Origin of the sequence: Alitabrizicola rongguiensis (assembly GCF_021491355.1) — a bacterium.
Taxonomy (GTDB): Bacteria; Pseudomonadota; Alphaproteobacteria; order Rhodobacterales; family Rhodobacteraceae; genus Aliitabrizicola; species Aliitabrizicola rongguiensis.
Map to the genome: position 1 here is coordinate 1 of NZ_JAKENF010000005.1, position 55,877 is coordinate 55,877.

Genomic DNA, 55,877 nt, shown 5'->3' on the forward strand with positions numbered 1-55,877 from the left:
CCAATCCCTCATCGCCGCAAACTGGAAGGGCCTCTCCGACAAGGCCAGCTTCCAACAGCGACAGACAAACAATCCCATCCTCATCTCAATGGGTATCGACGACCAGCGCGCCCGCGTCACCGGCTGACGAGGCCGCACGAGGGCAGCAAACAGAAAGGGCCCGCGCTGCGGGCCCTTTCGTTTTTCTGACCGGCGTCAGATCACTTCGGGATATCGCCGGTGACGCCTTCGACGTAGAAGTTCATGCCCAGCAGGTCGCCATCCGGCGCGGTCTGGCCTTCGGCCAGCCAGGGCGAACCGTCCTGCTTGTTGATCGGGCCGGTGAACGGGTGATAGGTGCCCGCCGCGATCTCGTCGCGGATCTTCTCGGCTTCCGCCTTCACGTCGGCCGGCACGGCCTCGGTGATCTCGCCGATCTTGACCTCGCCGCCGGAAATGCCTTCCCAGGCGTCCGCCTGGGCATAGCTGCCGTCAAGCAGCGCACCCACGCGTTTCACGTAGTAGGGCCCCCAGTTGTCGATGATCGACGAAATCCGCGGGCTCGGCTTGTATTCGGCCATGTCCGACGCCTGGCCGAAGCCCACCACCTTGCCTTCGGATTTGGCTGCCTCGGCCAGCGGCGCGGTCGAGTCGGTGTGGCTGGCGATGACGTCCACGCCCGAGTCGATCAGTGCCTTTGCGGCATCGGCTTCCTTCGCCGGATCGAACCAGGTGAAGGCCCAGACGACCGTCAGTTCGACATTCGGGTTCGCCTTCTTGGCGTTCAGATAATACGAGTTGATCCCCATGATGACCTCGGGGATCGGGAACGAGGCAATGTAGCCGATCTTGTTCGACTTGGTCATCTTGCCGGCAAGATAGCCCTGCACCGCACGGCCCTCGTAGAAGCGGGCGTTGTAGGTCGAGACGTTCGGATGCTCGCGCTTGAAGCCGGTCGCATGTTCGAACATCACGTTCGGGAACTTGGCGGCGACAGCGTTGGTCGCGTCCATGTAGCCGAAGGACGTGGTGAAGATGATGTTGCAGCCGCCAAGCGCCATCTGGGTCAGCACCCGCTCGGCATCCGCACCTTCGGGGACGTTTTCCTGCCAGGCGATTTCGACCTTGTCGCCGAATGCCTTCTGCAACTCGAGCGCGCCCTGATGGTGCTGATAGGTCCAGCCGCCATCGCCGATCGGGCCGACATAGACGAAGCAGGCCTTCACCTTGTCCATGCCAGCCGCGAAGGCGCCCGAAGCCAGGCTCAGGCCGAGGCCAAGCGCGGCGCTCGCCAGCAATGTTCTGCGAAGCATCGTGGTAGTTCTCCCTGTTATGCGGGGGCAGGAGGCCCCCGGTTTTATTGCCCCGTCAGCGCGAGGCGTGAAAGTTCTGTCCCAGTGCGGCGGGGGCGTTCAGCGCTGCCTTGCTGCGGCCGGAGGACATGATGACCAGCACGAGGATCGTGATCAAGTACGGGGCCATCGACAAGTACTCCACCGGGATGGAAGAACCGGCGGCCTGAAGTCGGAGCTGCAGCACGGTGATGCCGCCGAAAAGATAGGCGCCGAGCAGCACCCGCCACGGTTTCCAGCTGGCGAAGACGACGATGGCAAGCGCGATCCAGCCGGCGCCTGCGGTGATCCCATCCACCCATTGCGGCACCCGCACGAGGCTGACATAGGCCCCGCCAAGGCCCGCCATCGCGCCGCCGAACATGATGCAGAGCAGCCGGATGCGCGCGACATTGTAGCCAAGCGCATGGGCGGCGTCGTGGCTTTCGCCGACCGCACGGATGATAAGACCCGTGCGGGTGTAGCGCAGCACCCACCACACCACGGCCACGATGAGGATCGAGAAATAGACCATCCAGTCATGGCCGAGGAGGATAGGCCCGATGACCGGGATGTCGCCGAGCGGGCCGAACAATGCACCTGTCGGCGGGGGTTTGACGCCGTTGTACCCCTGACCCATCAGGCTCGACAGGCCCAGGCCGAACATGGTCAGCGCCAGGCCGGTGGCGACCTGGTTGGCGAGGAACCCGAGCGTCAGGACAGCAAAGAAGAGGCTCAGCACCGCGCCGCCGATCGCGCCGCCGATGAAGCCCATCAGCGGGCTTCCGGTCGCGACCGCCACCATGAAGCCGCCGATCGCGCCCATGATCATCATCCCCTCGACCCCGAGGTTCAGAACACCCGACTTCTCCACCACCAGTTCGCCGATCGCCGCAAGGAGGATCGGCACGGCCGCGACCATGAGCGATGCGATGAGGGTGACAAGGTTGATGCCCGCGATATCCATCACGCGACCTCCACGCGGCCGAAGCGGACGCGATAATTGGTGAACACGTCCACGGCCAGCAGGAAGAACAGGAGCATCCCCTGGAACACCTGGATCGCCGCCGAGGGAAGGCCGAGGTTGGTCGATGCCATCTCGCCGCCGACATAGGTCAGTGCCATGAGGATCCCCGCCAGCACGATGCCGATGGGATTGAGGCGGCCAAGGAAAGCCACGATGATCGCGGTGAAGCCGTAGCCTACGTTGAAGTCGATGCTGATCTGGCCGGCGGGACCGGTGACCTCGAAGAGGCCGGCAAGGCCTGCCAGAGCCCCTGACAGGCCCATGCAGAGGACGACCAGCCGCTTGGGCGCCACACCGGCGAAGCGCGCCGCGCGGGGGGCCTGACCGGTCAGCCGGATCTGGAAGCCGATGATGTGACGGCTCAGCAGGACCCAGGCGGCCAGCGCTACCAGAACCGCCGTGACACCGCCCCAGTGCAGGCCCGATCCTGCGATCAGCTCAGGGTTGGCGGCGGCAGGAAAGCTCGAGAAGTTGCGGCTGCCGGGGAAACCCATGCCTTCGGGGTTCTTGAGGAACCCGGTCGATGCCTTGGCAAGGATCGTCTGCGCGACATAGACGAGCATCAGCGAGACGAGGATTTCATTCGTGTTGAACCGCGTCTTGAGGATCGCCGGGATCATCGCCCAGACCCAGCCGCCGAAAGCACCGGCGATCACCATCAACGGAAAGATCAGCCGGTTCTCGGTCGGGTAGAAGGCCAGGCCCACGGCGGCGCCGAAGATGGCGCCCATGATGTACTGGCCTTCCGCGCCGATGTTCCAGATGCCCGCCCGGAAGCCGAGCGACAGGCCGATCGCGATCAGGATCAGCGGCCCGGCCTTCACCAGAAGCTGGCCACGCAGGTAGAACGCGAACTCGCCAAAGAGCGGGTCCCAGAAGATCGTCTTGATCACGGCGAAGGGATTGACCCCCATCGCAGCGAACAGGAGCCCGCCAAAGATCATCGTCAGGATCACTGCCACGACCGGGGTGGCATAAAGCCAGAACCGCGACGGTATGGGACGTTTCTCGAGCCTCAGCATGCGGCGTCTCCTCGGCCCGCGTGATTGGGCTGGCAGGTGAATTCGATCAGGTCGGAAGCGGCTTCACAGCCCGCCGACCGCCGGTTGCGGCGCGGATCAGTGGCCATGATGGGCCACCTCCATGCCATGCGCGCCGCCCATCATCAGGCCGATCTGGTCGATCGTCAGACCCTCGACCGGGCGTGGCTTCGTCAACCGGCCGGCATTCAGAACGGCGAAGCTGTCGGAAATCTCCAGAAGCTCATCCAGATCCTGGCTGATGACCACCACGCCGGCGCCCTCGGCAGCGCGGTTCAGGATCGCCTGGCGGATCGCCGCAGCGGCGGCGGCATCCACGCCCCAGGTCGGCTGGTTGATGACGATGATCTCGGGGCTCTGGTCCAGCTCGCGGCCGATCAGGAACTTCTGAAGGTTGCCGCCCGACAGGGCGCGTGCCGCGACATAGCTGCCCGGGGTGCGCACGTCGTAGTCGCGGATCACCTGCTCGGCATAGGCTTTCGCGCCCGCCCAGTCGATGAAGCCGTGGCGCGTCAGACCCTTGCGGATCGCTCCGGTCAGGAAGGCGTTCTCGACCAGCGTCATGTCCGGCGCGGCGGCATGTCCGTAGCGGTCCTCGGGCGCGGCCACGAGACCGGTGCGGCGACGTTCGTTGGGGCCAAGGTCGCCCGCCGCATGGCCCTTGATCCGCAGCTTGTCCGGGGCGACGCGCAACTCGCCAGACAACGCCAGCAGCAACTCGTCCTGACCATTGCCGGCGACGCCGGCAATGCCCAGGACCTCGCCCCGCGCCACCGTGAAGGTGACCTCCTTGAGCGAGGTGCCGAACGGTATCGGCGAGGCGACCGACAGATCGGTCACACCAAGCACCACCTCGCCCTTTTCGCCAGGGCGGCGCTCAGGCGGGTTCAAGGTCGCGCCCACCATCATCTCGGCCAGTTCGCGGGATGTCTTTTCCTTGGGGACGCAGGTCGCGACCACCTTGCCACGCCGCAAGATGGTCGCCCCGTCGCAAAGCGAGCGGATCTCGTCCAGCTTGTGGCTGATATAGAGAATGGCGGTCCCTTCCGCGGAAAGCTGCCTCAGGGTGCGGAACAGGATTTCGACCTCCTGCGGTGTCAGCACCGAGGTCGGCTCGTCCATGATGAGCAGCTTCGGATCCTGCAGCAGGCAGCGGATGATCTCGACCCGCTGGCGTTCGCCCGCCGACAGATCGCCCACCATCCGCGCGGGATCGAGCGGCAGGCCATACTCCTCGCTGACGGCACGGATGCGCGCGGCAAGCTCACGCAGCGGCGGCGGGTTTTCCATGCCGAGCGCGACGTTCTCGGCGACGTTCAGCGCCTCGAACAGGCTGAAATGCTGGAACACCATGGCGACGCCGGCAGTGCGGGCGTCGCTTGGGCGGGCCGGGGTGTAGGCCGCCCCGTTGAACCGCATCTGACCGGAGTCAGGTCTCACGAGGCCATAGATCATCTTGACCAGCGTGGATTTGCCCGCGCCGTTTTCGCCGAGAAGGGCATGGACTTCGCCCGGGCGGACGCTGAAGCCGACATTGTCATTGGCAAGAACGCCCGGGAACCGCTTGGTGATTCCGGTCAGTTCGAGACAGAGAGATGGAGAGGACATCGGCGCTCCGTCAGATTTTCATGCAAGCAGGACCGTGCTGCACTTTGCGTGAGTGCTTCCGGGGTTGAATAGCCGGTCGCCCTTTGAAGCAGCTTCAAATGATGCGCTGGTAATGGCCCCGCATCTATCTGGGCACCGCCCTTGCATCGGGACCGTCATCCCCAACCCCCTGTTGTCGTCCGGCCCAGGCGTTGATCGCCAGTGACCCGCAGTCGACAGTCGTCTTGCCTTGAAGGCTAGACCGGATTTCCTGCAGCCCACAAGCGATTCAACGGGCATCTGCCGGAATAATCGGCAACCCTAGCGGATAGAAGGAAGCCCCGGATTTCATGGAGTTTTCAGGCGGAGAGGGGGCCACCGGAGCTGCCCTGGCGCCTGAGGGTTGCAGCCAACTGTCAGGAAAGGCGAGCTTTTCCGACCCTGGGGATGGGACGATGCCCTCCCGCCGGGGCAGGTCGCGGCCTCGCATCCTTTGCTGCGATGGTCCGCCCGACTGCATAACATTGCGCGCGCCCGCCCAATTTCCGGGCGGCGGACGAAGCCACGGCCGATCCGCCGCGAACAGGCGGCTTGTCTGGGAAGAAATAAGGTTCGAGAGTCCGAAAGACCGCCGCTACGCGAGGGAGCCGCCCGATGACCGCCACGGAACTTGACCACATAGCCCTCCTGCGCCGCGCCATCGCAGAGTCCCGCAAGGCGCGCGAAGGCGGGGTACATCCTTTCGCCGCGATCCTCGTCGGGCCGGATGGCGAGGTGCTGATGACCCAGCACAATGCCTACATGCCCGACCACGACATGACCGGCCATGCCGAGCGTGTGCTGATGACCCGCGCCTCGACGACGTTGCCGATGGCGCTCCTGAAGGACTGCACCATCTACACCTCGGCCGAACCCTGCGCGATGTGCGCGGGCGCGATCTACTGGGCCGGGCTGAAGCGGGTGGTCTATGGCCTGTCCGAGCACGCAATGAAGCAGATCACCGGCAACCACCCCGAGAACCCGACCCTCGACTTGCCGTGCCGGGTGGTTTTCGCCGCCGGCCAGCGCGAGATCGAGGTCATCGGTCCGATGCTCGAAGACGAGGCAGCCGCGGTGCATGAAGGGATGTGGGGATAGGGCGCTCCGCTGCTCCTAGAGAACGGTCAATGACCTTTGGGCTTCCAGTCCGTTCGACCGGCGACAGCCTCAGCGGGCGATCAGAACCTCGATCCCGCGCCGCTCGAACTCCTTCGCGTCGGCGTCGGAGATGCCGTCATCGGTGATGAAGGAATGCAGCACTTCCAGCGAGCCGAGGCGGGTGAAGGAGGATTTGTTGATCTTGGAGGAGTCGGCGACGAGATAGACATGCGAGGCCGCTTTGATCATCGCTTCCTTGAGCTGAAGGTCCGCGAAGCTCGGATAGGTCAGGCCCGCATCCAGCGCGACCCCGGCGGTGGCGAGGAAGAGCTTGCCCGCAAAGATGTTGCGGAAATACTCGACAGAGCTGTCCCCGGACAGCGACAGTGTAGGCGCCTTGAACTGCCCCCCCGGCATGTGGACGGCAAATCCCGGCACCGCGCCCAGGATCAGCGCGATGTTCAGGGCATTGGTGATGACAGTGAGGTTCTTCTTGGTGACAAGGCGCGTCGCCACCTCGGTCGTGGTGGTGCCGGCATCGAGGATCAGCGTCTCGCCATCCACGACCAGGCTGGCCGCCAGTGCGCCGATCTTGCGCTTGCGGTCCATGTTCTCCTGATGGTGGAGCGTCATCGATCCGACCTGCGCCGGAACCGAATTCAGGAAGGCCCCGCCATGTTCACGGGTGATCGTGCCTTCCATCTCCAGCCGCTCGAGGTCCTGCCGGATCGTCGCTTCGGAGACCTGGAACGCGGCGGCGAGTTCGCGGACGCGGGCAGATCCCTCCTCCTGGATCCATTCGAGGATCCGGCGGCGGCGCGGCTCGGACAGGAGACCGACACGGGACTCTTCGCGGTCGAGGGCGGCTGGTCTCTGTTGCACGGGTTCTGTCCTGATGTCCCCTGGAAATGGGCTGTCCGCGATCCTAGTCGTTTTGGGTCTTGCGGCAATGCCCCTAGCGTCCGGCCGCCGCCTCCTGTTGCAAGGCGACCCGCGCCTGCAGCTTCTGCTGGGCCTGGTCGATGACCACGGCGGCGATGATGACGACGCCCTTGATGACCGTCTGCCAGAAGGAGGAGACCCCCATCATGATGAGCCCGTCCCCGAGGATGCCGATCACGAAGGCGCCGATGATCGTGCCGCCGATCCGGCCGCGCCCGCCTGACATCGAGGTGCCACCCAGCACGGCCGCCGCGATGGCGTTCAGCTCGAAGGTCTCGCCCGTGGCCGGGTGGCTGGCCTGTAGCTGCGAGGCGATGATGAGCCCGACCAGCGCCGCGCAGAAGCCCGAGAACATGTAGACGAACATCTTCACGCGGTTGACCTTGACCCCCGAAAGGGCCGCACCACGCTCGTTCCCGCCAACGGCGTAGATGTGCCGCCCTAGCGGCGTGCGGCGCGAGATGTAGGAGGCAAGAAGCCCGACCGCGACCAGCATCCAGATCAGCACCGGAATGCCCAGGATCGTGCCCGTGCCGATGAAGGCGAACGTGTCCGATCCGTAGTCGGGATTGCCGTTCAGGTTCGGAAAGGTCCGCCCGCCCGAGGACAGGAGCGCCGCGCCCCGCGCGACATAAAGCGTGCCAAGCGTGGCGATGAAAGGCGCGACGTTCAGTCTCGTGATGAGCAGCCCGTTGATGGTGCCGACGAAGATGCCAACCAGCACGGTGATGAGGCTGATCTCGAAGGTGTTGAACTGGATCGACCAGCCCATCCCGGGATCGATGCCGTACAGCACCAGCCATCCCGCCACCATCGCGCAAAGCCCGACGATGGAGCCGACCGAAAGGTCGATTCCGCCGGTGATGATGACGAAGGTCATCCCGATGGCGAGGAAGGCATTCAGCGCCACATGCTTGGTCACGATGACGGCGTTGGCCGCGGTCAGGAAGTTCGGAGCCATCACCGAGAAGAAACCAAGGACGAGGATCAGCGCGACAAAGGTTCTGAGCCTGAGGAGCAGAAGCAGACCCGACGAAGAGGAGGGCGCGGCAGCTGGGGCGATCGCGGTCATGCGAGCCTCCCGGTCCGAAATCTCTGCGAAATTTCAGAATTTTCGTAGAAAATTCGGATGGTCATGCGGCGGCTCCCTTGGATGCGGTTGGGGCGGTGGCCGAGATCACCGCGGCGGCGTCGGCGCCTGCGGGGAAATCTCCGGTCACGCGGCCATTGGCCATGACGAGGATGCGGTCCGACAGCGCCAGCACCTCGTCGAGGTCGGATGTAACGAACAGGATGCCCAGCCCCTCGGAGGCGAGGCGGCGCATCGTGCGGAACACCTCGGCCTTTGCGCCGATGTCGATCCCGCGCGAGGGCTCGTCCATCAGCAGGATCTTCGGCCCGGTCATCAGCGCCTTGCCGATGACGACCTTCTGCTGGTTGCCGCCGGACAGGCTGGAGACCGGGTTTTCCGGGCTGGCGACCTTGATCGTCAGGCGCTTCACGAAGTCCATCGCCGTCGTCGCTTCGGCGCTGAGGTCAAGGTGGAAGGCGCGGGTGAAGCGCTTCAGCGCCGAAAGGGTGAGGTTCTCGCGGATTGCCATGATCTGCACGAGGCCGTCGCGCTTGCGGTCCTCGGGGATCAGGGCGATGCCCCGGTCGATCCGCCCCGCCACGTCGCGTTCGGTCAGGGGCTTGCCTTCGACGAAGAAGCGCCCGGTCGCATGCGGATGCTGGGCCATGATGCATTCGAGGAATTCGGTCCGGCCCGCGCCCATCAGCCCGTACAGCCCGACGATCTCGCCCGCCCGGACCGAAAGCGAGACATGATCGACCGTGTAGCCGCCGCCTTCGCGGGGCAGGGTGATCTCTTCGGCGCGGAAGACCTCGGCGCCAAAGGCGGGCGCCTCGGTGCGGGGGAAGTCCTTGGAACTGTCGCCGATCATCGCCCGGACGATCCAGGGGATGTCCACGCCCTCCATGCTGCGCGCGCCGGTGATCGTGCCGTCGCGCAGGACGGTGATGTAGTCGCCGACGCGGATCAGTTCCTCAAGCCGGTGGCTGATATAGACGATGCCCACGCCTTGGGATTTCAGCTCGGCGATGACGCGGAACAGCACCTCGACCTCGTGGGCCGACAGCGCCGAGGTCGGCTCGTCCAGGATCAGGATGCGGGCATCTTGCGCCACGGCCTTGGCGATCTCGACGATCTGCTGCTGGCCGATGCGCAGAAGGCCAAGGGGAGTATCGGGGTCGATGTCCTGTTCGAGCCGTTGCATCAGTGCCCGCGTCTCGCGCCGCTGCGCCTCGCGGTCGATGTCGATGCCGCCGCGCACAGGCTCGCGGCCGATGAAGATGTTCTCGGCCACGGTCAGGTTGGGGAACAGGTTCAGCTCCTGGAAGACGATGCCGATGCCATGCTTCACCGCATCGGCCTTGTCGCGGAAGCGGACTTCGCGGCCGTCCATCTCGATCCGGCCCTCGGTCAGGTCCTCGACCCCGGCGATGACCTTCATCAGCGTGGACTTGCCCGCGCCATTCTCGCCGACAAGGACGTTGACCGCCCCCATCCGCAGGTCGAAATCCACACCCTTCAGCGCGCGGGTGCCGGGATAGACCTTGACCCCGCCGCGGATCGACAGGCCGATCGGGGGTTCGGCGCTCATGGCGCCACCGCGATCTCGACCGGCGTCACGAGCCAGGCCTCGGTCGGCGATTTCAGGGCGACAACACCCGTGAAGGTGACGGTCTTGCCCTTCGGATCGCCTTCTGGCGTCGCCAGTGCCGCCGCAGCCTTGTCATTGAGCGCGCGCGCCAGCTTGGCGAATTCGATCTGGTCGCGGAAGTCGGTGAAATCGTAGAACGGGGCAATATCGCGCAGCGCGGTGCCCTTTACCACCGGCCCCAGTTGCAGGGTCAGGTCGGCCTTGCCGTCGCCGTCCGTGTCGAGCTCAAGCTTGCGCGCCCGCGATTCCAGATTGGCGTCGACGACCTTGCCCTGTCCCTTAGCCGCGAAGTTCCAGGCCGCACCTTCTCCCGCCCCGCGGTGGCCATGCGCCTGACCGGCGGCATCGAGCCCTGCGGCAATCGCTGCTCGCAGATCGGCAAACTCGCTCGCCTGGGATTTCACCAGCGGCAGCAGTTTCTGATCATAGGTGTCGTTGAGGATCGCCGAGATCCGGGCGTCGTCGCCGGATGCATCGGCTGCAGCGGTTTGCGTTCCGGGGGCAGGGGTCTTCACGATCTTGCAGGCCCCAAGCGACAGGGCCGCGGCAAGGCATGTGACCGTCAGCAAGGTGCGGTTCATCTGCGTCTCTGCAATGGAAAATCCCGGCGCGCGGGAGCGGCGCGCCGGGAATGGCTGCCGGGATCAGTTCTTCAGCGCGAAGGTTTCAAGATCCTTGGCATTGTCGCCATTGATGAGCACGCAGTCCATCAGCTGCTTTTCCTCGACGCCGGTCTTGCCGGTCTTGAGGTAGGAGTCGGCCTGCACGACAGCGAGCTGCGCCTGCTGGTAGGCGGGCTGGAGCACGGTCGCCTTGATGCCGCCCTTCAGGATCGAGTCGCGCACGTCGTTCGAGCCGTCGAAGCCGACCACGATCACATCCTTGCGGCCCGCCGCCTCGAGCGCGGCATAGGCGCCCATGGCCATCGTGTCGTTGCCCGAGATCACGCCCTTGATGCCCGGGTTCGCCTGAAGGATCGACTCCATCACCGAATAGGCCTCGGTTTGCGACCAGTTGGCGGTCTGCTGGGCGACCATCTTCATGTCCGGATACTGGTCGATGACGTCGTGATAGCCCTTGGAGCGGATGCCGGCGTTGGTGTCGGACTCTTTGCCCAGAAGTTCGGCGAAGTCGCCCTTTTCGCCCATCAGCTTGACGAACTCTTCGGCGCCCAGTTGCGCGCCCTGGTAGTTGTTCGATACGATCTGGCTGACGGCGACACCGGTCGAGGTGATCTCGCGGTCGATCAGGAAGGAGGGGATGCCCGCATCCTTGGCCTTCTGGACTGCGGCGACCGAGGCATCGGCGCCGGCGTTGTCGAGGATGATGGCCTTCACGCCCGCGGCGATGGCGCTGTCGAAGAGTTCCGACTGCTTGTTGGCGTCATCATCATGGACGAGCACCATCGTCTCGTAGCCCAGTTCCTTGGCCTTTGCGGCGGCACCTTCGGCCTCGGCCTTGAAGAAGGGGTTGTCGGGGCTCGGCGTGATGATCGCGATGGTGTCTGCGGCTGCGGCCAGCGAGGGCAGCGCCCCGGCAAGGGCCAGCGCCACAGTGGACATGAGCAGGCGACGTTTGAAGTTCATTGATGACCTCCCTTTCGTTCGCAACCGGATTGGTGGCGATTCCTCCTGATCATTTCTGAGTATTGTTTTCGATTCTCGTCAAGAACTTTCGAATGCTGATGTTTTCGCTATCGTTTGCTGCAGGTGATTCTGGGCCTTGCTCCCGCTGCGCCGCCGCGGTGCCGTTCTGCGGAAGCGAAATACTTAAAAATCTTGCAGTCTCGATGAATTTTGGCATGTTTCATGCCCAAGGCGGCAGCTTGCCATCTTCCGTCAAAACGGCTACAAAACGCAGAAAGCGAAAGCGATCGAAAGCAAAGCTCGATCCCCGCGAGGCCGCGGTTCGCTTCCGGGAGGAGAGAATGACACTGACCATCCGTCGCAAGGTCACGCTTGGCGTGGTGATCGGCAGCCGGGCGTTTTTCAGCCCGGCCCCCTGCCGCGCCGCGCGGGACGAGGTGCTGGCCCAGCTGGATAAACTGGGGATCGCGGCTATCACGCTGCCCTATGAGGCGACCGCGAATGGCGCGGTCCAGTCGGTCGCCGATGCCGAGCTATACGCCCAGCACTTCAAGGCGCACAGGGACGAAATCGACGGGCTGGTGATCTGCTTACCGAACTTTGGCGACGAGATCGCCATTGCCGAGCTGGTGAACCGCGCGAAGCTGAACGTGCCGATCCTCTTGCAGGCCAGCAATGACGAGGTCGACAAGGTCGATGTCCATTCGCGCCGCGACGCCTTCTGCGGCAAGATCTCGGTCACCAACAACTTCTGGCAATACGGCGTCCCCTTCACCGAAACGACGACGCATACTTGCGACACCTGGGGCGAGGAATTCGGGCGCGACCTTGAGCGCTTCTCGCGCGTGTGCCGCACGGTGCGGGGACTGAAAGGGGCGCGGCTCGGCGCCATCGGGGCGAGGACCGGCGCCTTCCAGACCATGCGTTATTCGGAGAAGCTTTTGCAGGCTGCCGGCGTTACGGTCGTGACCGTGGACCTGTCCGAGATGATGGGCGCCGCAGCGGCGATCAAGTCCGACGATCCGGCGCTGACTGCGGTGCTTGAGAAAGTGAAGGGCTACGGTCGGATCCCCGCCCATATCAAGCCCGCCCAGATTGAGAAGCAGGCGCGCTGGACGCTCGCGGTCAACCGCTGGATCGAGGAAAACGGCTGCGATGCCAGCGCCATCCAGTGCTGGCGGTCGCTGCAGGACAATTTCGGCTGCGCAACCTGTGTAACCATGTCGATGATGGGGGAGGAACTGATGCCCTCCGCCTGCGAGGTCGACATCATGGGGGCGCTGTCGATGTATGCGCTGGCGCTGGCTTCGGGCGCGCCGCCCGCGATCCTCGACTGGAACAACAACTACGCCTACGAGGCCGACCTCTGCGTCTGCACGCATTGCGGCAACTACCCGAAGTCCTTCATCGGCGACACGCCCGAAATCGGCGAGTTGGACGTGCTGGGCGAGGTGATCGGCCGCGAGAAATGCTTTGGCGCGGTCAAGGGCAAGGTGAAGGCCGGTCCGATGACCTATTTCCGCCTCTCGACCGACGACCGGGCCGGGACGGTCAAATGCTATCTCGGGCAGGGCGAGTTCACCGACGCGCCCTTTGCCATGGATGGCGGCATCGCCGTGTCGCGCGTGCCGCGCCTGCGCGAATTGATGCGCTTCGTCACCCAGAACGGGTTCGAGCATCACGTCGCCATGGTGCGCGGCCACCACGCCGATATCGTGAACGAGGCGGTGATCCGCTATCTGGGCTGGCCGATCTACAATCACGACACGCCCCCCGAACCCGCGCTGACCTTCCCGCGGCGCTTCTGACGAGGTTTCGATGACCCATTTGAACGATCCCGTCCCGCTGATCCGGGAAAAGGCGCTGTGGATGCGGCGCCGCGCCTTCCGCATGGTGCACGAGGCGCAGCTTGGCCATCCGGGCGGGGATTTCTCAGCGACCGACATTATCGCGACGCTCTATTTCGGGGTGATGCGCTTTGATCCGAAGCGGCCGGACTGGGCAGATCGGGATCGCTTCATCATGTCGAAGGGGCATGCGACCGGCGCGCTCTACACCGTGCTTTGCGCCGCCGGCTACTACCCTGAAGACTGGCTTGATACCTACATGCAGCCGAAGTCGCGGCTGAACGGCCACCCGAACCGCAACTACCTGCCGGGGGTCGAGACGAATACCGGCCCGCTTGGCCACGGATTTCCCGTCGCGGTCGGCAGCGCCATCGCCGGGGCGTTGACGGGCTCTGACCACCGCACCTTCGTTCTGACCGGCGACGGCGAGTTGCAGGAAGGCTCGAACTGGGAAGCGGCGATGGTCGCCGGGCACCGCAAGCTCAAGCGCCTGACGCTGATCGTGGACCGCAACCGGCTTCAGCAGGGGGCGGGGACGGAAGAGACGAGCGGCCTTGATCCGCTGGACGAGAAGTTCCGCGCCTTCGGCTGGCAGGTGGTCGAGGTCGATGGCCACGATCCGGCGGCGCTGCTCGCGGCCTTCGCCACGCCCACCGACCGGCCGCTGTGCCTGATCGCCAACACGGTCAAGGGCAAGGGTGTGTCCTTCATGGAAAACAAGGCATCCTGGCACCATGGCGTGCCGAATGCCGAACAATTCGCACAGGCGATGGAGGAACTGGTCTGATGGTACAGGCAGCACCCAAAGCCGCAGGGCTTCATGATTGCCGTGAGGCCTGGGTGACGACACTGGAAGCGCTTGCCGCGACGGATCCCCGCATCGTGGCCGTGGTGAACGACTCGGTCGGTTCGTCGAAGCTCGGCGGCTTCCAGAAGAAGTTCCCCGACCAGCTGATCAACGTGGGCATCGCCGAGCAGGTGATGGTCGGCGTCGGCGCGGGCCTTGCTAATGGCGGCTGCATCCCCTTTGTCTCGGCCGCGTCCTGTTTCCTGACGGGCCGGTCGCTGGAGCAGGTAAAGGCCGACATTGCCTATGCCAATTTCAACGTGAAGCTGGTCGGCCAGTCCTCGGGTGTGGCCTATGGCGAGCTTGGGCCGACGCACCATTCGATCGAGGATTTTGCCTGGCTCAGGCCGCTGACCAACCTGACGGTGATCGTGCCTGCCGACCCTTGGGAAACGGCAGAGGCGGTGAAATGGGCCGCCGCACATGAGGGGCCGGTCTATATCCGACTGAGCCGCATGCCGGTGCCCGAAATCGTCGTGCCGGGGCGGACCTTCCAGCCCGGCAAGGCTCAAGTCCTGCGCGAGGGCGGGGATGTTGCGATCATCGCCTGCGGCACGACGGTGCATCTGGCGCTCGACGCCGCGCGGGCGCTGGCCGGGGAGGGGATCGCGGCGCGCGTCCTCAACATGCACACGATCAACCCGCTGGATGACGAGGCGGTGCTGGCCGCCGCACGGACGGGGGCCATCGTGACGGTCGAGGAGGCCTCGGTGCGGGGCGGTCTTGGCGGGGCGGTCGCGGAACTCACTTCGGCCCATGATCCGGTTCCGGTCGAGCGGGTGGGCTTCCCCGGCTTCGTGCCGACGGGGTCGGTCGACTGGCTCTTCACCGAATACGGCCTGTCGCAGGACGGCATCGCGGCGGCAGCGCGCCGGGCCTTGGCGCGGAAGCGGAAATGACCGGGCCGCTGGTCCTGGCGATCGACCAGGGCACGACGAACACCAAGGCGGTGCTGGTGGATGCGGGCGGCCACATCCTTGCCCGCGCCTCGGCTCCGCTGACCTCCAGCTATCCCCATCCCGGATGGGCGGAACAGGCCGCCGAGGAAATCTGGGCTTCGGTCCGCTCGGTGATCGCCGGGATCGTCGGGCAAGCCGGGCAGGGGATCACCGCCATTGCCATCGCCAACCAGCGCGAGACGCTGGTGGTCTGGGATGCCGCAACCGGTCAGCCGGTGACGCCTGCAATCCTCTGGCAGTGCCGCCGCACGGCGGACGACTGCGAGCGGCTGCGTGCGGCGGGGGCCGAACCGCAGGTCGTCGCTGCGACCGGACTGGGGATCAATCCGCTTTTTGCGGCGGCCAAACTCGGCTGGGTCATGCGCCATGTGCCAGCGGCGGCCGAGCTCCGCGCCAAGGGGCGGCTCCGGGCGGGGACGGTGGACAGCTGGGTTCTGTGGAACCTGACCGGGGGCGCGGCTTTCGCGACCGACCATTCCAACGCCTCGCGGACTCAGCTTTTCCATACCGGGCGGCTGGAATGGGACTCGGAACTGAGCGAGCTTTTCGGGGCACCGATCGAGGTGCTGCCCCGCCCGATGCCCTCTGACAGTGCCTTTGGCGTGACGGCTGTAGGCGCGACGGACCTGCCCTCCGGCATTCCAATCCGTGCGATGATGGGTGACAGCCACGCGGCGCTTTATGGTCATGGGGTGCGCGGGCCGGGCACGGTCAAGGCGACCTATGGCACAGGATCGTCTTTGATGACGCTTGCCCCGGCCCGTGTGGCCTCGACGCATGGCCTGTCCGGCACAATCGCATGGAGCGATGCCGTGGGCACCGCCCATGCGCTCGAGGGCAACATCACCGTCTCGGCGCAGGCGGCGGGCTTCATGGCGGGGCTATTGGGCCTCTCCGGTCCTGCGGCGCTGTCCGATCTGGCGCAGACGGTGCCCGACGCGGGCGGCGTGAGTTTCGTTCCGGCGCTGGCCGGGCTGGGGGCGCCGCATTGGGATGACCATGCCACCGGAACGGTGACGGGCATGAGCCATGCCACTCGTCCCGCGCATCTCGCACGCGCCAGTTTCGACGCGATCGCATTGCAGATCGCCGATGTCTTCGAAGCGATGGAACAGGATACGGGCCATCGGCTCGACGCCTTGCGTGCCGATGGGGGCGCGTCTTCCAACGATTTCCTGATGCAGCTGCAGGCAGACGTGCTGGGCCGCCCGGTGATCCGGGCCGAGGTCGAGGAGGTTGGTGCCCTCGGCGCGGCGGCAATGGCCTTCCGCTCGCTCGGCGTCGAGCCGCATTTCGCCACCGAGTGCCAGCGGTTCGAGCCGCAGCGCGATAAGGCGTGGCGGGCGGATCTGCGCAGGCGCTGGCAGGCGGCGATTGCGGCCGCCCGCGGCTTACCCCGGCCCTAGAACGTGGTGGCTTCGTCGAGCGGCCAGATCGGGCGCTTGACCCGTTTGTAGGGGCGGCGGGCCATCTTCGGGGTGGACAGCGCGCCGCTGTCGCAGACGATGACCTTGCCGGCGATAGGCTCGAAGGCCGCGCGGAAGTGCTGCATGCTCTTCAGCGCCAGAACCTTGCGCTTCGTCGGGTCGATGCCAAAGGCGTAAAGCTGCTGGCGGTCGAGCATCTGTTCGCGCTCGGTCACGATCAGGATCTCGACGCCGTCCACCTTGAGGACCGCCGTCGTACCATAGGTCCGGTCGAGGCCGCCCAGCATCGGCCCGTCGCCGCGGAAGAAACCGTCAGACAGTTTCTCGATCCGCCCGGTCAGGGTCAGCGGGCCGCCGCCGAAGGCGGGGTCGTTCTTGCCGCCGATGGCGATGGTGACGGTATCGCCTTCCTTGTGCTTGTGGAGCTCGATCGCCGCCTCGGGGTCGATCATCGGCGCGAAGACCGCATCCGTCAGTTTCGCGTCGAGCATCGCCTTCAGCAGGTTCGTCGCATCGCCATAGGCGCCAGAGCCAGGGTTGTCGGCATAGTCGGCGATCACCAGCGGGCCCTTCGAGGCATCGAAGCCCTTGGCCTGCGCCACGGCATCGGCGACCTCAAGGAAGGTGTTGGCACAGGAGTAGCGCGCATCCCAGATCGCGCGGGCATGGGCGTCGGCAATCTCGGCGGCCCGCTTGTCCGCGCCAGCCACGCCCCTGTCATAGGTCACATAGACCGCCGGCCCCATCTCGGCGATGTCGGCATCCGAGAAGCCGGAGTTGAGCGAGACAGACAGGATGCCCTGCTCAGTCTCTTCCTTCCGCGCCTTTTCGTATTCCAGCACCATCGGCCCGACATCCGAGCGTCCGGCATTCGCCTCGTCCATCATCGGGACATGGCGGCGGATGGTCGTGGGCTTCGTCCGGCCCGCCATCGCGTCGTCGAGGAGGAGCCCCGCACGCTTGCCCGAGATGCGAAGGTCGATATGCGGATAGGTCTTGTAGGTGACCCAGATCTGCGCCTGCTGCGCCATTGCCTCGGTGGCGTTGGCGTGGAGGTCCAGCGTCGCGGCGATCGGCAGGTCGGGGCCGACAATCGCCCGGATGCGGCGGAGCAGTTCGCCTTCGCCATCCTCATGGTCTTCCGCGACCTGCGCGCCGTGCAGGCCGAGAAGGATGCCGTCTATCTGGCCACGCCTTGCGCGGATCGCGTCGCAGATCTTGCCGGTCACAAGGTCATAGGCCTCGCTCGAGACCGGCGCATTGGGCGATGCTAGGGCCGAGATCACATGCGTCATCTCCCAGCCCCGGTCGGTGGCGGCGTCGAGGAAGCCGGCAAGTTCGGTATTCGCCTCGCCCCGCATGGTGATGGCCTCATCGCCCTCCGCCAGAGTGTCGACCTGGAAGTCGTGCAGTTCGGTGAAGCCCTTCTTGAACGTGTTGTTCTCCGTAATGAATTCGGCGGTCAGCACGCGGAAGGTCATGGAAATAGCCTTTCAGAGCGGATGGAAGCAGGCGACGGGATGGTCGGTTGCGGAGAGTTCGGGGTTTTCTGCCCGGCACCGATCCGAGGCGCGCGGGCAGCGGGCGGCGAAGGCGCAGCCCTTGGGCAGGTCGAAGGCCGATGGAATCTCGCCCTCGATCGCGCGCAGGGTCTTTCGTTGCCCCGGATCGGGGGCAAAGGTGCTGTCCATCAGCGCGGCGGTGTAGGGGTGGCGGGCCGGGGCATCGGCTTTCGGCAGCACCTCGACCACGGCGCCGAGATACATCACCACCACCCGGTCGCAGAAATAGCGCACAAGACCAAGGTCATGGCTGATGAACAGGTAGGTCAGCCCCAGTTCCCGCCTGAGTTCGGACAGCAGTGCAATGATCTGCGCCTGGATCGACACGTCGAGCGAGGCGGTGGGTTCATCCAGCACGATGAAGTCGGGCGCCTGCGCCAGCGCGCGGGCGATGCCGATCCGCTGCCGCTGCCCGCCGGACATCTGGTGCGGGTAGCTCGCCGAAAGGCGTTCCGACAGGCCGACCTGGCCCAGGAGTTCGGCGATGCGGCCCGCGGGCGGCTCCTCGCCCTGCACGCGGAAGGGTTCGGCCAGCACCTCGGCCACAGTGAAGCGGGGATCGAGCGAGGAATAAGGGTCCTGGAAGACCATCGCCATCCGCCGCCGCATCCGGCGCATGTCGCCCCTAGACAGTTTCGTCAGGTCCTGTCCGTCGAAGTGGATGGTGCCCGAGGTCGGTTCGATCAGCCGAAGGATCAGCCGGGCAAGGGTGGATTTGCCGCAGCCGCTTTCGCCGACGACACCCACGACCTCGCCCTTGCCGATGGCCATCGACACGCCGCGCACCGCCAGCATGGCGCGCGGCCTGGCCAGCAGGCCGCCCCCGGTCTGGAAGCGCTTGACGAGCGCCTCGGCGCGGATCAGCGGATCAGCCATGGTCGCCTCCAAGCGGGTGGTGGCACGAGACGATCCCGCCATCGGGGAGGGTGCGGGTCTCGGGGATGGTCCGCTCGCAGGTCGCGTCAGCGCGCGGGCAGCGCGGGTGGAAGCGGCAGCCCGAGGGATAGGACATGACCGAGGGGACAAGGCCCGGAATGCCGGTCAGGCTGCCGCGGGCCATGCCCTCGCGTGGGATGCAGTCGATCAGGGCGGTGGTGTAGGGGTGGTGCGGCGAGGCGAAGAGCGGCCCTACGGCGCGCGTCTCGGCCAGCCGCCCGGCGTAGAGGACTGCAACCTTGTCGCAGACCTGCGCCACCACGCCCATGTCATGGGTGATGAGCATCAGGGCAAGGCCCCGCTCGCGCACTAACTCGCCGAGGATATGGATGATCTGCGCCTGCACGGTGACGTCAAGCGCGGTCGTGGGTTCATCCGCCACGATCAGGTCGGGCTCGGCTGCCAGCGCCATCGCGATGACAATGCGCTGCTTCATGCCGCCCGACAGCTGGTGCGGATAGGCGTCGCAAACCGTCACGGCTTCGGGGATGCGCAGGCGGGTCAGTAGCTCGACCGTACGGGCGCGGGCGGCCTTCGCATCCAGCCCCAGATGCAGCCGCGCCATGATGTCGACCTGATCGCCGATGCGCTGCACGGGGTCGAGCGCGGTCATCGGGTTCTGGGTCACCAGCGCGATGCGTTTGCCGCGATAGGGCCGGAGCCGGTCTTCGGGCAGCTTCGACAGGTCGGTGCCGTCGAACATGACGGCTCCTTCTGCGATCCGGCCTCCGATCAGCGGCAGAAGCCCGGTCACCGCCATCGCCGTCAGCGACTTGCCCGAGCCGCTTTCACCGACAAGGCCAAGGATTTCGCCCCGGTCCAGCGTGAAGGACAGGCTGGACAGCGGCTCGACCTTGCCGATGCGGACGCCGAGGTTTTCGACCGACAGGAGCATGCTCACGCCTCCCTCAGCCGGGTCTTGATATCGAGGGCCCGGATCAGCGCGTCCCCGAACAGGTTGATCGCGACCACGGTGATTGCCACGGCAAGACCGGGAAAGACGATGATCCACGGCGCCTTGAAGAGGAGGGCCGAGCCCGAGGACATCATCGAACCCCAGCTTGGGGTCGGCGGCTGCGCGCCAAGGCCGAAGAAGCCAAGCGTCGCCTCGAGGATGATCGCGTCGCCGGTGGCGAGCATCCCCGCCACAAGCACAGGGGCAAGTGAGTTCGGCAAGAGGTGGCGCAGGAGGATGAAGCTGTCCCTCGCGCCAAGGCTTTTTGCCGCCTCGATATAGGTCTCGGACCGGATCGCCATGATCTGCGCGCGGGTGAGGCGGGTGAATTGGGCGAGGTACGCGACGGCGATGGCGACCATCGTGCCGGTGATACCGGGGCCGATGATGGCCACGAGGATCAGCGCAATCAGGATTTCCGGGAAGGACCATGTCAGATCGACAAAGATCGTAACCGCCCGGTCGAAGGCTCCGCCGAAATAGCCCGCTGCTGCACCGAGCACCATGCCGGTGAACACCGAGACGCTGATTGACAGGACCGAAACGCTGAGCGAGGTGCGCGCGCCGTAAAGCACGCGGGTCAGGAGGTCGCGGCCGAATTCGTCTGTGCCGAGCCAATGCGCGAACGAGGGCGCGGCGAAGGCGTTCGGCAGGTCCTGGATGTCATAGTCGTAAGGCGTCAGGACCGGAGCGAAGATCGCGCCCAGCACCACGAGCGCCAGCCAGGCGCCCGAGATCGCGCCCTTGGGCGTCCGCAATGCGCGGCCGATGGAGTTGAGGGTACCCTTCAGGCTCATGTCATCGCACTCCGCACGCGCGGGTCCATGAGGGCCTGCAGGATGTCGCCAAGAAGCGTGCCGAGCATGACCGCGATGGCCAGCATCAGGAGGCAGGCCTGAACAACCGGGTAGTCGTGCTGGGCGAGGGCCTTGATGAGCGTCAGGCCAAGTCCAGGCCTGGCGAAGACATATTCAACCGTGACCGCGCCGCCGAGGATCCAGCCGATGCGCAGGGCAAGGATCGTCACCACCGGGATCAGCGCATGGCGCAGGACGTGGCGCAGGCGGATGCGGGCGGGCGACAGGCCCTTGGCGTGAAGAAGCAAAACGAAATCGCGGCTCGCGGCGTCGATCATCGACACGCGGGTTACCCGGGCCACAAGTGCCATGCCGCCTAGACCGATGGTCAGAACAGGCAGGACAAGGCTTTCCCAGCCACGCGCTCCCGAGACCGGAAACCAGCTGAGCTGGACAGAGAAGGCGAGGATCAGGAGAAGCCCGAGCCAGAACGAGGGCAGGGTGGAGCCGAGCAACACGCCCCCCATGATGATTTGGTCGGGCCAGCGGTCACGGTAGGCGGCGGCGACGATGCCGAGGATGATGCCCATGATCGAGGAAAAGAGCAGCGCAAAGCCCCCGAGCATCAGCGAATTCGGCAGCACCTGCGCAATCATCGAGGAAACCGGGCGTCGGGTGATGATCGAGGTGCCAAGATCGCCCTGCAGGACGTTGCCCAGCCACATGCCGTATTGGACGATGAGCGGCTGATCGAGGCCATACTTGGCCTCGATCTTGGCCCGGGCATCTGGACCCGAGCCGACTTTCAGAAGGTTGTCCACCGGATCGCCGGGAATCAGGTGCAGGATCAGGAAGATGATCGCCGACACCGCCAGGAAGACCGGCAGAAGGAGCAGCACGCGCCTTATGAGATAGTCGAGCATCGTGCCCCCTCCGCCGGTCGGCCTTTACCTTACTCCTTGGCCTCGACGTCGACCATGACGACGCCGGTGATCGAGGTGCCATGGAGCGTCTCGGGCATGGTGATGTGTTCCTTGTTGTAGGCCATGTTCTGCGGCGGCTGGTAGATCGGCGCATAGGGGAACTGGCTGGTCACATACTCATGGTAGGCCTTGAAGTTCGCGGTACGCTCTTCCCCGGTCTTGGAGCCGGTCATCGCCTTGGTCCGCAGCTCTTCCGCCTTCGGATCGTTGAACATCGAGACGTTCGGATAGCCCAGCCGGTCGCCGCCGAAGAACCAGTCGACGATGTCGGCATTGTTCCAGAAGTAGGAGCGCACGGCGAGCTGCTGTTCGCCCGACTTGTACTGGTCGCGGATCGTCGAGCTGTCGAAGGTCTGGATCTGCGGATCGAAGCCGACAGCTTTAAGCTGTGCCTGAACAACTTCCGTCAAGCGACGGAAGACACTGTCGTTTTGCGTCCAAAGCGAGACGGTCAGCTTCTTGCCGTCCTTCTCGCGCACGCCGTCGGCGCCCTTGACCCAGCCGGCCTCGTCCAGCAGCGCGTTTGCCTTGTCCGGGTTGAAGCTGATGTTCACCGCCGGGTCGATCTGCGCTTCCGGCAGGGCCGAGATCAGGAAGTTGTTGGCCACCGCGCCATAGCCTGAAAAGACGTTCTGCAGGATCTCTTCCTGGTTGATCGCATAAGCCGCCGCTTCACGCACCTTGATGTCGGTGAAGGGCTCTTTCGTCACGTTGATGGGCATGTAGTAGACTTCCTGCCCGGGGATCGGCGCCACGGACAGCGCCGGGTCCGAAGAGATGTCCTTCAGGTAGTCGGTCGGGATCGACAGAAGCCCGTCCACGCCCCCGGACTTGAGTTCAAGGAAAGCGGTCGAATCCTCGGGGATCTCGCGGAAGGTGATCCGCTCCAGCTTGGCCGGGCCCTTGTTGGCGGAAAGCGGCGAACCCCAGGCGTAGTCGTCGTTGCGCACGACGACAGTTTCCTGGCCGAGCGTGAAGCTTTCCAGCTTGAACGGGCCGGTGCCGACGGCTTCGGTGATGCCATAGTCATCGCCGAGCGCCTCGACCGCATCCGGGTCCGGGATGCCCATGAAGGAGGAGGCGAGGTTGTAAAGGATGTTCGGGTCCGGATGCTTCATCACGAACTTGACGGTCAGGTCGTCGGGCGTTTCGACCTTTTCGATGGCATCGACCATGTAGCTGCTTTCGGTCGAGCGGAACATCTCGATGAACTTGGCGATGTCGGCCGAGGTCAGGGCCTTGCCGTTGTGAAATTTTACCCCCGGCTTGAGGTGGAAGGTCCAGGACATGCCGTCCGGCGCCTCGTCCCAGCTTTCGGCAAGGTAGGGGTGAAAGGACAGGTCCGAATCCTGCGCCACGAGGTTGTCGTAGATCATCGAATAGACGGTGTTGGTGTTCACCGCCGTCAGCAGGTTGTAGCTCGGGATGCCGACCTCGTTGGTGCCAAGGACAAAGGTCGCTTCCTGGGCTGCGGCGGACAGGGGCAGCAGCGCCGCCACCGACACGCTCGCGGCGAGCATGTGTTTCTTCAACGTCATGAACATCTTGTTTGAACTCCCTGTGTAGATTGTTGTGGTCATTTCAGTGGTCGGTGGGGGTCACCGGCATGGCCGATGAAGTCGTTGTATAGGGCCGAGACGCGGGTCATCCGATCCTCGACCTCCGGGCCGAGCTGGGCGAAGACGCCGTTCACCAGAAGCCCGATGAGCGAAGACATGGCCGAGGTCGCATCCCAGAACTGGTTGAAGTCGGTCTGCACGACGAAGACCTCGTCGGCGACCTCGCGCGCCCAGGGGCAATAAGGGTCGGTGATGATCGTGACCGGAATGCCCGCCTCGCGCGCGGCGATGGCAAGGCGGCGCGTCAGCCGGGAGTAGCGCCGCCCGTCTATCAGGATCAGGCACACCTCGTCAGGCGGGGCCAGCAGCACCTCGGCGAAATTGCCGGCGGCGAGATCGAGAAGCTGCACGCCGGGGCGCAGGTATTGCAGCTGGTTGACGAGGAACTGGCCATGACCGCGCTCGGTCTGAAAGCCGGAGACGAAGACCTGCCGCCGCAGCGCCAGCCGCTGCACCGCACGGGCGAACTCGGGCGATGCGGCGGTTTCGTAATTGGCGAGGATCGCCGCCATCTCGCGCTCCAGCCCCCGCGAAATCTCGGTCGCGCCCTGCTTCTGGCGGGTGGCGAAGTCGGTCAGGCGGTCACCGACCAGCCAGGCCTTGTCACCCAGATCGGACTGGATGGCACCCTTGAGGTCCTTGAAATGCCGGTAGCCCAGCCCGCGGCAGAAACGGCCGACCGTCGCCTCGCTGACGCCGACCTTGGCAGCGACCGAGGCTGCGGTCTCGAAAGGGAGGTCTTTGATGTTCGACAGGAAGTAGGTGGCAAGGGTCCGGTTGGCGGGGGTGGCGTCCCGCAGGCTGTCTTCCAGTCGGCCGCGCAAATCGGCCGGTAAAGGCGGAACTGCCTCCTGATCTGCCATTGACCCCCCGGTCGGTTTCGCGGCCTTGCGCCGTCGTGATTCATGAAAAGCGTGACAGAAACATTCCCAACCGTCAATCTTGCAAGAAAACTGTGATCGATTAATCTGACAGCATCGGATTGGGGGAGGGCGGCATGCCTCAAGCAACGGCACGGATGGCGACGCGGCCCCCTTTGGTGATCGAGGCGGCAGAGTTGCGGCTGGTGCGTCTGCCTTTGGTGACGCCTTTCACAATCGCCACTGGCACCATGTATGAAAAGCATTTTCCGCTGCTGCGTCTTTTTTCGGGGCAGTGGGAGGGGGTGGCGGAAGGGGTGATGGACCCGCTGCCCGATTACCTTCCAGAAACGACGGCGGGGGCGATGGCCTTCCTGACTGACGCGATTCTGCCCGGTCTGATCGGCAAGAGCTTTGCCCATCCGAACGCGCTCGACCGCCATTTCGCGCCGTGGCGGGCAAACCGGATGGCACTGGCGACGGTCGAGATGGCCTTCTGGGACCTCTGGGCGCGGTCGCTGGACCTGCCGTTGCAGACAGTCCTGGGCGGCGAGGGCGACGCGATCGATGTCGGCGTGTCGCTTGGCATTGGGCCGCTCCCGAGCACGCTCGACCGCATCCGCGCGCATCTCGATCAGGGCTACAAGCGCATCAAGCTGAAGATCATGCCGGGCCATGACCTCGCCCTTGTCCGCGCCGCGCGCGAGGCGTTTCCGGGCGCGCATCTGACGGTGGATGCCAACAGCTCCTACACGCTGGCAGATACGGCGCTGCTGCAAGAACTGGATGCCTTCGGGCTCGACTATATCGAACAGCCCCTGGCCTGGAACGACATCCACGACCATGCCGTGCTGCAATCGCGGCTTAAGACGCCGATCTGCCTTGACGAATGCCTGGGCACCGTGGCCGAGACGCGCAAGGCGCTCCAGACGGATGCCGCGCGGGTGGTCAACATCAAGGTCGGGCGGGTCGGGGGCCATTCCTCGGCCCGGGCGATCCACGATCTGGCCCAGGCCTTCGACGTGCCGGTCTGGTGCGGGGGGATGCTGGAAAGCGGGGTGGGCCGGGCGCACAACATCCACCTCTCCACCCTGCCGAATTTCCGCAAGCCGGGGGATACCTCTTCCGCCAGCCGCTACTTCCACCGCGACATCATCGTGGAGCGGCTGGAGGCGACCGACGGTCGGATGCCGGTGCCGCAGGGGCCCGGCACGGGCGTGACGCTCGACCAAGATTTTCTTGCCACGGTCAGCACCGATATCCGCAGGTTCGGCGCATGAGGGACGTGATCCTCCGTGACCTGAGCGGCATGGCCGAATTCCGGCTGGCCGAGGCGCTGCAGAACGATGTCTGGGGCCATGACGACACGGCCGACCCGGCCGACCTGATGATGGTCATCCAGGCCGAGGGCGGGCTTTGCGCCGGTGCGTTCCATGGCGACCGGCTGATCGGCTATGTCTTCGCCTTTCCGACCCGAGACCCGCAAATCCAGCATTCGCACCGACTTGCCATCCGCACCGAGGCTCGGGGCCTCGGCCTTGGGGCGCGGCTAAAATGGTATCAGCGCGACTGGTGCCTCGCGCGGGGGATCCGGCTGGTCCGCTGGACTTATGATCCGCTGCGGATCCTGAATGCGAGCCTGAACATCGGAACGCTCGGAGCGGTCGGGCGGACGTACTATCCTGACTATTACGGCAAGATGGCGGGCATCAATGCGGGCGCCCCGTCCGACCGTCTGCTGGCGGAATGGTTTGTCGCGGATGCGACGGTCACGGCGCTTGCCAATCGCCAGCCGGTTGAGGTGACGCCGGTCTCGCGCATCGCCATTCCGACCGATTTTGCCGAGATGCTGACCGCCGATCCCGACCGCGCGCTGGCGGATCGGCTGAAGCTGCGGCTGGAGATGACTGAGGCTTTCGCCCGGGGCGAGGAAATCACCGGGTTTGACCGCCAGCGGGGGGAGTACCTGCTGACGAAACGGATCGAGCGCGGCGCGAACGGATAATCCGTCCGCGTCATGGCAGCGCGGCTTGACTTCGACCGTTGTCCCCCGGTCAATGCCCCCAGACCGGTCGGGCGAGTCTCGGGGGCCGGTGTCGGGCCGAAGGATATGCCCGGCAGGATCTGCGGGAGAGAAGCATGTCGAAGAAGGTCGATCTCGTCGTCGTCGGCGCGGGGATCGTGGGGCTGGCCCATGCGCTGATCGCGCGGCGGCGCGGGCTGTCGGTGATCGTGGTGGACCGCGAAGCCGAGGCGATCGGGGCCTCGGTCCGCAACTTTGGCTTCGTCACCGTCACCGGCCAGCAGCAAGGCGATTGCTGGCGGCGCGCCATGCGGTCGCGCGACATCTGGCAGGAGGTCGCGCCGCTCGCGGGGATCCCGGTGGAACATCAGGGCCTTCTCGTCGTCGCGCGGCGGCCAGAGGCGATGACCGTTCTCGAGGCGTTCAAGGCGACAGACATGGGGGCCGAGTGCAGGCTCATCGACGCTGCGACCCTGCGGCGCGACCATGGCGCGATCCTCGCAGATGGCGAGTTTCAAGGCGGTCTCTGGAGCCCGCATGAACGCCGGGTGGAAAGCCGCCACGCGGTCGGCAAGCTTGCTGCCTGGATCGAGAAATCGCTTGGCGCCGAGTTCCGCCGCAGGACGCTGGTCAAGGCGGTAGAGCCGGGCCGTGTGGTGACGACCGATGGCGTGATCGAGGCCGAGCGCGTGGTGGTCTGCCCCGGTGACGATTTGCTGACGCTGTTCCCGGACCGGATCGCGGCGATGGGCATCACCCGCTGCCGGCTGCACATGATGAAGGTCATGCCGGCCGACAAGGGCTTCCGCCTGCCGGGATCGGTGATGACCGACCTGTCGCTGGTCCGCTACCTTGGCTATTCGGAGCTGCCCGAAGCGGCCCCGCTCAGAGCGCGGCTGCAAGCCGAGCAGGGCGAGTTCCTCGACAACGGGATCCACCTGATCGCCGTGCAGGGATCGGATGGCGGGCTGATCGTCGGTGACAGTCACCACTACGAATGGAGCCCGTCGCCCTTTGCCCGCGATCGGGTGGATGAGTTGATGCTGGACGAGATGAACGCCACCCTGCGCCTGCCCGGCGCCCAGGTGACCGAACGCTGGATGGGCACCTATGCGTCGCATCCCGAGAAGCTGATGATCATGGATGCGCCCGATCCGGCGATCCGGCTGGTGATCGTCACAAGCGGAACCGGGGCCAGCACCGCTTTCGCCATCGCCGAAGAAACCCTGACCGATCTGTATGGAGCCGCCGCATGACCAAGAACCGCCTTCAGGCCGTCATCCTCGACTGGGCCGGAACCGTCGTTGACCACGGCTCGCAAGCGCCGATGGGCGTATTCCAGCGCAGCTTTGCCAGGTTTGGCGTCGAGATCAGCGTGGACGAGGCGCGCGGCCCGATGGGCATGGCGAAGCGCGACCATATCGCCGCCGTGATCCGCAGCCCACGCGTTGCAGCCGCCTGGAAGGCCAAGCATGGCGCCGACCCGACCGAGGCGGATATCGACAAGATCTACGAGATCTTCGTGCCGATGAACGTCGAGGTCGTGACCGATTACGGCACCCTGATCGAAGGCGCGGCCGAGATGGCGAAGAGGGCGCGGGCGCGGGGGCTGAAGATCGGCTCCACCACCGGCTATACGCGCGACATCATGGCGCCGCTGCTGCCGGTCGCGGCGAAGCAGGGCTACGCCCCCGACAGCCTGGTTTGCGCGGGCGATCTGGCGCAGGGCCGTCCGTCGCCGCTGATGATGTACCAGACCTTCATCAACCTCGGCATCTGGCACCCCTGGGCGACCGTCAAGGTCGACGATACCGAAGTCGGCATCGAGGAAGGGCTGAATGCCGGGACCTGGACCGTGGGCGTGGCGCTTTCCGGCAACGTCTTCGGCCTGAACCCGGAAGAGACGGCGGCGCTTTCGCCCGAGGAGTTCGACCGTATGCGGGACGAAGCCTATGCCAAGCTCCTTCGCGCCGGGGCGCATTTCGTCATCGACAGCGTGGCCGACCTGGACGAGGTCTTCGACGAGATCGAAGGCGCGCTTGCCCGCGGCGAGCGGCCCTGAGACTGACGGTCTTTCCCTGGATTTTCGGCCCCGGGATCCCGGCTGGGCTTGAAAAGCCTGCCGGTAACAGCGCAAGTCTGGGCGATGGAGGCAGGGATGTCGGCGTCCGTCACGCAAGGTCTTGATCTGGCAATGGCCGTTGGAGTTCTCCGACGGAATGCGACCTTTTCGGCTCTGAGCGAAGAGCATTGCGCCCGGATTGTCACGGTCGGCCCCATAGACCGCGCCGATGCAGGGACAGAGCTGATCAGACAGGGTGAAATCGGTCGATTTGCCTTTCTCGTGCTGGAGGGCGAAGTCCGCATCGAGGTCGAGACGGAGACGGGCCGTGTTCCAGTAGCGCGGCTGGGGACAGGGAGCCTTGTGGGCGAGATCGGCGCCTTCGCGGCGACGCCCCGCACGGCCAGCGTGATCTCGGAAACCGAAGTCGTGCTTCTGCGGATCGATCAATCGACCATCCACGCGCTCATGTCAGAAACCCCCGGCGCGGCAGTGGCAGTGATCGGCGAGCTTGGCGCCCGGCTGCAGGGGCTGAATGGCACCATCGCGGCGCTGACGCAGGCCGCCCATGCCCTGGCGCGGGACGAGTTTCAGCCCGGGATGCTGGACATGCTTCGCCGGCAGGCCGACCGTTTCTCGCCATTCGCCGATGTCTTCGACGAGATGGCGCTGGAACTCAGGCGCAAGCGGATGCTTGGGCAGGAAATGGCGGCGGCAGAGCAGATCCAGATGGCGCTGCTGCCCGACCGGATCGATGCCGGCCCCCTGGCGGGAAGCTTTGAGATTTCCGCCTCGATGACGCCGGCCAAGCATGTGGGCGGCGACTTCTACGACTATTTCATGCTGGACGACGAAACGCTGGCGCTTGCCATCGGCGATGTCTCGGGCAAAGGCGTGCCGGCCGCGATCTTCATGAGCGTGTGCCGGACCACCCTGCGATCGGTCGCTCGCCAGGGTCTGTCGCCAGGCCGCACGCTGGCCGAGGTCAATCGGCAGCTGGCCGAGGGAAACCGAGAGTCGATGTTCGTGACCATGGCTTATGCCAGGCTGAACCTGCGCAGCGGCGCGTTCACCTGTGCCAGCGGCGGCCACGAAGAGGTGTTCCTGTTGCGCCCCGGAGAAGGCGCGGACCAGATGGAACCGACTGGCCCGGCGCTTGGGCTGTTCGATGGCGCGGAGTTTGGCGAGATCCACCGCACTCTTGGTCCTGGCGATCACCTGATCCTTGGCACCGACGGGATCACCGAGGCGTTCAACGCGGCGGGCGAGGTCTTTGGCAGGACACGTTTCGTCGCGGCGCTTGAGGAGAACGCGGATCAGTCAGCCCAGGCGATGGTTGCCAATGTTGCCAGCATCATCGCCGCCTTCGTGGCGGACCATCCGCCGTCAGACGACCTGACAGGGCTGGCGATGCGCTATCTTGGACCGAAGTAAAGGGTCAGTTCGTTGATTTCCCCGTCACGGCGGTAGTTGATCCGATCGGTCGTCTCTTGCATCAGCCTGATGCCAAGCCCGCCGATCTCGGCCGAGGCGATATCCTCGGCGGGAACGAAGGCCGGGCCGGCGAGGGGATCGAATGCCGGGCCATTGTCGCGGATCACGGCCGTCGCGCCTGCGGGCACGAGGTCCACAGACACAGTGATCTGGCCGCCAGGGTCCCCGTCGAAGCCGTGGAGCAGAATGTTCGTCACAGCTTCATTGAGGCAAAGCTTCACGTCATGGGCGATCCGTGCCGAAAGCGACCGCCGCGCCGCCAAGGCGTCGAACCAGAGGTTCAACTCGGAAACGCCCGACAGCGCGCTGCCAAGCACGATGGTCTCGGTCGTCTGTAGGTCGGTCCAGGAACCAGACATTTCCAGAGCTTTCCCCGAGGTCCGGGGCCGGACCGGCCCCATCAGAGTCGCGCCGCCCGTTACTTTCTGACCCAGGCCAGCGCGGCAGGTTCGTCTTGGACGAGCATCACGATCTTGTCCACTCCGGTGGTTTCCAGAACCCGCCGCGGTGCCTCCTGCGCACCGAACACGGCCATGCGGCCGGCTTGCTCGGCGATGGTCTTGGCAGACTTTACCAGCACGCGGATGCCGATCGAGGCAAGGAAATCCACCCCGGACAGATCGACGACGACGCGCTTGTACTTGTCGGCGACCATCTTGAAATGCGGGTCGATTTGGGCCGAACCGTCAAGGTCGATCGGACCTTCGAGCGTGATCTTGTAGACGCCGCCCTCCAGGTCTTCATGCGTCAGCTTCATGCCATTCTCCCAACCGGACCGGCGCGGCGGCCGGATTTCCCCCTGCGGTTAGCATGTGGTCTGTGACAGTTTCTTGACAGTCTGCCCTGATCCGAGGTCAGCCGCGGCCCTTCGATTTCAGCCAGTCACCGATGATCTGGCGGTGGCGGTCGCGCCCGTAGCTCGGGAAGTGGCCGCCATGCACCACGGTGACCGGCAGATCGTAGAGCCGCTCCATCGAGCGGAGGTATTGCGCCTGTTCGAGCGGGTTCGTGCCCTCGATAAGTTCCCCGTCATAGACGATGTCGCCGGAGAAGAGGATGCCTGTCGCAGCCTCCCACAGGGCAATGCCGCCGGGGGAATGGCCGGGGGTATGGATCACCTCGAACCGCCGGTCACCAAGATCGACCACGTCACCATCCCAGAGCAGCCGCGTCGCGGGGGCAGCGGCTACCGAGTACAGCGCGGACTGGTAGGGTTCAGGCGGCAGGTCGGTGAAGATGTCGTCGGTCACATACTTGTCGGCAAAGGTGTTTTCCCGCGTCGGCGCTCGTAGCAGGTGCGCCTCGGCCCCGTGGCAGGAGCGGCAGGGAAATTCGTGGTGGCAGCCGACATGGTCGAAATGCGTGTGGCTGGCCACGGCTTCGAGGGGGCGTTCGGTCACGAGCGGCACATGGGCGCGCAGGCTGACGACGCCCATGCCGCTGTCCACCAGCAAGTCGCGGTCGCGCCCGCGCACATGCCAGACGTTGCAGCGGTAGAACTCGCGGATATGCGGCTCGTCGATCCAGGTCACGCCGTCGCCGACCGATCTTTGCCGCCACCAGGCTTCGGGAGAGATGCGTTTCATGGATCGAGAAGTACCCAGGTCATGGCTGCAAGATCGACGATCTCGCCCGGCGCGGGAAGGACCGATTGCGGCAGGTGAAAAACAATCTGCATCTCTGGTGCCGCCAGAGGTGTTGCGTGGGCGCGGACATGCGTCCCGAAAAAGGCGGCGTCGGTGATGGTGGCCCGCCCCAGTTGCAGCGCGCCGACCGTGGCAAGCTCTGCCGGTCGGATCGATTCCGGGCGGATGCACAAAACCCGTTCGCGATCATTCCCAAGTGCAACCAGGCCGAGGGGCGAACTGTCGCCATTGACCGGGATGCGGTTGATCTCACCCATGAAGCCAGCCGAAAACAGGGACTTGGGCCGCAAATAGACCTCGCGCGGGGGGCCAAGATCCTCGATCCGGCCTGCATTCATCACCACGATCCGGTCGGCAATGGCCATTGCCTCCTCCTGATCGTGGGTGACATGGACGAAGGTCGTTCCGACCCTGCGCTGGATGGCCTTCAGTTCGTCCTGCATTGCGCGGCGCAGCTTGAGGTCAAGCGCCCCGAGCGGTTCGTCAAGCAGAAGCACATCGGGTTCCACCGCCAGCGCCCGGGCCAGCGCCACGCGCTGGCGCTGCCCGCCGGAGAGCTCATGCGGGCGGCGGTTCCCCCGGCCGGCGAGACCGACGAGCGCAAGCATCTCCTCGGCCTTCTTGAGGCGCCCCGATTTCTCGACCCCGCGCATCCGGAGACCAAAGGCGACGTTCTCGGCCAGGCTCATATGCGGGAACAGGGCATAGTCCTGGAACACGGTCGTCGTCGGGCGCTCCTTCGGGCTGACGCCCGCCATGTCGCGCCCGCCGATCAGGACCTGACCCTCGGTCGGTTCGGCGAAGCCGCCGATGATGTTCAGAAGCGTGGTCTTGCCGCAGCCGGAGGGGCCGAGCAGGACGACGAACTCGCCGGCGGCGATTTCCAGATCGACATGGTCGAGCGCGGTCGCGGTGCCATAGCGCTGACGCACACCGCGAATGGAAACGGGTGCGGTCATGCGCGCCTCCGCAGGATGAAGATTTCCGCCAGCACGACGACCCCGATCGAAACCAGGAAGACGAGCGAGCCGATGGCATTGGTGGCGGGCGAGAGGCCCGAGCGGAGCATCGACCAGATCTCGACAGGCAACGTCACGTCGAAGCGGGTGAGGAGAAATGCGATGATGAACTCATCCCAGCTGAAGGTGACCGACAGGAAGAAGGCGGCGGCGAGGGCCGGGGCGAGCATCGGGGCCGAGACGAGCCAAAGCACCTGCGCTTCGGACGCGCCAAGGTCGCGCGCGGCGCGTTCGGCGTTCTTCTGGTGGTCGCCCATGGCCGCGTAGGTGATGGCAAAGCAGAGCGGCAGGTTGATGACGACATGACCGATGCCGGTGGCCAAAAGCGAGGGGCGAATGCCGATCTGGTTGAAAAAGGTCAAGAGACCGAGGCCGATGATGAGTGTGGAGACGGTCATTGGTGCGATTATCAATACCCGCATCAGCACCGATCCAGGCAGTTTCACCCGTGCGAGGGCATGGGCCGCGAGGAAGCCGAGCACCAAGGCGACCGCAGACGAGATCAGCGCCACGATCAGCGAGTTGACGAGCGCCGCCATCAGGTCGCCGTCCGACAGGACCTTCTCGTACCACTTGAGCGACATGCCCTGCAGTGGCGGCACCGGCAGGCGGCCGTCCTGAAAAGAGAACACCACCAGCACCGCAACCGGCAGAAAGATAAAGAGATAGGCGGCGGCGAGGTAGAGCCAGGAAAGCGCGCGCATCATACCCGGTCGAGCCTCAGCCAGCGCGCCGAGAGCAGATAGGCAAGGGTCACGACGAGCATCAGAACGACCGACAGCGCCGAGGCGAGCGGGAAGTTCCCGCCGCGCCCCATCTGCAGCATGATGAGCTGCGGCAGGGTCAACTCGTTGTTTCCCCCAAGAATTTGCGGAGTGATATAGTCGCCGATGCACAGCACGAAGGTCAGGAAGGCCCCGGTGACAACGCCGGGCAGGGTCAGCGGCAGGATCACGTGGCGGAAGGTCTGGAAGCGCCCCGCGCCAAGATCTTGCGCCGCACGGGCATAGTTCGGGGACAGCTGGATCAGGTTGGCATAGATCGTCAGCGTCAGCAGCATCACGAAGAAATGCACGAAGCCGATCACCGTCGCTGTCCGGGTCGCTGCGATCTCCAGCGGCGCCGAGATGAGGCCCAGACCGAGCAGCGCCTTGTTCAGCACCCCGTTCTGGCCGAGCACGAGCAACCACGCATAGGACCGCACCACGTAGGAGGTCCAGAAAGGCAAGACCGCCAGCAAGAGCGCCAGCCGCTGCCAGCGCTTCGGCACGCGGAAGGCGATGATCGCGGCCAGCGGATACGCGAGGATCACCGACACCACCGAGACGACAAGGGTGATCTCGATGCTGTTCACCAGTGCCTTGAACATCGTCCAGTCGGTGAAGATCCGGACATAGTTGCCGGGGTCGAAGCCGTGAACGACCGTCCGCTCCTCCATGTGCGCGAAGGAAAGGGCGAGCATCACGGCAAAGGGGATCAGGAAGAAGGCGAGAAGCCAGATCAGGGCCGGGGCGACGAGGCCCCAGCCCTGCCGACGCTCTCGGGCGGCGGGGCTCACTTCTGCATCATCTCCGTCCAGAGATCCTGCATCTTGGTGTCGAGCGCGGCATCCGGGATCGGGTAAAGCTGGGCCCGGGCGAGGTAGTCGGGCTGGTCATCCCACCGCAGCACCGCCTTCTGTTCCGGCGTCAGGACGTCGCCGGCCTTGCTGTTGGCGGGCATCCCCCAATAGCAGCTCGCCGTCGCGAGGCGCGCCTGTCCTTCCGGCGAGACGATGTACTTCACGAATTCCAGCGCGAGATCGGGCTGGCTGCTGTCCTTCAGCACACCGATCGACTGTGCCCATCGCAGGCCGCCCTGCTTCGGGATCGTCCAGTCGAGGTTGGGGTTGTCGGCGGCCAGCACCGCCGTCACCCATTCGCCACCGCCCACCATGATGTCGACATCGCCGGTCGCCAGCGCCGTCTGGCTGGAAACCACGTCCGACACCTGTTTTGACGCTGCCTTGAGCTTGAAGAGCGGGTCCTTCAGCTGGTCCAGATTGTCGGCGGTGATGTCGGCAGTGTTGATGCCCTGACCCATCGCAAGGATGCCGAGGACCGGCAGGTAGTAGTCGTAGATGGCGATCCGGCCGTCATACTTGCCCGACCACAGGGTCGAGAGATCCTCCATGTCCTTTGGATCGACCTTGGTCTTGTCGTAGGCGATGGTGTTGTAGCCGAACTTCTCGGTGACGGCGTAGGTCTTGCCATCCTTGGTGTTGTTCTCGGCCATGACGAGTTGCGGGAAAAAGTCCGCGGTCGGAAGCTGATCTGCCGGCAGTTCACCAAGATATCCGGCATCGACAGCGCGATGCACGTCGACCGCGTCGATCACCAGCACGTCCCAGTCGCCGGGCTGTGACTGGTCGAGGATCGCAAGGCCAGCCGCCGTGCCCTCGTACTCCTTGAGGTTCACTTTTACCCCGAACTTCTCTTCGAAGGGTGCGACGAGCGACGGGTCGGTATGGTCGCACCAGACGAGCGCATTCAGGTCCTTTGCCAGCGCCGGGCTGGACAGCAGGATCAGGGACAAGGCAGTCAGTGCTGCCGAGGGCAGGGACGGTCGGGGCATCAGTCTCTCCATGTCGGGTGTCACGCTCTTGCCGGCGCGGATGAGAAAAAAATTGAGTTCATTCATTTTTGAAGTCAATGTCATTTTTCAGGCGATTTGAGAACGTGAAGGGTTTCCCGGTGACGGGATTGCGCGCGAGACAGAAGGCCGATCGGAACCGCCGCCTGACCGAGGCAGCGGTCGAACTGTTCCGCGATGCAGGTTATGACGCCGTGCGCATCGAGGACATCGCGGCACGGGCCGAAGTGTCGGTCGGGACCTTCTATAACTACTTCGAAACAAAGGGCGATCTTCTGGTCTCCATCGTCATGATGGAGGTCGAAGAAGTCATCGAAGCCGGTGCCTCCGTTCTGGCCGATCCGCCCCCCGATCCGGCAGAGGCGATCCTGCGACTGATCGACGGATATTACGACCATTCGCTGGTCTATCTGACCAAGGAGATGTGGCGCCGCGCCATGGCGATCTCGATCGAGGCGCCGATGACGCCCTTTTCGCAGCGCTACACGGAGCTGGACCGAAAGCTGGCCGATCAGGTCTGCGCCATGGTGGCGCGGCTTCAGGCGACCGGACGGCTGCGGCGAGACGTTCCTGCCCGGGCGGTGGGCGAGATGCTTTTCAACGACCTGAACAACGCCTTCATGGAATTCGTCAAATCCGACGAGATGAGCCTTGACGACCTCAAGGGACAGGTCGCCAGCCACGTCCGCCTGCTGGCACAGGCGCTGTCCCCGTAGGGCGGGGGTCACACCGCCCTAGCGTTCCATGATCGCAGCGGCGGTGGTGTAACCGCCGCCGAAGGCGCAGAGTGCCACCCGGTCGCCGATCAGTCCCGGCTGGGTCAGGGCCAGCGGAATGCTCGACGAACTTGTGTTCCCGAAACGCTCGATCACGCTGAAGGCAGGAACCCCGGCCCGACGCTCGACTGCGTCGATGATCCGCTGGTTGGCCTGGTGCGGCACCAGCGCGTCGAGATCGGCAATTGCAAGCCCGGAGGCATCGCAGGCGCGATTGACGATTTCCGTCATCGAGCGCACGGCATCGGCAAAGACCTGACGGCCCAGCATCCGCACATAGCCGCGGCCGCCGAGGGGAACCGAAATCAACCGGCCCGGCTCGGGGTGGCCGCCAAGAACGGGCCTGCTCACCCGCCAGGCCCCCGTATCGCCGCGACCCGCGCCGTGAACAACGGTTGCAGTGGCCGCATCGGCAAAGATCACCGCCGTGTCGGGGTCGTCAAGGTCGAGCGCAGGCGACAGGATTTCTGCCGTGATCACAAGAACGGACGCTTCGGGACGCGTGGCAAGAAACTGCCAGGCCTGCTCCATCGCGTAGATATAGCCACTGCAGGCCGCGTTCACATCATAGGCTGCGATCTGCGGCACCGGTCCGTCGCCTGCCGCTGCCACCGTGACGCGCGAGGCGAGCGACGGTGTGATCACATCCGGCGTTCCCGTTGCCGCGACGACGAGGCCGATATCGGCCATGGCCATGCCCTCTGCGGCGAGCGCGGCCTTTGCGGCCTCGGTCGCCATGCCGAGCAGCGTCTGGCCGGGGCCTGCCCAATGGCGTTCCTGAATCCCTGTCGCGCGCAGGATGTCCTCGGTCTTCCGGCTCGGCCAGCGGGCGGCGAGTTCGTCGGTCGTGACCAGCCGTGTGCCGTTTACCGCGCGGATCGCGCCAAGCGCGACGTGATCGGTCGCCGCCTTTTCGGTCACGATACGGGGCGCACGTCCAGTGAACACCGCCTTGAGCGGGACCTCACGTTCGGGCGCCGAGCCACCTTCCTGCGGTTCCAGCGTTATCACGGCCGCTCCGACCCGGATGTCGTCGCCGACCCGGGCGCAGATGTCGGCCACAATCCCTGCACGCTGCGCACATACATCGACGGCCGCCTTCGTCGCCTCGACCACGGCCACAAGCTGGCCTTCCTCGATCCGGTCGCCGGGCTGGACATGCAATTCCACCACCTTCACCAGATCGTCGGCAGGACCAGAGCCGATGGCCAGAACGGCATCGGCATCGGTCAGGGCAGAGCTGTCCGGTTCCCAGTCGATCTGCAGGTCAAGAAGCCCAGCCGCCGCCTCGAGTACCTTCGAAACCGAGGGCAGGACGGCCAGTTGATCGGCGAAATTGAACGGAATGTATGTGTCCTGTCGCCCGACCCGCGCCACGCGCAGGCCCGAACGCGCCGTCTCGGCCGCATGGGCCGCTATTTCCGCCCCGAAGCCGCCGGTCAAGTTTTCCTCATGAACCACCAGAAGCCGACCGGTGCGCCGGATGCTGGCCGAAACCATCTCTCGATCCCAGGGCGAGATCGAGCGCAGGTCGATCAGGTCGGTGCCGATGCCGTCCTCGGCAAGACGTTCCGCTGCGGCTTCGGCCAGTGGCACGGTGTTGCCCCAGGCGACCACGGTCAGATCCGCCCCCGTGCGCAAGCGCTTTGCCCGGCCGGGCAGGGTGAAGAGGTCGGCCGCATCGCCCGAAGTTGCCTTGTTGGGCAGGTTCAGCATCGCCTTGGGATAGAGGAACAGCGTCGGCCGCCCACCGGCGAGAGCCGCGTTCAGCAGACCCGCGGCATCTGCGGCAGAGCTTGGCATGACCACATCGAGGCCCGGGCACTGGGCAAAGACGCTTTCCATCGACTGGCCGTGGAACGGGCCGAGGCCGGGCTTGTAGCCGCCGACCGGCGCCATCACAACGACCGGGGCCGACCAGTGGCCTGCGGTGCGCCAGTAGATCGTCGCAAGCTCCGACATGATCTGGTTGGCGGCCAAGGGCAGGAAATCGGCGAACTGGATGAAGGCGATCGGTTTTTCGCCCGTGAGGGCCCGGCCGATCGACGTGCCGACGATCGTCGATTCCGACAGGGCAGAGTTCTGCACGCGTCCGGGGAAGGCGGTGGACAGGCCGCGTGTGATGCCGAAGACGTCGCCCTTGGGATCCTCGATATCCTCACCCAGCAGGACGACCGCGGGGTCCGAGGCAAGCTGTGCCTGAAGCGCACGGTTCAGCGCCTCGCGCATGGTCTGCTCGCCCTTCTCGGCCGTCGTATCGGGCCGGGTGGCCAATGAGGGCGGGAAGGGGGCACGGACCGGCGGATTTGACACGGGGGCATTCTCGGTCCGGGCCGCGGCCAGCGCGGCATCGACCTCGTCCTGAACCGCCTGCTCCATCACCTGCAGACGCGCTTCCGACAGCCCTGTCCGGGCGAGGGCAGCGCGGAGGTTTTCGACCGGGTCGCGTCCGGGAAAAGCCTTGAAATCGCTGTCGGGACGATAGATGCGCTGGTCGTCCGCATTGGTGTGATCGCTGAGCCGTTCGAATCTTCCGAGCAGGATCAGCGGCCCGCTGCCGCCGCGGACCCGCGACATCGCGTCGGAGCAGGCTGCAATGGCGCCATCCACGTCCCAGCCGCAGAAGCGCATGACCGGCAGGCCGAACAGCTGGTCGATCTCGGTGCCGTTCATGTCGAACACCGTTCGCCCGCGCGTTGCGGTGGAGATCGCCCAGCCATTGTCCTCGACAAGGAACAGTACCGGCGCCGTCTGGCGGGCCGCTTCGGCGAAGGCTTCCAGCACTTCGCCCTGCTGGGTGGTGCCATCGCCCATGGCGCAGATCACGACGGGATGGTCAGGCGCATCCTTGAGTGCGGTAGCCGCGCCAACGGCCTGCAGCGCGTTGTTGCCGACGGGGCCGACAAGCGAGGCGATGTTGCGGTCGCGCCAACTGTAGTGGGCGCTCATCTGCCGTCCGGCGGATTGCGAGGCGGGCGAGGCGAGGAAGGCCGCGAAGACCTCTTTCAGCGGGAGGCCTGCCGCCATCATCAGCGCCTTGTCGCGATAATGGGGAAACAGCCAGTCCTGTGCCTCCATCGCCATCGCCACCGCGGCAGTCATCTCATGGCCTGCGCCCGAGACGTGGAAATGGCCGACACCCTGATCGATCAGTGCCTGTTCCTGCCTGTCTACAAGCCTTGCCCGGTAGATTGCCCGGTATAGGGCCGCGAGATCGGTTTTCTCGCCCAGATCCGATGGATCGAGTTTCATCAAGCAGTCCGATATTGTTGCTACGTCAGGCCCACCGACTGAACGTGGCTGCCGCGGGAGCGGAGGTCGTGGACGAAAACTCTAGCAGAACCGGGGGGAGCGGCAAGCGCGGGTCCGCCGATCTGCGCGGGCAAGCGGTCTGGCGATCACGCTTTTGCAGCAATCCTCCGGCGGCAGAACCTCGTGTGCCCCAGCTCCGCCCCTGTCCGTTTGGCGGCCAGCCTGTTCCGCCCTGCGGTCCGTCCTAAAGAAGTGCTTGTGGGTGGCAAGAGAAGATGTGGAAGTCAAACACTTGTTATTAAATGAAAAAACAAGTGATTTTGGTGGATCTGGCACGATGCTCTGGCAGATGGAGGGTGGCCCGACCGGCCTGTCTCACCTCTTCTGCTTGTGGAATATGACAGACTTCGGGATACGATGCGGCCGGCCATGCTGCTGTGCAGAAATGTTACAAGTTGTTGCTACCACCTCAGCAAACTCTGGAAGGTCTGATCCAATGTTCTCACTTGCCGGAACCAAGGTCCTCGTCGTCGGCGTCGCCAATGACAGTTCGATCGCCTATGGCTGCGCCAAGGCCTTCCGGGCGCAGGGTGCGGATCTTGCCATCACGTATCTCAACGAGAAGGCCGAACCCCATGTGCGCCCCTTGGCGGAAGAGCTTGGGGCAGAAATCGTCTTGCCTCTGGACGTGATGAAGCCCGGCCAACTCGAGGCCGTGTTTGCCGAGATCGCAGAGCGTTGGGGCCGGATCGACACCCTTCTTCACTCGATCGCTTTCGCCCCGCGCGACGATCTGCACGGGCGGGTCGTCGATTGCTCGGCCGAGGGTTTCGCCCTGGCGATGGATGTTTCGGTGCATTCCTTCCTGCGGATGATCCGCCTGGCCGAGCCGATGATGCCGGATGGTGGCACCTGCATGGCTGTGTCCTTCTTCGGTTCGAGCCGGGTGGTGAAGAACTACAACATGATGGGCCCGGTGAAGGCTGCGTTGGAAAGCGCGGTGCGCTATGCCGCCGCCGAACTCGGGCCGAAGGGCATCTCGGTGCACGCGCTTTCCCCCGGACCGCTCAAGACGCGCGCGGCCTCGGGGATCGGGCATTTTGACCAGCTGCTCGATGCCGCAGCCGAAAAGGCGCCCATGCATACGCTCGTCTCGATCGAGGACGTGGGCGCGGTGGCGGCTTTCCTCGCCTCGCGCGAGGCGCGCAATCTGACCGGCGGGGTCCATGACATAGACAGCGGCTATTCGATTATCGCCTGAAGGAGCCTTTCATGGCCAGCGTTTTCGACCTCTTCGACCCACAGACCCAACCCGCGATCCCTCGTCCTGAAAGCGATGTGATCACAATTCAGACCGCCGCGCTCGAGGCCGCACAGCGCGAGATAGGCAGCATGACGCATGCCGGCGACATCCTGTCGACCGCCGCGCTTCGTCACAGCCGCCGCATTCAGGAAACCCATGCCGAGCGTGCGCGCTCCCTGATCGGCAAGTCGCGCGCCCTGATCGGCACTCTGCGCGACGAGCAGGCGGGGGGCGGCCTGGCCCAAGCCTGGACTGACTATCTGCGCGACGCCTCTCAGCGCGCCGTGCTCGCGATGGATACGCTGCGCAAACGGGGCGACATCTTCCTCGAGCACGAAGCGGCAGGCTGCCCGCCGGTTCTGGTCTATGACTACGAGACCGTGATGGACGGCAAGGACCTCGCCTTTCCGTCGAACTATCAGTTGCTGCGCATCCTTCCGCCCGAGGGCGTGGCGGTCGATGACACCAAGCGGCCTTACATCATCATCGACCCGCGCGCCGGGCATGGGCCGGGCATCGGTGGCTTCAAGGAAGACAGCCAGGTCGGCGTTGCCCTGCGCCACGGCCATCCGGTCTATTTCGTCTCGTTCCGTCGCGAGCCCGAGCCGGGGCAATACCTGTCCTATGTCACCCGGGCCGAGGCCGCCTTTGCCCGCGAGGTGATGCGCCGCCATCCGCTGTCGGAGAAGCCGATCATCATCGGCAACTGTCAGGGCGGCTGGGCGACGCTGCTTCTGGCCGCGACCAATCCCGACCTGACCGGCCCGATCGTGGTCAACGGCGCGCCGGTGGCGCCCTGGGCGGGCGAGGTGGGCGTCAATCCTATGCGCTACAATGCCGGGGTGCTGGGCGGTACCTGGGTGCCGATGTTCCTGTCCGATCTTGGCAACGGCGTCTTCGACGGCGCGCATCTGGTCCAGAATTTCGAGCTGCTGAACCCAGGTCGGACCATGTTCCGCAAATATGCCGACCTGTTCCGCGATGCCGGCGACAAGTCGGCCGAAGCGCGGTTCCTTGAATTCGAGACCTGGTGGGGCGGCTTCTTCCTGATGAACGAGCCCGAGATCCACTGGATCGTCGAGCAGCTGTTCGTCGGCAATCGCCTGGTCAAGAACGAGGCGCGGCTGGAGCCGGGCCGTCCGGTGGACCTCAAGGCGATCCGCGCGCCGATCATCGTTTTCGCCAGCCACGGCGACAATATCACCCCGCCGCAGCAGGCGCTGAACTGGATCGCCGAGACCTATGCCGATGTGCAGGAAATCCGCATCCGCGGCCAGCGCATCATCTACATGGTGCACGAACAGGTCGGCCATCTGGGCATCTTCGTGTCCTCGCAGATCGCCAACAAGGAACATAATGAGGTCGCCTCGACCCTGGCCACGATCGAGGCGCTGGCGCCCGGTCTCTACGAGATGGTGATCGAGGATTATCACGGCGACATCCAGAACCGGCAATTCACCGTCGGCTTCGTCGAGCGCACGCTGGACGACATCCGCAAGCTCGATGACGGGGTCGAAGACGAACGCCCCTTCGCCGCCGTGGCGCGCGCCTCGGAATTCCAGTCTCAGGCCTATGACATGGTGATGCGGCCCTTCGTCAAGGCGGCCGTGACCGAGACCACCGCCGAAGTCAGCCGCGCCCTGCATCCGCTGCGCCTGACCCGGGCGCTTGCCTCGTCGAAGAACCCGGTGATGAAATCGGTCGAAAACCTGGCCGAGCGGGTCGCCGAAAGCCGCGAACCCGCCAGCGATCACAACCCCTTCGTGAAGGTCGAGGCGCTGTGGGTCGATGCGGCCGAGCAGGCGATCGACTTCTGGCGCGATGCGCGGGACATGACCTATGAGCTGGCCTTCCACGCGATGTGGAACACCCCCTGGGCGCGGGTCTTCGGCCGCACCCACGAGGCGCGCCGCACGCTCAAGAACAGCTCGGAACTGCGGAACCTGCCCGAGGTCCAGGCAGCGATCTACAACATCGAGCGCGGCGGCTTCGTCGAGGCGGTGATCCGTATGCTGGTGCTGCTGGCCGAGAACCGCGGCGGCGTCCGCCGCGACCGGCTTGAGCGGTCAAGCCGTGTCCTGACCATGGACGAGCCCTTTGCCTCTCTTTCCGCCCAGCAACGGGCGCTGATCATCCACGAGCAGACGCTGATCGCCACCTATGACACCGAACGCGCGATCGAGACATTGCCGCTGCTGCTGAAAACGCGCGAGCAACGTGAACTGGCCGTACAGGTCGTGCAGTATATTCCGGGTGAAATCGAAGAGATGACGCCCCATACTCTGGAACTGCTGCAGCGCTTCCATGATGTGCTGGGCCTGCCGCCGATTACCGCCGATATCCTGGAGGATCCGCTGGAAAGCATCTCCGCCGAAGGCTTCGCGCCGACCTTCTCCCGGTCGGCGGCCGCAACCGAAACGGCGGCAGTCGGTCCGGCCGTCGAGGCAGGACCGTCAGAAGAGGCGGCGGCTTCCGGCGACGCTGCGCCGTTCGTCGAGACTGGTACCGATGCGGACCAAGCGTTGACCTCCGCCCGGCCGATGACCGAAGCTTCTGGCAGGGTGCCGCGTCGGGCGGCACTGCGCCGCGCTGCAAGCAGGAACACCGAAAATTGAAACTGGAAAACCGCACCTATGACGAGCTTGCCGTCGGAGACACTGCCGAACTGAAACGGCTGATCACGGTCGACGACCTTTATATCTTCGCGCAGTCGTCGGGAAACCATAACCCGCTGCACCTGCCCGGGCAGGACAGCGACGGCGATGGCGAACCGGATCAGGGCGTGGCGCCGGGCATGTTCGTCGCCTCGCTGATTTCCGGGGTTCTCGGCAACTTTCTGCCCGGCCCGGGGACACTCTACCGGGCGCAGACGCTGGATTTCCGCGGCCGGTCGCAGGCAGGCGAGGAACTCGTTGCGCGGGCGACCGTCAAGGCGAAAGAGGCCGATGGCATCGTCACCCTGATGACCGAGGTTACCCGGGTTTCGGACGGTCAGGTCATTGTCACCGGCGAGGCGCGAGTGATCGCGCCCACGCGCAAGGTTATCACAGACGAGCTGGAAATCCCGGGACTGATCGTGCAGCGCCACCGCCATTTCGATGCGCTGCTGGAACGTGCCCGGCCGTTGCCCGCGCTAGTGACGGCCGTCGTTGCGCCGGAAGAAGAGAACTCGCTCGGCGGCGCGATCCTGGCGGCAAAGGAAAGCATCATCACGCCGATCCTTATTGGTGATCCCGACCTGATCTGCGCCGCCGCCGGTCGTCTGGGCGAAGACATTTCGGGGTTCGAACTGATTGCTGAGCCGGGGCAGGAAGCCGCGGCGCGCATCGCCTGCGAACTGGTGCACGAAGGTCGCGCGGCGGCGGTCATGAAAGGCCACCTCCATACCGACGACCTGCTGCGCCCGATGCTGGACAAGGAGAAAGGGCTGCGGTTTGGCCGCCGCTTCACCCATATCTTCGTCATGGATGTTCCGGGAATGCCGTCGCCGCTTCTGGTGACGGATGCGGCGATCAATATTGCCCCCGATCTGGCGACCAAGGTCGATATCGTGCAGAATGCCATCGACCTGGCGCTGTCGATCGGCATCGAAACCCCGCTGGCCGGTATCCTCTCGGCGGTCGAGACGGTGAACCCGGCGATCCAGTCGTCGATAGACGCGGCGCTTCTGTCCAAGATGGCCGAGCGCGGCCAGATAAAGGGCGGGTTGGTCGATGGACCGCTGGCGATGGACAACGCGGTCGACATTGCCGCGGCGCGGACCAAGAACCTGCGATCGGCCGTGGCGGGCCATGCCAACATTCTCGTGGTGCCGGGTCTCGATGCCGGCAACATGCTGGCGAAGCAGTTGACCTTCATCAGCCACGCCGAGGGGGCAGGGGTCGTGATGGGCGCAAAGGTGCCGGTCATCCTCAATTCGCGATCCGACAGCGAAAAGTCGCGGCTCGCCTCCTGCGCGGTCGCGGCGCTGCATGACGCACGCATCCGTGGAGTCGGAAAATGAAGCAGGTGATCCTGACGCTTAACGCCGGATCATCCTCGCTCAAGTTTGCACTGTTCCCGCCGGAAGGCGACATCCCGCTGGCGACCGGTCTGGTCGACCGGATCGGCGCAGACGGGGAGATGCGGCTGAAGGACGGCAACGGGGGCGCGTTGCCCCTGCCAAAAGGGGGCGACTACACGAGCCATACCCGCTCGCTCGCCACCGCTCTGGTGGCGCTGGAGATGTCCTTTCCCGGCCTGAGCGTGGCGGCGGTGGGCCATCGCGTGGTTCATGGGGGGCCGGATTTCGCGGCGCCCGTCCGAGTGGACGAGACCGTGCTGTCCGCCCTCGACCGCCTTTCGCCCTTCGCGCCGCTGCACCAGCCGCATAACCTTGCCGGCATCCGCGCCGCGATCGAGACCTTTCCCCACGCCCTTCAGGTCGCCTGCTTCGACACGGCCTTTCACCGGGGCCACAGTTTCGAGAATGATGCCTTCGCCCTGCCACGCGCCTATTTCGACAAGGGCATCCGCCGCTACGGGTTCCACGGCCTGAGCTACGATTATGTGTCCGGCCATCTGGCCATGATCGACCCCGATCTGGCGCAGGGGAGGGTGATCATCGCCCATTTGGGCAACGGAGCCTCGATGTGCGCGCTGAACGGCGGGCGGTCCGTGACCTCGACCATGGGCTTCTCGGCGCTTGACGGCCTTGCCATGGGCACGCGCTGCGGCCAGATCGACCCCGGCGCGCTTCTTTACCTGATGCAACAGGAGGGGATGGACGGCGATGCCATCTCGGACCTGCTTTACAAACGATCAGGCCTCTTGGGCCTGTCGGGCCTGTCGCATGACATGCGCGAGCTCGAAGCGGCGGACACGCCCGAAGCCCGGCAGGCCGTCGGCTATTTCATCGCGCGCATCCGGCGCGAACTCGGCGGGCTGACGGCGGTTCTCGGCGGGCTGGATGCCCTGATCTTCACAGCCGGGATCGGTGAGAACTCGGCGCCGGTGCGAGCCGCGGTCTGCAAGGGGATGGACTGGCTCGGCCTCTCCATCGACGAGACGCGAAACGAGCAGAATGCGCCGCTCCTGAGCAAAGATGGGGCAAAAGTCCGGGTGATGGTCCTGCCGACAAACGAGGAACTGGTCATCGCGCGCGGGGCGCGCAGACTGGTGGCGGACAGCGAAAGGCCGGCAGCGTGAAGCGAGCAATCAAGCCCGAGGCGGCAGCAGCCCTCATCCCTGACGGATCGGTGCTGCTTATCGGCGGTTTCATGGGTGTTGGCAGCCCGCATCGGCTGATCGACGCGCTTGTCGCGCGCGGCGCCCGCGGGATGACTGTCGTGGCGAATGATACGGCCATGCCGGGCCACGGCATCGGAAAGCTGGTGACGGCCGGCGTCATCACAAGGCTTGTCACCTCGCATATCGGGCTGAACCCCGAAACGCAGGCCAAGATGATCGCAGGCGAAATCGATGTGGAACTGGTGCCGCAGGGGTCGCTGGTCGAACGCATCCGCGCAGGCGGCGTGGGCCTCGGCGGCATCCTGACGCCGACGGGTCTTGGTACCGAGGTCGAGGACGACAAGCCGGTGATCGAGGTCGATGGCAAGCGCTTCCTTCTCGAAAAGCCGATCAAGGGCGACTTCGCCCTGATCGCCGCCCATCAGGCCGATTACGTCGGCAACCTCGCCTATTCGCTAACCGCCCATAACTTCAACCCGATCATGGCGTTGGCCGGGGCCACCGTGATCGCGGAACCTGATGCCATCGAGCCGGTGGGCGTGATCCCGCCCGACGCGGTCAAGACGCCGGGGGTCCTTGTCGACCACCTTATCGAACGCGCGCGTTAAGGGAGCCGCCATGGATGCCAAGGAACTGATCGCCCGCCGCGTGGCCCGCGAGATTCATCCCGGAATGCTCGTGAATCTCGGGATCGGTCTGCCGAGCCTTGTCGCGAACTTCGTCCCTGCCAATGCCGGGGTGTTCTTCCAGGCCGAGAACGGTGTGATCGGCCTGGGCGCGCGACCACCGGAAGGGATGGAGGACCCGAACCTGACCGATGCCGGTGGCGGGTTCGTAACTGCCGTTCCCGGCGCGGCCTCGATCGACAGTGCCATGAGCTTCGGGCTGATCCGGGGCGGGCATCTCGACATGACTGTTCTGGGTGGGCTTCAGGTCGATGCGAGGGGACGACTCGCCAACTGGAAGGTGCCAGGCAAGATGGTTCCCGGCATGGGCGGCGCGATGGACCTGGTGACCGGCGCGAAATCGGTCGTCGTCGCCATGCAGCACAGCGCGCGGGGCGAGCCGAAGATCGTCGCCGAATGCAGCCTGCCGCTGACCTCGCTGCGGCGGGTGAACCTGATCGTGACCGATCTTGCGGTGATCATTCCAACCGAGGATGGACTGGTGCTGACCGAAACCGCCCCGGGCATCAGCGTGGACGAGGTGCGTGCCCAGACCGGAGCGCCCCTGACGCTGGCGCCCGACCTGCGCGAAATGGAACTGGCCTGAGGGCCTCGCCGGAAAGCCCTTGAAGGCTTCCGGCAGACGTCTTGCAAGCAATTTGCGGTCGAACGGGCCGGGGCCATCACGCCCCGGTCAACTGGTCGTAGGCCAGCGTCGCGACCGCCTTGAGACGGTCCTTGGGCAGATCGCCCACCACGGCACAGCCGAGATCGCCCTCGACCCACCATACCCCGCGCGTCGGGCCCTTGTCGGCAAAGCGCAGCGCCGTTTCGGGCTGGCGCGGCTCGGGCGCGATATACAGCGTCAGGCGTTGGCCCTGATCGTCCTCGTACATCATCAGCGCCGCAGCGCCGCGCGTGTCGGGCAGCACGCGACCGCCGACCAGGTGGAACCCGTTCGCCGTCAGATCCGGCACGGCAAGCTGCTGGCCGACGCGCTTGGAGAGCCACTTGGTCATATGCGCCTCGTCGCTGGCGGGCACCTCGACCGGGTGGACCACCTCGACCACATAGGTGTCATGCGCGCGGATCGCCGAGGCGAGCAGGCTGTCCGCGCCGCCCGCGCCATCGCCGGTCCAGTGCGCGGCACCCCAGCCGAGGGCGATGCCCACCGCCAGAGGGGCCAGCATTGCCGCGAACCGCCACATGCGCGGTGATGGCGCAGCCGGGCGGGCAAGGGCCGCGGTCAGCCGCTCGGGCAGGGGTTCCTCTGCCACGGGGTCATAAAGCGCATGCAGCGCTGCATCCTGCCGGTCCCATTCGGCCAGCCGCTCGCGCAGGGCAGGATCGCCCTCGGCCATCCGTTCCAGCCGCGCTTTGTCGGCCGCGCTGCCGTGCCGCAGCGCCAGAAGCGCCGCATCGTCGAGTTCGGGCATCCCGCTCACGGTTCCGCCGCCTTCCTCTCACCCCGGGGGCCGCTCCGGCCCGTCATTGTCCTGAGTTCCGCCCGGGCACGCCCCAGCCGCGAGGCGAGCGTGCCCTCTGGCAACTCCAATATGCGCGCGGCCTCTGCAAGGCTCATGCCTTCCAGCCCCACCAGCAGCAGCGCCGCCCGCTGGTCGGCGGGTAGCCGTCCCATCGCCTCATGCACCTCGCGCAGGTCAAGCCGCTCGTCCTGCCCGCCGCTGACGGCCGGTTCGACCATGACACCTACCACGGTAAGCGATGCACGGCCGCGCCGCCGATCGTCGCGGAAGCGGTTGAGGAGAATACGGAAAAGCCAGGCCCGCAGCGGACCCTCGCCTCGCCACAAGTGCCGGCGCGACAGCGCCCGCTCGAGCGTATCCTGGACAAGATCGTCGGCCGCATCGCGATTGCGCAGCAAGGCAAAGGCATAGCGTCTGAGCGACGGCAGACAGGCCTCGATCTCGTCCAGGAAGGTCATTGCCGGCGGTCAGTCCTGCGGCTTGGCGACATGCCAGACGCCGTTGAACCCGTCGCCCGTCGCATCGCCCGGTTTGGCATCCTTGATCCACAGATACAGCGGCTTGCCGTAGTAGGTCCATTGCATCGCGCCGTCCGTGCGGGTGATCAGCCCGAAATCCTTCTCGGCCTTGGCGCCTGCAGGAGCCAGCAGCGGCGGCCAGTTGGCTGCGCATTTGTCGTAGCAGGCCGAAGCTTCGCCGCTGTCCTTGTCGAAGACATAAAGTGTCATGCCCCTGGAATCGGTCAGGGCCGGTCCGGCAGAAGTCGTGCCAGTCATGATGCCGGTTTCGGCTTGCGCAGCACCAGCGGCAAGGATGAAGGCGGCGGCGGTCAGCGTCGTGGAAAATCCGTTCATGTCGTTCTCTCCATCGCATCCGGACAACCGGCCCGGGGCAGGACACCCTTGGAGGGCGTCTGGAGAGAAAGACGAAGGCACCCCGAGAAGCATCCGCAGCCTCACAGGATCGTGAAGTCGAGGTTCAGCCTTGGGCCACGGTCAGCGACAGAAAGCGGGCCAGATCTGCCGCCTCGACACCAAGGGCGCCGGCGGATGGCGGTCGTGACAAAAAGGAAATCGTCAGATCGGCTAGACCCGGCAGCGGCACGGCAGGCGCCTGCCGCTCTAGGTCCGCCGCAAGGGCGATCGGGTCGGCGGGCAGATAGCTGCCGTCTTGGCCCGTGGGGAGCGAGATGCTCGTTGCGCTCCGAAAGAGCACGATCCGCGAACTGGCAAGCTGCAATTCGGCCGTGGCGATGGTCTGGCCCTGGATCAGGCCCACCAGCACGCCGGCCGGCCTGCCCGGCGCCAGAAGCAACAGGTCAATCTGTTCGTCGCCGCGCGCAACGAGGTTGCCGTGAATGACCCTGCCTTTTCGCGCTGCCTGTCCGCTCAATTCGATGCGGCCGCCGGGGATAGCCTCGGTATAGACGATGTCGAGCCTGCCCCGCGCCGCCTCGGCGAAGGCAACATGCCCCCGGATCAGTTCACCAGCGTGAAAGGGCGACCACGCCCAGGAATAGGCAACAAACTGGCCCAGAAGCGCATCCGAGGTCGCTGCGGCACCGCCTTCGCCCAGAAACCGCTGAGCCCGGACATGCAGATCGGTTCTGTCCGTGCCGTAGAGCAGGCACAGCTCGTCCAGAAACGCATCCTCGGAACAGGCCGATATCCACGTGCCGCCGCGCTGTGTGCCGATCAGCCGCGCCCAGTCCTCATAGACCGTCGGCGAACGGGGCAGGGCCCGACCTTGAAGCCATTTGAAGCTGCGCTCGAGATCGACTTCGGTCTGCGGATTGACGGCCCGGAACCGGGCGCAAAGCTCTTTGCGCGTGCCGCAGCCCAGCAGCACGGCAGTCAGGCTCAGTTTTCGGGCGAACACATGCGACATCTGGCTTCTTCGGGCTGACGTTCGGGTAAGGCAGGGATACCTATCCGCTGTTAGTCATCGGATGATGTTGCAGGACTCGTTCTGGATTTTCTTTGAATATGCAAGCCATTTGAGAGAGTTGTTTCGTCTTCGCGCGCCAAGTTCTTGGACTTCCGGCTTGTGCGGTCTGCCGCGGTCGTCGGCCGCAGTTCAATAAACCTTCATTGGCTTGCAATCGATCCGTTACGTTCGTTCCCTATCTCGGCGGCAACCAACCGGGGGCTGCGCGTGCTGGAACTCAGGAACGTCACACGGATGTTCGGCCGCAAGGCAGCGGTTGATAACGCCAGCTTCGTGATCGACCGCGCCGCCTTCATCGGCATCATCGGCCGGTCCGGTGCGGGCAAGTCAACCGTTCTTCGGATGATGAACCGGCTGACCGATGCCTCCTCGGGCGAGATCCTGTTCGAAGGCCGCGACATCCTCACCCTTGAAGGCTCGGCCAAGCGCGCCTGGCAAAGCCAGTGCGCGATGATCTTCCAGCAGTTCAATCTGGTGCCGCGCCTTGACGTGGCCTCAAACGTTCTGCACGGGCTGCTGAACCGCCGCTCGACGCTGGCGACGATGTTCAGCCTTTGGCCCGCCGCCGATATCACCCGGGCGCTCGAGATCCTTGATCGTCTGGGCATCGCCGAACAGGCGCCGAAGCGGGCCGAGGCCCTTTCGGGCGGGCAGCAACAGCGCGTGGCGATTGCGCGGGCGCTGATGCAGGACCCGAAGGTGATCCTCGCCGACGAACCGATCGCCAGCCTCGACCCGATGAACGCGCAGGTTGTGATGGATACGCTCCGTCGCATCCACGAAGAAGACGGGCGCATGGTGGTTGCGAACCTCCACACGCTCGACACGGCGCGGCGATACTGCGACCGGGTGATCGGGATGCGCGACGGGCGGATCGTCTTCGACGGGACGCCCGATCAGCTTTCGACCGGCGTCGCCCGCGACATCTACGGCGCCGACGAGAGCTTCAGCGAAGACGCGACCTCGACCTCGATCGACAGGCTTGGCTCGGGCCCGGACCGGCGCTTTGCCGAAACGATGATTTCCCAGTGAAAGCAGTGCTTTGACCGGGCGCAGGGATCGCCCCGCGCCCCCATAAGGAGAGACGACATGAAACTGACCCTTGCGATCCTTGCGGCTTCCACAGCGCTGGCCGGCGCTGCCTTGGCCCAAGACAAGATCACCGGCTTCAACATCGGCATCCTCGGCGGCGAGAATGCCCAGGACCGCATTACCTCGAACGAATGCTACCGCAAGAAGATTGAGGACGCGCTTGGCGTTCCGGTGAAGCTCTTCACCCCGGCCGACTATGACGGCGTGATCCAGGGGATGCTGGGCGGCACGATCGACATGTCCTGGCTCGGCGCTTCGGCCTTCGCCAAGATCTACCTGACCGATCCGACCGCGGTCGATCTGGAACTGACCAAGGAAAACACCAATGGTCTGACCGGCTACTACTCGATCGGCTTCGCCCGCAAGGACAGCGGCATCACCTCGCTGGCCGATGCCAAGGGCAAGACCTTTGCCTTCGCCGATCCGAACTCGACCTCGGGCTATCTCGTTCCCAACTTCGAGATCGAAAAGCAGGTCGGCGAGGCCGCGGACAAGTACTTCTCGGAAGTGAAGTTCTCGGGCGGGCATGAGCAAACCATCGTCGGCGTTGCCAACGGCGCCTTCCAGGCGGGCGTGAGCTGGGCCGACGGCACCGGCAACTGGGAAGACGGCTACAATTCCGGCGCCTTCCGCAAGGCCGCCGATGCCGGCATCGTCGACATGAACGAGATCGTCGAGATCTGGCGCTCGTCGCTGATCCCGGAAGGCCCGATGGTCGTTCGCTCGGCCCTGCCGGCCGACGTGAAGGAAAAGGTCACCAAGATCACCGCTGATCTGTGGGAAACCGACCCGGAATGCGCCTATGGCGTGGCCGCGGGCGAGGCGAAGGATTTCGTGCCGGTGACGCTCGACGCTTATCAGGGCATTATCGAGCTGCGGAAATCGCAGACCAACTGAGACCGATGCGGCGGGCGGGGGATGACCCCCGCCCGTTTTCCGTCCGGACGAGGGGCCCGCGCATGACCGAAATAGTTCTCGATCCGGCGCCGTCAGACCGGCCGCCTCCTCGGCTGGAGGGCGAATATCTGCGCCTCGTCCAGCAGAGGCGGCTCTACAGCTTCGCGCTGCTGGCCATCTTCCTGCTCCTGCTTGTCTCGGGTTTCATCGCCGCCGATGCGCGCAATGCGGGCGGCTTCTGGGACGGGCTTGATCACCTTGGCGATTTTCCGGCCGAGGTGCTGTCGGAAGCGTGGGCGAACCGTGCCCGCATTCCCGGCCTTCTGATCGCCTTCCTGCCGTCGCTCGTCGAGACCGTGAACATCGCGGCCGTCTCGACGCTGCTTGGCGCGATCGCGGCGGTTCTTCTTGCGCTTCTGTCCACCCGGGGCCTTGCCCGCTGGCCGCGCCTGACCACTGTGTTCCGTCGTTCGATGGACGCCTTCCGGGCACTCCCCGAGGTGGTGATCGCGCTGGTCCTGATCTACATCCTCGGCGGGGGTCCGGTTCCGGCGATGATCGCCATCGCCTTTCATACCGCCGGAGCGCTTGGCAAGCTCTTTTCCGAGGTGGCCGAGAATGCCGACCTGAAGCCCGTCGAGGGGCTGACCTCGGTCGGGGCGACCTGGGGTCAGAAGATGTGGCTTGGCGTCATCCCGCAAGTCGCGCCGGACTGGTTGAGCTATGCGCTCCAGCGGTTCGAGATCAATATCCGCGCCTCTGCCATCCTCGGCTTCGTCGGGTCGGGGGGCATCGGCTATGACCTGAAGGTCGCGATGCAATGGGGGCAGGGGAAGTATGACCAGGTCGTCGCGATCTTCCTTCTCCTTTTCGTCACCATCGTCATCGTCGACCAGATCTCAAGCCATTACCGCAACCTGCTGGTGAAGGGACGTGCCCAATGACCTCCCTCCCGCTTCAGCCTACCAGCGACCTGCGCGGCGAAGTGGTGGCGCTGTTCGCCCGCCGCCGCCGGTTCTCGTTCCTGATCCCGGCGCTGATCCTCGCCTATCTCATCTATATCGCCGTCGCTTTCGACTTTGCCGGCATCGCCGGGCGAGCACGAATGGACAACGCCGCAACGCTCCTTTCGGATTTCTGGAGCTACAAGACCCATGTGACGCGTGACGCGCGCAGCGGTTCCGTCTCTGTCGCGATCGAGGGCGAGGCCAAGGGCCTTTACCCGCGCGACAAATGGCCCGCCTGGGTGAAGGAAACCGACGGGATCACCCATATCGACCTCGGCCGCGGCAGTCTGGTAACCTATGAGGGCGACCGCGCCACCTTCACCATCCCGGGATCCGGCGACGTGGTGATCGAACGAACGCCCCAAGGCGTGACCTTCACCGCGCCGCCGGGCTTTCCCAAGGAGCGGATCAGCGCCTCGGATGCCAAGGTCACAGTCACAGGTCCGCAGGGGCGGGTCAGTGTCAGCCGTGCCAAGACCGAGACCTTCCGCTACGCGCCAGGGTGGGAGCTGTTCTTCTTCACCATCGACAGCCCGTTCTATGGCAAGGGGCCGCTCGAAGTCGCGGCACTCGCTGTTTCGGGAGAGCGGATCGATCCCGGTCAGGCCAATATCGCGCTGATGGCCAGCGAATTCTGGAACAACCGCATGTGGCATCACCGCGACGTGGCCGGCGCGCTGTTCGAGACAATCCTGATGGCCTTCCTGGGTACAGCAACTGGCGCGATCATCGCACTGCCACTGGCCTTCCTCGCCGCATCGAACCTCACCCCCAGCCGAAGCGTGCGTTTCGGGGTGCGGCGCGTCTTCGACTTCGTCCGCGGTGTTGACGCGCTGATCTGGACGATCGTGCTGGCCCGAGCCTTCGGCCCTGGTCCCCTGACCGGCGCGCTTGCCATCCTCATCACCGAGGTCGGCAGCTTCGGCAAGCAGTTCTCCGAGGCCCTGGAGAACATCGACGGCAAACAGGTCGAGGGCATCCGCTCGACCGGCGCCAATGCCGCGCAGCGGATGCGCTTCGGGGTGATCCCGCAGCTGATCCCGGTCCTGCTCAGCCAGGTGCTGTATTCCTTCGAATCCAACACCCGCTCGGCCACGGTGATCGGCGCCATCGTCGGAGGCGGGATCGGCCTGCTGCTGACCCAGGCGATCATCACCCAGAAGGATTGGGAGGACGTGGCCTACTACATCCTCCTCATCATCCTTATGGTCATGGCGATGGACAGCCTTTCGGGCTGGCTGCGGAAGCGGCTGATAAAGGGAGGCCATTGAGTGGATGCCGTGCCTCTGTCACACATCCGGGACCCCGAAAGGAGACCCGGCATGCCTAAGCTCTCGGCCGATCAGCCCTTTGTCCACAATGGCTGCGAGATCTCGAATTCCAGCTTCGGCGGCTGGTGCGAGGTGGGCGAGGGCTCGCGCATCCAGAATTCGACCTTCGGCGACTACGCCTATTGCGATCGCTATTCCGACATCGCCAATACCACCGTCGGCAAGTTCGCGAATATCGCCGCCTTCACCCGGATCGGTCCGACAGACCATCCGATGGGGAACGCCTCGCTCCACCATTTCCTCTACCGCTCGTCCTACTACTGGGAGGATGCGAAGGACGATCCATCCTTCTTTGCACGACGCAAGGCGCGCCGGACGGAGCTTGGCCATGATTGCTGGATCGGCCACGGCGCGATCATCCGTCCCGAGGTGACCGTCGGGATCGGCGCAGTTGTCGCGGCCGGGGCCGTGGTGACGCGGGATGTGGCGCCCTACATGATCGTTGCGGGGGTTCCGGCGGTGCCGCTGCGCGAGCGCTTCACCCGCGCCATTGCCGAGAGGCTGCTGGCGCTTGCCTGGTGGGACTGGGATCATTGCCGCCTCCGGGCTGCGCTGGACGATTTCCGGACGCTGCCGGCCGAAGCCTTTCTCGAGAAGTACGGCGGCTGACGGGGGCGCGACCAAGGGCGTCGACGGCGTTCTTGGTCCGTTAGGGCCAGTCGGGCGCGATGGATGCGCCTAGTCCGGCGCGACGGTCAGCGTGACCCGGTCGCCGGCGAACCAGGTCGTGCCGTATTCCACCGGGACGCCCTGACCGTCGACATTGACCGATACCGATTTCAGCAGCGGCGCCCCTTCCTTAAGGCGCAGCCGCAGCGCCATCAAAGCGTTGGCGGCCTGAGCGGTGATGCGGGTCGACGCGCGGGTGTAGTCCGTTACGCCTGCCTTGGTCAGCGCCGCCGTGATCGAGTTCAGGCGTTCGAGATGCGGCATCAGACCGGGCAGGCGCGCCGCCGGAAAGACCGAGCGGAAATGTGCGATCTCGACTCCGTCGGCCAGTGACAACCCCTCGATCACATGGACCTCATCTCCTGGCGAAAGGCCAAGGGCCTCTGCCTCTTCCGTGCTGGCGGCTCGCGTCGCGCGCGAGAGGAGTTGCCGGGACGGGATCCGTCCCGTGGCAAGCAGGTTCTGATGAAACCGGACCCGCCGCCCCAGAGGATAATCCGCCGGCACGACCGAAACGTAGACGCCCGAACCACGCCGGGCATGGACCGTCCCCGCTTCGGCCAGAGCCGCCAGGGCATGGCGCACGGTATGGCGGTTCACGCCGAAGCGGCGGGACAGGTCCGCCTCGGTCGGCAGCTTGTCTCCCGGCCGGTAATGCCCGGCGGCGATTTCCTCCGACAAGGTATCCGCGATGGTTTTCCAGATCGCGCTGCGTACCAGTTCCGCCTCCCGTCATGAAAATTTCATCCGGCCATTGCTTGCGTGAAGCGCGGCTTGTGGATAATATTTGTCTAGTTGTATATTGATCTGGACAAATCCGCAAGATGTCCGTCGAACGCCCCTTCTCGCAGGAAATCCTTGCCCGCCGTCGCTGGATGGGGCTGGCGGCGCGCTCCGGTCCTGATCGGCTGCGAGAGCTTCTGCCGGATCTGCCGGCTCATGAACTGCTCCGCACGCCCGAGATCGGCGCGGTGATGGTGCAGGGGCGTGCCGGCGGCACCGGGACACCGTTCAATCTTGGCGAGATGACCGTGACCCGCTGTTCGGTCAGGCTCGCAAGCGGAGAGGTCGGCCATGCCCATGTGCAGGGGCGCGACCGCGACCATGCCCGCCGTGCGGCCATTCTCGATGCCCTGATGCAGACCGACGCTGCGCCGGACCTGGAAGGCAAGGTGCTGTCGCCCCTTGCCCAGGAGGAAGCCG

General features: G+C 65.2%; 53 protein-coding genes (1 of these 53 running past the window's edge). 23 read left to right on the forward strand and 30 right to left on the reverse strand.

The features are described 5' to 3' along the window. Positions 1 to 200 precede the first annotated feature (200 nt). From L0V05_RS18320 to L0V05_RS18335, 4 genes are all read right to left on the reverse strand, one after another. On the reverse strand, positions 201 to 1,292 hold the full coding sequence (locus tag L0V05_RS18320) for a BMP family ABC transporter substrate-binding protein (RefSeq protein WP_234872947.1): 1,092 nt from the start codon (positions 1,290 to 1,292) through the stop codon (positions 201 to 203). Positions 1,293 to 1,347: 55 nt separating this feature from the next. After that, on the reverse strand, positions 1,348 to 2,277 hold the full coding sequence (locus L0V05_RS18325) for an ABC transporter permease (protein ID WP_234872948.1): 930 nt from the start codon (positions 2,275 to 2,277) through the stop codon (positions 1,348 to 1,350). Then, the gene (locus L0V05_RS18330; RefSeq protein WP_234872949.1) at positions 2,277 to 3,359 is read right to left on the reverse strand and encodes an ABC transporter permease; all 1,083 of its coding nucleotides are present in this window, start codon (positions 3,357 to 3,359) and stop codon (positions 2,277 to 2,279) included. The genes L0V05_RS18325 and L0V05_RS18330 overlap by 1 nt, the downstream gene beginning before the upstream one ends. Positions 3,360 to 3,455: 96 nt before the next feature. After that, positions 3,456 to 4,985 (reverse strand): ABC transporter ATP-binding protein, encoded by a 1,530-nt coding sequence (locus tag L0V05_RS18335; protein ID WP_234872950.1) that lies wholly within the window; start codon positions 4,983 to 4,985, stop codon positions 3,456 to 3,458. A 633-nt stretch (positions 4,986 to 5,618) separates the two neighbouring features. Here L0V05_RS18335 and L0V05_RS18340 point away from each other — a divergent pair. After that, a complete protein-coding gene (locus L0V05_RS18340; RefSeq protein WP_234872951.1) occupies positions 5,619 to 6,101 on the forward strand; it encodes a nucleoside deaminase in 483 nt (160 codons plus the stop codon). A 69-nt stretch (positions 6,102 to 6,170) separates the two neighbouring features. On the opposite strand, the gene L0V05_RS18345 is transcribed toward L0V05_RS18340, so the two are convergent. The 6 genes from L0V05_RS18345 to L0V05_RS18370 all read right to left on the reverse strand — a co-directional run bounded on the left by L0V05_RS18345 (position 6,171) and on the right by L0V05_RS18370 (position 11,569). Continuing rightward, positions 6,171 to 6,983, reverse strand: coding sequence for a DeoR/GlpR family DNA-binding transcription regulator (locus L0V05_RS18345; protein WP_234872952.1), 813 nt, complete (start codon positions 6,981 to 6,983; stop codon positions 6,171 to 6,173). 73 nt (positions 6,984 to 7,056) lie between these two features. After that, the gene (locus L0V05_RS18350) at positions 7,057 to 8,115 is read right to left on the reverse strand and encodes an ABC transporter permease (RefSeq protein ID WP_234872953.1); all 1,059 of its coding nucleotides are present in this window, start codon (positions 8,113 to 8,115) and stop codon (positions 7,057 to 7,059) included. A gap of 61 nt (positions 8,116 to 8,176) precedes the next feature. Beyond that, positions 8,177 to 9,706 carry a sugar ABC transporter ATP-binding protein gene (locus L0V05_RS18355; RefSeq protein ID WP_234872954.1) on the reverse strand — a complete coding sequence of 510 codons (1,530 nt, stop codon included), beginning with the start codon at positions 9,704 to 9,706 and terminating at the stop codon, positions 8,177 to 8,179. Continuing rightward, positions 9,703 to 10,347 carry a DUF2291 family protein gene (locus tag L0V05_RS18360; protein ID WP_234872955.1) on the reverse strand — a complete coding sequence of 215 codons (645 nt, stop codon included), beginning with the start codon at positions 10,345 to 10,347 and terminating at the stop codon, positions 9,703 to 9,705. The genes L0V05_RS18355 and L0V05_RS18360 overlap by 4 nt, the downstream gene beginning before the upstream one ends. Positions 10,348 to 10,410: 63 nt before the next feature. Next, the gene (locus tag L0V05_RS18365; RefSeq protein WP_234872956.1) at positions 10,411 to 11,352 is read right to left on the reverse strand and encodes a D-ribose ABC transporter substrate-binding protein; all 942 of its coding nucleotides are present in this window, start codon (positions 11,350 to 11,352) and stop codon (positions 10,411 to 10,413) included. A 49-nt stretch (positions 11,353 to 11,401) separates the two neighbouring features. After that, complete coding sequence (locus L0V05_RS18370; protein WP_234872957.1) at positions 11,402 to 11,569, reverse strand: hypothetical protein; 168 nt, start codon at positions 11,567 to 11,569, stop codon at positions 11,402 to 11,404. Between the two features lie 124 nt (positions 11,570 to 11,693). On the opposite strand from L0V05_RS18370, the gene L0V05_RS18375 reads away from it, so the two are divergent. Genes L0V05_RS18375 through L0V05_RS18390 form a run of 4 tightly spaced genes read left to right on the forward strand, consistent with a single transcriptional unit; the run spans position 11,694 to position 16,411 of the window. After that, positions 11,694 to 13,160: an L-fucose/L-arabinose isomerase family protein gene (locus tag L0V05_RS18375; protein ID WP_234872958.1), complete on the forward strand. Its 1,467-nt coding sequence runs from the start codon at positions 11,694 to 11,696 to the stop codon at positions 13,158 to 13,160. Positions 13,161 to 13,170: 10 nt separating this feature from the next. Next, on the forward strand, positions 13,171 to 13,986 hold the full coding sequence (locus L0V05_RS18380) for a transketolase (protein WP_234872959.1): 816 nt from the start codon (positions 13,171 to 13,173) through the stop codon (positions 13,984 to 13,986). Further along, complete coding sequence (locus L0V05_RS18385; RefSeq protein ID WP_234872960.1) at positions 13,986 to 14,945, forward strand: transketolase family protein; 960 nt, start codon at positions 13,986 to 13,988, stop codon at positions 14,943 to 14,945. Before L0V05_RS18380 ends, L0V05_RS18385 begins: the two co-directional genes overlap by 1 nt. After that, complete coding sequence (locus tag L0V05_RS18390) at positions 14,942 to 16,411, forward strand: FGGY family carbohydrate kinase (protein ID WP_234872961.1); 1,470 nt, start codon at positions 14,942 to 14,944, stop codon at positions 16,409 to 16,411. Before L0V05_RS18385 ends, L0V05_RS18390 begins: the two co-directional genes overlap by 4 nt. Here L0V05_RS18390 and L0V05_RS18395 read toward each other — a convergent pair. From L0V05_RS18395 to L0V05_RS18425, 7 genes are read right to left on the reverse strand one after another with little or no spacing between them, the layout of a single operon-like run. After that, positions 16,408 to 17,913 carry a M81 family metallopeptidase gene (locus L0V05_RS18395; RefSeq protein ID WP_234872962.1) on the reverse strand — a complete coding sequence of 502 codons (1,506 nt, stop codon included), beginning with the start codon at positions 17,911 to 17,913 and terminating at the stop codon, positions 16,408 to 16,410. The genes L0V05_RS18390 and L0V05_RS18395 overlap by 4 nt on opposite strands. A 12-nt stretch (positions 17,914 to 17,925) precedes the next feature. Continuing rightward, entirely contained in the window at positions 17,926 to 18,870 is a 945-nt protein-coding gene (locus L0V05_RS18400) for an oligopeptide/dipeptide ABC transporter ATP-binding protein (RefSeq protein WP_234872963.1), read from the reverse strand. Further along, on the reverse strand, positions 18,863 to 19,825 hold the full coding sequence (locus tag L0V05_RS18405) for an ABC transporter ATP-binding protein (RefSeq protein ID WP_234872964.1): 963 nt from the start codon (positions 19,823 to 19,825) through the stop codon (positions 18,863 to 18,865). Before L0V05_RS18405 ends, L0V05_RS18400 begins: the two co-directional genes overlap by 8 nt. Positions 19,826 to 19,827: 2 nt before the next feature. Then, positions 19,828 to 20,682, reverse strand: coding sequence for an ABC transporter permease (locus L0V05_RS18410; RefSeq protein WP_234872965.1), 855 nt, complete (start codon positions 20,680 to 20,682; stop codon positions 19,828 to 19,830). Beyond that, on the reverse strand, positions 20,679 to 21,605 hold the full coding sequence (locus L0V05_RS18415) for an ABC transporter permease (protein ID WP_234872966.1): 927 nt from the start codon (positions 21,603 to 21,605) through the stop codon (positions 20,679 to 20,681). The genes L0V05_RS18410 and L0V05_RS18415 overlap by 4 nt, the downstream gene beginning before the upstream one ends. Positions 21,606 to 21,634: 29 nt before the next feature. Continuing rightward, positions 21,635 to 23,203, reverse strand: a complete 1,569-nt coding sequence (locus L0V05_RS18420) for an ABC transporter substrate-binding protein (RefSeq protein WP_234872967.1) — start codon at positions 23,201 to 23,203, stop codon at positions 21,635 to 21,637. Positions 23,204 to 23,241: 38 nt separating this feature from the next. After that, positions 23,242 to 24,147, reverse strand: a complete 906-nt coding sequence (locus L0V05_RS18425; protein WP_234872968.1) for a MurR/RpiR family transcriptional regulator — start codon at positions 24,145 to 24,147, stop codon at positions 23,242 to 23,244. 134 nt (positions 24,148 to 24,281) lie between these two features. Here L0V05_RS18425 and menC point away from each other — a divergent pair, with 134 nt between their 5' ends. The 5 genes from menC (at position 24,282) to L0V05_RS18450 (ending at position 29,663) form a co-directional block, all read left to right on the forward strand. Continuing rightward, positions 24,282 to 25,424, forward strand: coding sequence for an o-succinylbenzoate synthase (gene menC / locus L0V05_RS18430; protein WP_234872969.1), 1,143 nt, complete (start codon positions 24,282 to 24,284; stop codon positions 25,422 to 25,424). Then, entirely contained in the window at positions 25,421 to 26,149 is a 729-nt protein-coding gene (locus L0V05_RS18435) for a GNAT family N-acetyltransferase (RefSeq protein ID WP_234872970.1), read from the forward strand. Before menC ends, L0V05_RS18435 begins: the two co-directional genes overlap by 4 nt. A gap of 134 nt (positions 26,150 to 26,283) precedes the next feature. Further along, the gene (locus L0V05_RS18440) at positions 26,284 to 27,423 is read left to right on the forward strand and encodes a TIGR03364 family FAD-dependent oxidoreductase (RefSeq protein WP_234872971.1); all 1,140 of its coding nucleotides are present in this window, start codon (positions 26,284 to 26,286) and stop codon (positions 27,421 to 27,423) included. Then, on the forward strand, positions 27,420 to 28,229 hold the full coding sequence (phnX, locus tag L0V05_RS18445; RefSeq protein ID WP_234872972.1) for a phosphonoacetaldehyde hydrolase: 810 nt from the start codon (positions 27,420 to 27,422) through the stop codon (positions 28,227 to 28,229). Before L0V05_RS18440 ends, phnX begins: the two co-directional genes overlap by 4 nt. Before the next feature lie 96 nt (positions 28,230 to 28,325). After that, positions 28,326 to 29,663, forward strand: a complete 1,338-nt coding sequence (locus L0V05_RS18450; protein WP_234872973.1) for a PP2C family protein-serine/threonine phosphatase — start codon at positions 28,326 to 28,328, stop codon at positions 29,661 to 29,663. Here the strand turns inward: L0V05_RS18450 and L0V05_RS18455 are convergent. From L0V05_RS18455 to L0V05_RS18490, 7 genes are all read right to left on the reverse strand, one after another. After that, positions 29,645 to 30,082 carry an ATP-binding protein gene (locus L0V05_RS18455; RefSeq protein WP_234872974.1) on the reverse strand — a complete coding sequence of 146 codons (438 nt, stop codon included), beginning with the start codon at positions 30,080 to 30,082 and terminating at the stop codon, positions 29,645 to 29,647. The genes L0V05_RS18450 and L0V05_RS18455 overlap by 19 nt on opposite strands. 59 nt (positions 30,083 to 30,141) lie before the next feature. Continuing rightward, positions 30,142 to 30,480 carry an STAS domain-containing protein gene (locus L0V05_RS18460; protein ID WP_234872975.1) on the reverse strand — a complete coding sequence of 113 codons (339 nt, stop codon included), beginning with the start codon at positions 30,478 to 30,480 and terminating at the stop codon, positions 30,142 to 30,144. 97 nt (positions 30,481 to 30,577) lie between these two features. Then, complete coding sequence (locus L0V05_RS18465; RefSeq protein WP_234872976.1) at positions 30,578 to 31,309, reverse strand: MBL fold metallo-hydrolase; 732 nt, start codon at positions 31,307 to 31,309, stop codon at positions 30,578 to 30,580. Then, positions 31,306 to 32,328: an ABC transporter ATP-binding protein gene (locus tag L0V05_RS20755; RefSeq protein WP_406565992.1), complete on the reverse strand. Its 1,023-nt coding sequence runs from the start codon at positions 32,326 to 32,328 to the stop codon at positions 31,306 to 31,308. Before L0V05_RS20755 ends, L0V05_RS18465 begins: the two co-directional genes overlap by 4 nt. Next, positions 32,325 to 33,092 carry an ABC transporter permease gene (locus L0V05_RS18480; protein WP_234872977.1) on the reverse strand — a complete coding sequence of 256 codons (768 nt, stop codon included), beginning with the start codon at positions 33,090 to 33,092 and terminating at the stop codon, positions 32,325 to 32,327. Before L0V05_RS18480 ends, L0V05_RS20755 begins: the two co-directional genes overlap by 4 nt. Beyond that, positions 33,092 to 33,946: an ABC transporter permease gene (locus L0V05_RS18485; protein ID WP_234872978.1), complete on the reverse strand. Its 855-nt coding sequence runs from the start codon at positions 33,944 to 33,946 to the stop codon at positions 33,092 to 33,094. The genes L0V05_RS18480 and L0V05_RS18485 overlap by 1 nt, the downstream gene beginning before the upstream one ends. Continuing rightward, a complete protein-coding gene (locus L0V05_RS18490) occupies positions 33,943 to 35,001 on the reverse strand; it encodes an ABC transporter substrate-binding protein (RefSeq protein WP_234872979.1) in 1,059 nt (352 codons plus the stop codon). The genes L0V05_RS18485 and L0V05_RS18490 overlap by 4 nt, the downstream gene beginning before the upstream one ends. 104 nt (positions 35,002 to 35,105) lie before the next feature. Between L0V05_RS18490 and L0V05_RS18495 the strand changes: the two genes are divergently transcribed. Next, positions 35,106 to 35,735: a TetR/AcrR family transcriptional regulator gene (locus L0V05_RS18495; RefSeq protein WP_234872980.1), complete on the forward strand. Its 630-nt coding sequence runs from the start codon at positions 35,106 to 35,108 to the stop codon at positions 35,733 to 35,735. Between the two features lie 18 nt (positions 35,736 to 35,753). Here the strand turns inward: L0V05_RS18495 and L0V05_RS18500 are convergent, their stop codons facing one another. Continuing rightward, the gene (locus tag L0V05_RS18500) at positions 35,754 to 39,047 is read right to left on the reverse strand and encodes a thiamine pyrophosphate-dependent enzyme (protein WP_234872981.1); all 3,294 of its coding nucleotides are present in this window, start codon (positions 39,045 to 39,047) and stop codon (positions 35,754 to 35,756) included. Positions 39,048 to 39,543: 496 nt separating this feature from the next. Between L0V05_RS18500 and fabI the strand changes: the two genes are divergently transcribed. Genes fabI through L0V05_RS18530 form a run of 6 tightly spaced genes read left to right on the forward strand, consistent with a single transcriptional unit; the run spans position 39,544 to position 46,851 of the window. Beyond that, complete coding sequence (gene fabI, locus L0V05_RS18505; protein WP_234872982.1) at positions 39,544 to 40,308, forward strand: enoyl-ACP reductase FabI; 765 nt, start codon at positions 39,544 to 39,546, stop codon at positions 40,306 to 40,308. Between the two features lie 11 nt (positions 40,309 to 40,319). Then, complete coding sequence (locus L0V05_RS18510; RefSeq protein WP_234872983.1) at positions 40,320 to 42,965, forward strand: DUF3141 domain-containing protein; 2,646 nt, start codon at positions 40,320 to 40,322, stop codon at positions 42,963 to 42,965. Beyond that, positions 42,962 to 44,353 carry a bifunctional enoyl-CoA hydratase/phosphate acetyltransferase gene (locus L0V05_RS18515; RefSeq protein WP_234872984.1) on the forward strand — a complete coding sequence of 464 codons (1,392 nt, stop codon included), beginning with the start codon at positions 42,962 to 42,964 and terminating at the stop codon, positions 44,351 to 44,353. The genes L0V05_RS18510 and L0V05_RS18515 overlap by 4 nt, the downstream gene beginning before the upstream one ends. Beyond that, complete coding sequence (locus L0V05_RS18520; protein ID WP_234872985.1) at positions 44,350 to 45,537, forward strand: acetate/propionate family kinase; 1,188 nt, start codon at positions 44,350 to 44,352, stop codon at positions 45,535 to 45,537. The genes L0V05_RS18515 and L0V05_RS18520 overlap by 4 nt, the downstream gene beginning before the upstream one ends. Then, the gene (locus L0V05_RS18525; RefSeq protein WP_234872986.1) at positions 45,534 to 46,187 is read left to right on the forward strand and encodes a CoA transferase subunit A; all 654 of its coding nucleotides are present in this window, start codon (positions 45,534 to 45,536) and stop codon (positions 46,185 to 46,187) included. Before L0V05_RS18520 ends, L0V05_RS18525 begins: the two co-directional genes overlap by 4 nt. Before the next feature lie 10 nt (positions 46,188 to 46,197). Next, entirely contained in the window at positions 46,198 to 46,851 is a 654-nt protein-coding gene (locus L0V05_RS18530; RefSeq protein ID WP_234872987.1) for a 3-oxoacid CoA-transferase subunit B, read from the forward strand. Between the two features lie 76 nt (positions 46,852 to 46,927). Here L0V05_RS18530 and L0V05_RS18535 read toward each other — a convergent pair whose 3' ends face one another. The 4 genes from L0V05_RS18535 to L0V05_RS18550 form a co-directional block, all read right to left on the reverse strand. Next, positions 46,928 to 47,689: an anti-sigma factor family protein gene (locus L0V05_RS18535; protein WP_406565993.1), complete on the reverse strand. Its 762-nt coding sequence runs from the start codon at positions 47,687 to 47,689 to the stop codon at positions 46,928 to 46,930. Then, a complete protein-coding gene (locus tag L0V05_RS18540) occupies positions 47,686 to 48,189 on the reverse strand; it encodes a sigma-70 family RNA polymerase sigma factor (RefSeq protein ID WP_234872988.1) in 504 nt (167 codons plus the stop codon). The genes L0V05_RS18535 and L0V05_RS18540 overlap by 4 nt, the downstream gene beginning before the upstream one ends. Positions 48,190 to 48,198: 9 nt before the next feature. Beyond that, positions 48,199 to 48,585 carry a COG4315 family predicted lipoprotein gene (locus L0V05_RS18545; protein ID WP_234872989.1) on the reverse strand — a complete coding sequence of 129 codons (387 nt, stop codon included), beginning with the start codon at positions 48,583 to 48,585 and terminating at the stop codon, positions 48,199 to 48,201. A gap of 124 nt (positions 48,586 to 48,709) precedes the next feature. After that, entirely contained in the window at positions 48,710 to 49,618 is a 909-nt protein-coding gene (locus L0V05_RS18550) for a hypothetical protein (protein WP_234872990.1), read from the reverse strand. 267 nt (positions 49,619 to 49,885) lie between these two features. Here L0V05_RS18550 and phnC point away from each other — a divergent pair, with 267 nt between their 5' ends. The 5 genes from phnC to L0V05_RS18575 all read left to right on the forward strand — a co-directional run bounded on the left by phnC (position 49,886) and on the right by L0V05_RS18575 (position 54,614). Next, the gene (gene phnC, locus L0V05_RS18555; protein WP_234872991.1) at positions 49,886 to 50,710 is read left to right on the forward strand and encodes a phosphonate ABC transporter ATP-binding protein; all 825 of its coding nucleotides are present in this window, start codon (positions 49,886 to 49,888) and stop codon (positions 50,708 to 50,710) included. 57 nt (positions 50,711 to 50,767) lie between these two features. Then, on the forward strand, positions 50,768 to 51,667 hold the full coding sequence (phnD, locus tag L0V05_RS18560) for a phosphonate ABC transporter substrate-binding protein (protein ID WP_234872992.1): 900 nt from the start codon (positions 50,768 to 50,770) through the stop codon (positions 51,665 to 51,667). 62 nt (positions 51,668 to 51,729) lie between these two features. Next, complete coding sequence (phnE, locus tag L0V05_RS18565) at positions 51,730 to 52,611, forward strand: phosphonate ABC transporter, permease protein PhnE (RefSeq protein WP_234872993.1); 882 nt, start codon at positions 51,730 to 51,732, stop codon at positions 52,609 to 52,611. Next, complete coding sequence (gene phnE / locus L0V05_RS18570; protein WP_234872994.1) at positions 52,608 to 53,945, forward strand: phosphonate ABC transporter, permease protein PhnE; 1,338 nt, start codon at positions 52,608 to 52,610, stop codon at positions 53,943 to 53,945. Before phnE (L0V05_RS18565) ends, phnE (L0V05_RS18570) begins: the two co-directional genes overlap by 4 nt. A 51-nt stretch (positions 53,946 to 53,996) precedes the next feature. Beyond that, positions 53,997 to 54,614, forward strand: coding sequence for an LbetaH domain-containing protein (locus tag L0V05_RS18575; protein ID WP_234872995.1), 618 nt, complete (start codon positions 53,997 to 53,999; stop codon positions 54,612 to 54,614). 69 nt (positions 54,615 to 54,683) lie between these two features. On the opposite strand, the gene phnF is transcribed toward L0V05_RS18575, so the two are convergent. After that, positions 54,684 to 55,394 carry a phosphonate metabolism transcriptional regulator PhnF gene (gene phnF / locus L0V05_RS18580; RefSeq protein ID WP_234873183.1) on the reverse strand — a complete coding sequence of 237 codons (711 nt, stop codon included), beginning with the start codon at positions 55,392 to 55,394 and terminating at the stop codon, positions 54,684 to 54,686. A gap of 104 nt (positions 55,395 to 55,498) precedes the next feature. On the opposite strand from phnF, the gene phnG reads away from it, so the two are divergent. Beyond that, positions 55,499 to 55,877, forward strand: partial view of a phosphonate C-P lyase system protein PhnG gene (gene phnG, locus L0V05_RS18585; protein ID WP_234872996.1) — the 5' portion only. Its footprint extends 80 nt past the window's final position; only the first 379 of its 459 coding nucleotides appear in the window; its start codon is at positions 55,499 to 55,501; its stop codon lies beyond the right edge, outside the window.

Excerpts from the sequence above, each read along its gene's own strand:
- L0V05_RS18440 (WP_234872971.1), top strand. The coding sequence starts at position 26,284 with ATGTCGAAGAAGGTCGATCTCGTCGTCGTCGGCGCGGGGATCGTGGGG.
- L0V05_RS18360 (WP_234872955.1), bottom strand. The coding sequence starts at position 10,347 with ATGAACCGCACCTTGCTGACGGTCACATGCCTTGCCGCGGCCCTGTCG.
- L0V05_RS18400 (WP_234872963.1), bottom strand. The coding sequence starts at position 18,870 with ATGGCTGATCCGCTGATCCGCGCCGAGGCGCTCGTCAAGCGCTTCCAG.
- L0V05_RS18410 (WP_234872965.1), bottom strand. The coding sequence starts at position 20,682 with ATGAGCCTGAAGGGTACCCTCAACTCCATCGGCCGCGCATTGCGGACG.
- fabI (WP_234872982.1), top strand. The coding sequence starts at position 39,544 with ATGTTCTCACTTGCCGGAACCAAGGTCCTCGTCGTCGGCGTCGCCAAT.
- L0V05_RS18325 (WP_234872948.1), bottom strand. The coding sequence starts at position 2,277 with ATGGATATCGCGGGCATCAACCTTGTCACCCTCATCGCATCGCTCATG.
- L0V05_RS18370 (WP_234872957.1), bottom strand. The coding sequence starts at position 11,569 with ATGCCAAAATTCATCGAGACTGCAAGATTTTTAAGTATTTCGCTTCCG.
- L0V05_RS18450 (WP_234872973.1), top strand. The coding sequence starts at position 28,326 with ATGTCGGCGTCCGTCACGCAAGGTCTTGATCTGGCAATGGCCGTTGGA.
- L0V05_RS18340 (WP_234872951.1), top strand. The coding sequence starts at position 5,619 with ATGACCGCCACGGAACTTGACCACATAGCCCTCCTGCGCCGCGCCATC.
- L0V05_RS18395 (WP_234872962.1), bottom strand. The coding sequence starts at position 17,913 with ATGACCTTCCGCGTGCTGACCGCCGAATTCATTACGGAGAACAACACG.
- L0V05_RS18350 (WP_234872953.1), bottom strand. The coding sequence starts at position 8,115 with ATGACCGCGATCGCCCCAGCTGCCGCGCCCTCCTCTTCGTCGGGTCTG.
- L0V05_RS18500 (WP_234872981.1), bottom strand. The coding sequence starts at position 39,047 with ATGAAACTCGATCCATCGGATCTGGGCGAGAAAACCGATCTCGCGGCC.
- menC (WP_234872969.1), top strand. The coding sequence starts at position 24,282 with ATGCCTCAAGCAACGGCACGGATGGCGACGCGGCCCCCTTTGGTGATC.
- phnX (WP_234872972.1), top strand. The coding sequence starts at position 27,420 with ATGACCAAGAACCGCCTTCAGGCCGTCATCCTCGACTGGGCCGGAACC.
- L0V05_RS18455 (WP_234872974.1), bottom strand. The coding sequence starts at position 30,082 with ATGTCTGGTTCCTGGACCGACCTACAGACGACCGAGACCATCGTGCTT.
- L0V05_RS18435 (WP_234872970.1), top strand. The coding sequence starts at position 25,421 with ATGAGGGACGTGATCCTCCGTGACCTGAGCGGCATGGCCGAATTCCGG.
- L0V05_RS18550 (WP_234872990.1), bottom strand. The coding sequence starts at position 49,618 with ATGTCGCATGTGTTCGCCCGAAAACTGAGCCTGACTGCCGTGCTGCTG.
- L0V05_RS18385 (WP_234872960.1), top strand. The coding sequence starts at position 13,986 with ATGGTACAGGCAGCACCCAAAGCCGCAGGGCTTCATGATTGCCGTGAG.
- phnE (WP_234872993.1), top strand. The coding sequence starts at position 51,730 with ATGACCGAAATAGTTCTCGATCCGGCGCCGTCAGACCGGCCGCCTCCT.
- L0V05_RS18375 (WP_234872958.1), top strand. The coding sequence starts at position 11,694 with ATGACACTGACCATCCGTCGCAAGGTCACGCTTGGCGTGGTGATCGGC.
- L0V05_RS18425 (WP_234872968.1), bottom strand. The coding sequence starts at position 24,147 with ATGGCAGATCAGGAGGCAGTTCCGCCTTTACCGGCCGATTTGCGCGGC.
- L0V05_RS18355 (WP_234872954.1), bottom strand. The coding sequence starts at position 9,706 with ATGAGCGCCGAACCCCCGATCGGCCTGTCGATCCGCGGCGGGGTCAAG.
- L0V05_RS18415 (WP_234872966.1), bottom strand. The coding sequence starts at position 21,605 with ATGCTCGACTATCTCATAAGGCGCGTGCTGCTCCTTCTGCCGGTCTTC.
- L0V05_RS18480 (WP_234872977.1), bottom strand. The coding sequence starts at position 33,092 with ATGCGCGCGCTTTCCTGGCTCTACCTCGCCGCCGCCTATCTCTTTATC.
- L0V05_RS18490 (WP_234872979.1), bottom strand. The coding sequence starts at position 35,001 with ATGCCCCGACCGTCCCTGCCCTCGGCAGCACTGACTGCCTTGTCCCTG.
- L0V05_RS18405 (WP_234872964.1), bottom strand. The coding sequence starts at position 19,825 with ATGCTCCTGTCGGTCGAAAACCTCGGCGTCCGCATCGGCAAGGTCGAG.
- L0V05_RS18420 (WP_234872967.1), bottom strand. The coding sequence starts at position 23,203 with ATGACGTTGAAGAAACACATGCTCGCCGCGAGCGTGTCGGTGGCGGCG.
- L0V05_RS18365 (WP_234872956.1), bottom strand. The coding sequence starts at position 11,352 with ATGAACTTCAAACGTCGCCTGCTCATGTCCACTGTGGCGCTGGCCCTT.
- L0V05_RS18380 (WP_234872959.1), top strand. The coding sequence starts at position 13,171 with ATGACCCATTTGAACGATCCCGTCCCGCTGATCCGGGAAAAGGCGCTG.
- L0V05_RS18510 (WP_234872983.1), top strand. The coding sequence starts at position 40,320 with ATGGCCAGCGTTTTCGACCTCTTCGACCCACAGACCCAACCCGCGATC.
- L0V05_RS18575 (WP_234872995.1), top strand. The coding sequence starts at position 53,997 with ATGCCTAAGCTCTCGGCCGATCAGCCCTTTGTCCACAATGGCTGCGAG.
- L0V05_RS18545 (WP_234872989.1), bottom strand. The coding sequence starts at position 48,585 with ATGAACGGATTTTCCACGACGCTGACCGCCGCCGCCTTCATCCTTGCC.
- L0V05_RS18390 (WP_234872961.1), top strand. The coding sequence starts at position 14,942 with ATGACCGGGCCGCTGGTCCTGGCGATCGACCAGGGCACGACGAACACC.
- L0V05_RS18460 (WP_234872975.1), bottom strand. The coding sequence starts at position 30,480 with ATGAAGCTGACGCATGAAGACCTGGAGGGCGGCGTCTACAAGATCACG.
- L0V05_RS18330 (WP_234872949.1), bottom strand. The coding sequence starts at position 3,359 with ATGCTGAGGCTCGAGAAACGTCCCATACCGTCGCGGTTCTGGCTTTAT.
- L0V05_RS18530 (WP_234872987.1), top strand. The coding sequence starts at position 46,198 with ATGGATGCCAAGGAACTGATCGCCCGCCGCGTGGCCCGCGAGATTCAT.
- L0V05_RS18520 (WP_234872985.1), top strand. The coding sequence starts at position 44,350 with ATGAAGCAGGTGATCCTGACGCTTAACGCCGGATCATCCTCGCTCAAG.
- phnE (WP_234872994.1), top strand. The coding sequence starts at position 52,608 with ATGACCTCCCTCCCGCTTCAGCCTACCAGCGACCTGCGCGGCGAAGTG.
- L0V05_RS18540 (WP_234872988.1), bottom strand. The coding sequence starts at position 48,189 with ATGACCTTCCTGGACGAGATCGAGGCCTGTCTGCCGTCGCTCAGACGC.
- L0V05_RS18335 (WP_234872950.1), bottom strand. The coding sequence starts at position 4,985 with ATGTCCTCTCCATCTCTCTGTCTCGAACTGACCGGAATCACCAAGCGG.
- L0V05_RS18320 (WP_234872947.1), bottom strand. The coding sequence starts at position 1,292 with ATGCTTCGCAGAACATTGCTGGCGAGCGCCGCGCTTGGCCTCGGCCTG.
- L0V05_RS18465 (WP_234872976.1), bottom strand. The coding sequence starts at position 31,309 with ATGAAACGCATCTCTCCCGAAGCCTGGTGGCGGCAAAGATCGGTCGGC.
- L0V05_RS20755 (WP_406565992.1), bottom strand. The coding sequence starts at position 32,328 with ATGACCGCACCCGTTTCCATTCGCGGTGTGCGTCAGCGCTATGGCACC.
- phnD (WP_234872992.1), top strand. The coding sequence starts at position 50,768 with ATGAAACTGACCCTTGCGATCCTTGCGGCTTCCACAGCGCTGGCCGGC.